The organism is Bradyrhizobium sp. PMVTL-01, from assembly GCF_051861855.1.
Taxonomy (GTDB): domain Bacteria; phylum Pseudomonadota; class Alphaproteobacteria; order Rhizobiales; family Xanthobacteraceae; genus Bradyrhizobium.
On record NZ_CP193982.1, the window covers coordinates 2,202,675 to 2,260,345 of the forward strand.

Annotated in this window: 36 protein-coding genes and 12 pseudogenes (1 of these 48 only partly in view); 23 read left to right on the plus strand and 25 right to left on the minus strand. The window is 59.2% G+C overall.

Annotated features, from left to right (window positions below; all coding sequences use genetic code 11):
• Positions 1 to 11 precede the first annotated feature (11 nt).
• From ACRQ5Q_RS10045 to ACRQ5Q_RS10055, 3 genes and pseudogenes are all read right to left on the minus strand, one after another.
• Positions 12 to 227: pseudogene (locus ACRQ5Q_RS10045) on the minus strand (transposase); the annotation flags it as partial.
• 58 nt (positions 228 to 285) lie between these two features.
• Positions 286 to 1,046 (minus strand): IS5 family transposase gene (locus ACRQ5Q_RS10050; protein WP_439397459.1). Its coding sequence is split into 2 segments (ribosomal slippage): positions 286 to 687 and positions 690 to 1,046, totalling 759 coding nucleotides; the frame shifts between segments, so codons are not numbered across the junction.
• Between the two features lie 325 nt (positions 1,047 to 1,371).
• A complete protein-coding gene (locus ACRQ5Q_RS10055; protein ID WP_439397461.1) occupies positions 1,372 to 2,406 on the minus strand; it encodes an IS110 family transposase in 1,035 nt (344 codons plus the stop codon).
• Positions 2,407 to 2,724: 318 nt separating this feature from the next.
• On the opposite strand from ACRQ5Q_RS10055, the pseudogene ACRQ5Q_RS10060 reads away from it, so the two are divergent.
• A pseudogene (locus ACRQ5Q_RS10060) lies at positions 2,725 to 3,876 on the plus strand (IS110 family transposase); the annotation flags it as partial.
• A gap of 660 nt (positions 3,877 to 4,536) precedes the next feature.
• Here the strand turns inward: ACRQ5Q_RS10060 and ACRQ5Q_RS10065 are convergent.
• Positions 4,537 to 5,886: an IS701 family transposase gene (locus tag ACRQ5Q_RS10065; protein ID WP_439397463.1), complete on the minus strand. Its 1,350-nt coding sequence runs from the start codon at positions 5,884 to 5,886 to the stop codon at positions 4,537 to 4,539.
• 74 nt (positions 5,887 to 5,960) lie between these two features.
• Positions 5,961 to 6,721 (minus strand): IS5 family transposase gene (locus ACRQ5Q_RS10070; RefSeq protein ID WP_439397459.1). Its coding sequence is split into 2 segments (ribosomal slippage): positions 5,961 to 6,362 and positions 6,365 to 6,721, totalling 759 coding nucleotides; the frame shifts between segments, so codons are not numbered across the junction.
• A gap of 443 nt (positions 6,722 to 7,164) precedes the next feature.
• Here ACRQ5Q_RS10070 and ltrA (ACRQ5Q_RS10075) point away from each other — a divergent pair.
• Together ltrA (ACRQ5Q_RS10075) and ACRQ5Q_RS10080 are read left to right on the plus strand one after the other, a co-directional pair.
• On the plus strand, positions 7,165 to 8,640 hold the full coding sequence (gene ltrA, locus ACRQ5Q_RS10075; RefSeq protein WP_439397464.1) for a group II intron reverse transcriptase/maturase: 1,476 nt from the start codon (positions 7,165 to 7,167) through the stop codon (positions 8,638 to 8,640).
• 107 nt (positions 8,641 to 8,747) lie between these two features.
• A pseudogene (locus tag ACRQ5Q_RS10080) lies at positions 8,748 to 9,158 on the plus strand (transposase); the annotation flags it as partial.
• A 315-nt stretch (positions 9,159 to 9,473) separates the two neighbouring features.
• On the opposite strand, the gene ACRQ5Q_RS10085 reads toward ACRQ5Q_RS10080, so the two are convergent.
• The gene (locus ACRQ5Q_RS10085; RefSeq protein WP_439397466.1) at positions 9,474 to 10,592 is read right to left on the minus strand and encodes an IS110 family transposase; all 1,119 of its coding nucleotides are present in this window, start codon (positions 10,590 to 10,592) and stop codon (positions 9,474 to 9,476) included.
• A 98-nt stretch (positions 10,593 to 10,690) separates the two neighbouring features.
• On the opposite strand from ACRQ5Q_RS10085, the pseudogene ACRQ5Q_RS10090 reads away from it, so the two are divergent.
• A pseudogene (locus ACRQ5Q_RS10090) lies at positions 10,691 to 11,509 on the plus strand (IS701 family transposase); the annotation flags it as partial.
• Positions 11,510 to 11,725: 216 nt separating this feature from the next.
• Here ACRQ5Q_RS10090 and ltrA (ACRQ5Q_RS10095) read toward each other — a convergent pair.
• Positions 11,726 to 13,201 (minus strand): group II intron reverse transcriptase/maturase, encoded by a 1,476-nt coding sequence (gene ltrA, locus ACRQ5Q_RS10095; protein ID WP_439397464.1) that lies wholly within the window; start codon positions 13,199 to 13,201, stop codon positions 11,726 to 11,728.
• Between the two features lie 774 nt (positions 13,202 to 13,975).
• Here ltrA (ACRQ5Q_RS10095) and ACRQ5Q_RS10100 point away from each other — a divergent pair.
• Positions 13,976 to 15,427, plus strand: coding sequence for a helix-turn-helix domain-containing protein (locus ACRQ5Q_RS10100; RefSeq protein WP_439397468.1), 1,452 nt, complete (start codon positions 13,976 to 13,978; stop codon positions 15,425 to 15,427).
• Positions 15,428 to 15,592: 165 nt separating this feature from the next.
• Here ACRQ5Q_RS10100 and ACRQ5Q_RS10105 read toward each other — a convergent pair whose 3' ends face one another.
• The 6 genes from ACRQ5Q_RS10105 to ACRQ5Q_RS10130 all read right to left on the minus strand — a co-directional run bounded on the left by ACRQ5Q_RS10105 (position 15,593) and on the right by ACRQ5Q_RS10130 (position 23,104).
• On the minus strand, positions 15,593 to 16,519 hold the full coding sequence (locus ACRQ5Q_RS10105; protein WP_439397470.1) for an SDR family NAD(P)-dependent oxidoreductase: 927 nt from the start codon (positions 16,517 to 16,519) through the stop codon (positions 15,593 to 15,595).
• Positions 16,520 to 16,553: 34 nt separating this feature from the next.
• Positions 16,554 to 17,579 (minus strand): phosphotransferase family protein, encoded by a 1,026-nt coding sequence (locus ACRQ5Q_RS10110; protein WP_439397472.1) that lies wholly within the window; start codon positions 17,577 to 17,579, stop codon positions 16,554 to 16,556.
• Between the two features lie 167 nt (positions 17,580 to 17,746).
• Positions 17,747 to 18,493: an SDR family NAD(P)-dependent oxidoreductase gene (locus tag ACRQ5Q_RS10115; protein WP_439397473.1), complete on the minus strand. Its 747-nt coding sequence runs from the start codon at positions 18,491 to 18,493 to the stop codon at positions 17,747 to 17,749.
• Between the two features lie 122 nt (positions 18,494 to 18,615).
• Positions 18,616 to 19,644 (minus strand): ACP S-malonyltransferase, encoded by a 1,029-nt coding sequence (locus ACRQ5Q_RS10120; protein WP_439397475.1) that lies wholly within the window; start codon positions 19,642 to 19,644, stop codon positions 18,616 to 18,618.
• Between the two features lies 1 nt (position 19,645).
• On the minus strand, positions 19,646 to 21,871 hold the full coding sequence (locus ACRQ5Q_RS10125) for a dehydrogenase E1 component subunit alpha/beta (RefSeq protein ID WP_439397477.1): 2,226 nt from the start codon (positions 21,869 to 21,871) through the stop codon (positions 19,646 to 19,648).
• 15 nt (positions 21,872 to 21,886) lie between these two features.
• On the minus strand, positions 21,887 to 23,104 hold the full coding sequence (locus tag ACRQ5Q_RS10130; protein ID WP_439397479.1) for an acyl-CoA dehydrogenase: 1,218 nt from the start codon (positions 23,102 to 23,104) through the stop codon (positions 21,887 to 21,889).
• Positions 23,105 to 23,263: 159 nt separating this feature from the next.
• Between ACRQ5Q_RS10130 and ACRQ5Q_RS10135 the strand changes: the two genes are divergently transcribed.
• Positions 23,264 to 24,205 (plus strand): LysR family transcriptional regulator, encoded by a 942-nt coding sequence (locus ACRQ5Q_RS10135; RefSeq protein WP_439397480.1) that lies wholly within the window; start codon positions 23,264 to 23,266, stop codon positions 24,203 to 24,205.
• Positions 24,206 to 24,684: 479 nt separating this feature from the next.
• Entirely contained in the window at positions 24,685 to 24,903 is a 219-nt protein-coding gene (locus ACRQ5Q_RS10140; RefSeq protein ID WP_439397482.1) for a hypothetical protein, read from the plus strand.
• A gap of 220 nt (positions 24,904 to 25,123) precedes the next feature.
• Here the strand turns inward: ACRQ5Q_RS10140 and ACRQ5Q_RS10145 are convergent.
• The 4 genes and pseudogenes from ACRQ5Q_RS10145 to ACRQ5Q_RS10160 all read right to left on the minus strand — a co-directional run.
• Positions 25,124 to 25,775, minus strand: a pseudogene (locus ACRQ5Q_RS10145) (IS5/IS1182 family transposase); the annotation flags it as partial.
• A 330-nt stretch (positions 25,776 to 26,105) separates the two neighbouring features.
• Positions 26,106 to 26,315 carry an IS66 family transposase gene (locus ACRQ5Q_RS10150; RefSeq protein WP_439399756.1) on the minus strand — a complete coding sequence of 70 codons (210 nt, stop codon included), beginning with the start codon at positions 26,313 to 26,315 and terminating at the stop codon, positions 26,106 to 26,108.
• A gap of 1,358 nt (positions 26,316 to 27,673) precedes the next feature.
• Positions 27,674 to 28,558, minus strand: a complete 885-nt coding sequence (locus ACRQ5Q_RS10155) for an MBL fold metallo-hydrolase (protein ID WP_439397484.1) — start codon at positions 28,556 to 28,558, stop codon at positions 27,674 to 27,676.
• A 119-nt stretch (positions 28,559 to 28,677) separates the two neighbouring features.
• The gene (locus ACRQ5Q_RS10160; protein WP_439399987.1) at positions 28,678 to 28,845 is read right to left on the minus strand and encodes a hypothetical protein; all 168 of its coding nucleotides are present in this window, start codon (positions 28,843 to 28,845) and stop codon (positions 28,678 to 28,680) included.
• A gap of 785 nt (positions 28,846 to 29,630) precedes the next feature.
• Here ACRQ5Q_RS10160 and ACRQ5Q_RS10165 point away from each other — a divergent pair.
• The 4 genes from ACRQ5Q_RS10165 to ACRQ5Q_RS10180 all read left to right on the plus strand — a co-directional run bounded on the left by ACRQ5Q_RS10165 (position 29,631) and on the right by ACRQ5Q_RS10180 (position 32,710).
• Positions 29,631 to 30,362 (plus strand): type VI secretion system ImpA family N-terminal domain-containing protein, encoded by a 732-nt coding sequence (locus tag ACRQ5Q_RS10165; protein ID WP_439397486.1) that lies wholly within the window; start codon positions 29,631 to 29,633, stop codon positions 30,360 to 30,362.
• Between the two features lie 61 nt (positions 30,363 to 30,423).
• Complete coding sequence (locus ACRQ5Q_RS10170; protein WP_439397488.1) at positions 30,424 to 31,608, plus strand: iron-containing alcohol dehydrogenase; 1,185 nt, start codon at positions 30,424 to 30,426, stop codon at positions 31,606 to 31,608.
• A gap of 125 nt (positions 31,609 to 31,733) precedes the next feature.
• Positions 31,734 to 32,276, plus strand: a complete 543-nt coding sequence (locus ACRQ5Q_RS10175; RefSeq protein ID WP_439397489.1) for a PCC domain-containing protein — start codon at positions 31,734 to 31,736, stop codon at positions 32,274 to 32,276.
• 266 nt (positions 32,277 to 32,542) lie between these two features.
• The gene (locus tag ACRQ5Q_RS10180) at positions 32,543 to 32,710 is read left to right on the plus strand and encodes a hypothetical protein (protein WP_439397491.1); all 168 of its coding nucleotides are present in this window, start codon (positions 32,543 to 32,545) and stop codon (positions 32,708 to 32,710) included.
• Between the two features lie 208 nt (positions 32,711 to 32,918).
• Here ACRQ5Q_RS10180 and ACRQ5Q_RS10185 read toward each other — a convergent pair.
• The 4 genes and pseudogenes from ACRQ5Q_RS10185 to ACRQ5Q_RS10200 all read right to left on the minus strand — a co-directional run.
• Positions 32,919 to 33,532, minus strand: a pseudogene (locus ACRQ5Q_RS10185) (IS256 family transposase); the annotation flags it as partial.
• Positions 33,533 to 34,306: 774 nt separating this feature from the next.
• Positions 34,307 to 35,066 (minus strand): annotated as a pseudogene (locus ACRQ5Q_RS10190) (IS5 family transposase).
• Positions 35,067 to 35,228: 162 nt separating this feature from the next.
• Complete coding sequence (locus ACRQ5Q_RS10195) at positions 35,229 to 36,146, minus strand: TauD/TfdA dioxygenase family protein (RefSeq protein ID WP_439397492.1); 918 nt, start codon at positions 36,144 to 36,146, stop codon at positions 35,229 to 35,231.
• A gap of 1,564 nt (positions 36,147 to 37,710) precedes the next feature.
• A complete protein-coding gene (locus tag ACRQ5Q_RS10200; RefSeq protein ID WP_439397494.1) occupies positions 37,711 to 37,896 on the minus strand; it encodes a hypothetical protein in 186 nt (61 codons plus the stop codon).
• A 418-nt stretch (positions 37,897 to 38,314) separates the two neighbouring features.
• Between ACRQ5Q_RS10200 and ACRQ5Q_RS10205 the strand changes: the two genes are divergently transcribed.
• The 10 genes and pseudogenes from ACRQ5Q_RS10205 to ACRQ5Q_RS10250 all read left to right on the plus strand — a co-directional run bounded on the left by ACRQ5Q_RS10205 (position 38,315) and on the right by ACRQ5Q_RS10250 (position 51,088).
• Entirely contained in the window at positions 38,315 to 38,614 is a 300-nt protein-coding gene (locus ACRQ5Q_RS10205) for a hypothetical protein (RefSeq protein ID WP_439397496.1), read from the plus strand.
• Positions 38,615 to 39,066: 452 nt separating this feature from the next.
• Positions 39,067 to 40,191 (plus strand): pyridoxal phosphate-dependent aminotransferase, encoded by a 1,125-nt coding sequence (locus ACRQ5Q_RS10210; protein ID WP_439397498.1) that lies wholly within the window; start codon positions 39,067 to 39,069, stop codon positions 40,189 to 40,191.
• Between the two features lie 933 nt (positions 40,192 to 41,124).
• Positions 41,125 to 41,376 (plus strand): hypothetical protein, encoded by a 252-nt coding sequence (locus tag ACRQ5Q_RS10215; RefSeq protein ID WP_439397500.1) that lies wholly within the window; start codon positions 41,125 to 41,127, stop codon positions 41,374 to 41,376.
• Between the two features lie 392 nt (positions 41,377 to 41,768).
• Entirely contained in the window at positions 41,769 to 44,234 is a 2,466-nt protein-coding gene (locus tag ACRQ5Q_RS10220; protein WP_439397502.1) for a CoA transferase, read from the plus strand.
• 757 nt (positions 44,235 to 44,991) lie between these two features.
• A pseudogene (locus tag ACRQ5Q_RS10225) lies at positions 44,992 to 45,570 on the plus strand (IS5/IS1182 family transposase); the annotation flags it as partial.
• 24 nt (positions 45,571 to 45,594) lie between these two features.
• Positions 45,595 to 45,846: a hypothetical protein gene (locus ACRQ5Q_RS10230; protein ID WP_439397504.1), complete on the plus strand. Its 252-nt coding sequence runs from the start codon at positions 45,595 to 45,597 to the stop codon at positions 45,844 to 45,846.
• A gap of 1,169 nt (positions 45,847 to 47,015) precedes the next feature.
• Positions 47,016 to 47,819 (plus strand): annotated as a pseudogene (locus ACRQ5Q_RS10235) (transposase); the annotation flags it as partial.
• A 68-nt stretch (positions 47,820 to 47,887) separates the two neighbouring features.
• The gene (locus ACRQ5Q_RS10240; RefSeq protein WP_439397506.1) at positions 47,888 to 48,931 is read left to right on the plus strand and encodes an IS110 family transposase; all 1,044 of its coding nucleotides are present in this window, start codon (positions 47,888 to 47,890) and stop codon (positions 48,929 to 48,931) included.
• Positions 48,932 to 49,218: 287 nt separating this feature from the next.
• Positions 49,219 to 49,742, plus strand: a pseudogene (locus ACRQ5Q_RS10245) (hypothetical protein); the annotation flags it as partial.
• Entirely contained in the window at positions 49,739 to 51,088 is a 1,350-nt protein-coding gene (locus ACRQ5Q_RS10250; protein ID WP_439397085.1) for an IS701 family transposase, read from the plus strand. The pseudogene ACRQ5Q_RS10245 and the gene ACRQ5Q_RS10250, both read left to right, overlap by 4 nt.
• A 49-nt stretch (positions 51,089 to 51,137) precedes the next feature.
• Here ACRQ5Q_RS10250 and ACRQ5Q_RS10255 read toward each other — a convergent pair.
• Positions 51,138 to 51,898, minus strand: a pseudogene (locus tag ACRQ5Q_RS10255) (IS5 family transposase).
• A 443-nt stretch (positions 51,899 to 52,341) separates the two neighbouring features.
• On the opposite strand from ACRQ5Q_RS10255, the gene ltrA (ACRQ5Q_RS10260) reads away from it, so the two are divergent.
• The gene (gene ltrA, locus ACRQ5Q_RS10260) at positions 52,342 to 53,817 is read left to right on the plus strand and encodes a group II intron reverse transcriptase/maturase (protein WP_439397464.1); all 1,476 of its coding nucleotides are present in this window, start codon (positions 52,342 to 52,344) and stop codon (positions 53,815 to 53,817) included.
• Positions 53,818 to 53,924: 107 nt separating this feature from the next.
• Positions 53,925 to 55,148 (plus strand): IS701 family transposase, encoded by a 1,224-nt coding sequence (locus tag ACRQ5Q_RS10265; protein WP_439399758.1) that lies wholly within the window; start codon positions 53,925 to 53,927, stop codon positions 55,146 to 55,148.
• Positions 55,149 to 55,364: 216 nt separating this feature from the next.
• On the opposite strand, the gene ltrA (ACRQ5Q_RS10270) is transcribed toward ACRQ5Q_RS10265, so the two are convergent.
• The 3 genes and pseudogenes from ltrA (ACRQ5Q_RS10270) to ACRQ5Q_RS10280 all read right to left on the minus strand — a co-directional run.
• Positions 55,365 to 56,840: a group II intron reverse transcriptase/maturase gene (gene ltrA, locus ACRQ5Q_RS10270; protein WP_439397464.1), complete on the minus strand. Its 1,476-nt coding sequence runs from the start codon at positions 56,838 to 56,840 to the stop codon at positions 55,365 to 55,367.
• A 369-nt stretch (positions 56,841 to 57,209) separates the two neighbouring features.
• A pseudogene (locus ACRQ5Q_RS10275) lies at positions 57,210 to 57,527 on the minus strand (transposase); the annotation flags it as partial.
• A gap of 74 nt (positions 57,528 to 57,601) precedes the next feature.
• The gene (locus tag ACRQ5Q_RS10280) for an IS5 family transposase (RefSeq protein ID WP_439375420.1) occupies positions 57,602 to 57,671 on the minus strand (it continues 691 nt past the right edge of the window). Within the gene, positions 57,602 to 57,671 belong to an annotated coding region that runs on past the window's edge; the region does not span the whole gene.

The window sequence follows — 57,671 nt, forward strand, 5'->3', positions numbered from 1 at the left end:
GTCGGAAGGCATCAGCCTGCCACGGCGGGCAAGCCGACGATGGGATCATCGCTCAAGGGAGCGATGGTTTCCAGCGTCATGTAGCGGGCGCGCTGGACGGCCCATTCGTCGTTCTGTTCGAGCAGGATCGCACCGACGAGGCGGACAATGGCGTTCTCGTTTGGGAAGATGCCGACCACCTCGGTCCGCCGCTTGATCTCACCGTTGAGGCGCTCGATCGGATTGGTAACCGGTATGAGATGTCTCGGTGTCAACGTTCCCGCTGCGGTGTTCTAGGGCTCGGACTCAATTGCTCCAATAGGCAACGATGGCGGCGAGATGGACGGCAGCCAAGAAGTTCCTGGCTAGTTTGTCGTAGCGAGTTGCGACACGCCTGAAATCCTTGAGGCGGCAGAAACAGCGCTCGATAACGTTGCGCCCCTTGTAGGCGCGTTTGCTGAAGCTGTGGAGAGTGACCCTGTTGGATTTGTTTGGAATGACGGGCTTGGCACCACGATCGACGATTTCGGCTCGAAAGCCGTCGCCGTCGTACCCTTTGTCGCCAATGAGGGCAGACATGGGTGGCGCGAGTTCCAAAAGGGCTGGCGCTGCGGCAATATCAGCGTCCTGGCCTGGAGTGAGATGAAATGCGCAAGGTCTGCAGTCAGGGTCGCTCAGCGCGTGGATTTTCGTGGTCCGCCCGCCGCGCGAGCGGCCGATCGCTTGTTCATGCTCCCCCCTTTTCCGCCGCTCGCCGAGCGATGCGCTTTGATCGTGGTGGAGTCGATGGACAAAGTCACGCCGTCTTTGCCGCAGCGGGCGAGCGCTTCAAAGATCGCCCGCCAATGTCCGCGCTTGGCCCAGCGATTGAAACGATTGTAGATCGTCGTGTACGGACCATAGTCGGGCGGGCAATCGCGCCAGCGTGCGCCGCACTGAAGCATGTGAATGATACCGCTGATGACGCGTCGATCGTCATCGCGCACCGGTCCGGTCTGGTTCGTTGGCAGATGCGGCTCTATCAGAGCCCATTGCTTGTCGTTGAGCCAGAACAGTCCTTTGCGCATCGAAGTCCCCCGCGTGGAATCAACCCGCTGCGAGGGAATCACAGTTCGCTAATTAGGTACAGACCCTTCTGTAATGGGCCCGATGATGTCAAGCCTCCCGAGTGAACGCCACGCCGCCGAGCTCATGCTTCTGTTCGTGGTCGACGCCTGGCCGCCACATCATGCTGTCAGAGGGAGCGGTAGAGCCTATCTAGATACGCGTGGTTCGTCGGACGACGGCCACTGGGTGTGTAACGGCTTCACCGCATCCACCGTCCCGGCGACGGGACTTCGGGCACCGGGCTTCAGTTCATCCCGGTTGCGTTCTCGATCTCCTCCACGTCTTCTATGCTGCGATTGAGCCCGCTTCGGCCCATCGGTAAGTCGTGCCATCGACCCAGATCCGATGCAGGATCACTGCGAGCTTGCGTGCCAAGGCGACCTTTGCGCGCTTCGAGCCTCTCCGCTTGGCGACGTCCATCCCCCAGCGTTTGAGTTTTGAGAACCGCGTGATGCGCGATAACAGAACGTTGGCGGCTTCATACAAGGCCGTCCGCACCGTCTCATCGCCGGCCAGCGTGATTCCGCCCGTGACGTCCTTTTCTCCCGATTGATATTTCTTTGGCGTGAGCCCGAACAGCGCGCCTGCTGCCTTTGACTTTACAATGCGATGAGGATCATCAATCGCCGATTTGTAGGTGATGGCCACCAGGGGGCCAACGCCTGGTACTGTCATAAGCCGGCGGCAGACTGCATCATCACGCACAATTGCCAGCACAGCCTTGTGTAGTCTTCCGTATTCTGCCTTCAGGGCCGATCGTGCCGAAAGCATCGCACCAGCAATGCGCTCCAATGTCGCCTGGCCTGCAACCAACTCTCGAATCCGCGCTTCAAAATTCCTTCGCGTCACCGGGCCAACCTTCAGACCGAAGCCGCGCAAAATCCCTCGGATACTTAATTCTACATCGATCAGCCGCCCGAGAAGCTGTTTGCGTGCGATCAGGAGTGCCCGGATCTCTTGCGCATCAACCGACTTTGCGTGTACCTGCCGAAACCATCCCATCCGGATCAACTGGGCGATCCCGCGGGCATCCTTGCGATCCGTCTTGACCGTCATTGCAGATAATGCGGCCTTCACGTGCCGCGTTTCCAGCAGAACTGTTTCAAATCCTGCACCTTTCAGGCCTGCATGCAGCCATTGCGACAGCGGCCCAGCCTCCAGCCCGATCCGCTTCACTGCAAAGCCGAGCGTCTCAAAAAAGTCAACTAAGGCGTCGGGTTCGCTTGCGACCTTCGCTTCCTTCAGGATCTTACCCTGGGCGTCCACAACACACACGCTCGACAGTTCCAATGACACGTCGATTCCGGCATAATTCTCCACGGCTGTCCTCCGTCTCCAGATGCTTGGGGCCGACTCAAGTCGTGACCCCGTTTCATCATCTATCGGGGGACAGCCACCATCATGACCCCTTGCTCCGGAGCCGGGCCCATTACCGCATCTAGATCGTGGCGTATGGTGCGACCATCGGGACAGAGGCACCGGGAGCACGAAGTGCGGGCAGGCCGATGTTATTCGATGAGCCGAGAGCTCGAGTTAGTAGCTGGCCGCCTCTGCGACTCGCCCGGTTGCGCTGGGAGCGCGAATCCGTAGTTGTCGTGTCGCCGGCAGCTCCCGTCATATGTGTGGCAGGAGGTGCGAATGCGACGGGTGATTGGCATCGACGTCCACCGAACTTTCGGCGAGGTGGTGTTTTGGGAGGACGGCAGGCTCCGACATGCGGGCCGCATCGATATGACGCGGACTGCGCTGGAGGGATTTGGCAAGACCCTGCTGGCCAGTGATGAGGTGGTGGTCGAAGCGACTGCCAACAGCATGGCGGTGTCGCGGGTTCTGGCGCCGTTCGTGGCACGGGTGATTATCGCCAATCCGCTGCAGGTGAAGGCGATCGCCCAGGCTCACGTTAAGACCGACAAGATCGATGCCGGCACGATCGCCAGTCTGCAGGCGGCCGGGTACCTGCCGCAGATCTGGACGCCTGACGCGGAGACCGAACGCAAGCGTCGGCTGGTGGCGCGGCGCTACCAGATCGTGCGGCATCGCACGCGGCTCAAGAACGAGGTGCATTCGATCCTGCACGCGCACCTAATCCCGAAGTGCCCGCATGCCGATCTTTTCAACGCCCGCGGCCGGGCGTGGTTGGCCGGCCAACAGCTGCCGGACGATGAGCGCGCGGCCATCGATCGGCACGTCCGTGAGCTTGACCGGCTGGCGGAAGACCTGGCTCTGCTCGACCGCTCGATCGCGCAGGTCGCAATCGATGATCCCGCGGCCAACAGATTGATGACCATCACCGGCGTGAACCTGGCGGTTGCCGCCGGCATCGTGGCGGCGATCGGCGACATCAGCCGGTTCAACAGCCCGCAAAAGCTGGTGAGCTATTTCGGGCTCAACCCGCGGGTGCGGCAGTCGGGACTGGGAGCCGCCCATCACGGTCGCATCAGCAAGATCGGCCGCAGTCACGCGCGCGCCATGCTGGTCGAGGCGGCCTGGGCCGCGGCCAAGGCGCCCGGTCCACTGCATGCTTTTTTTGTGCGGATCCGCGCCCGGCGTGGCCATCAAGTCGCCGCGGTGGCCGTGGCTCGCAAGCTCACGGTGCTCTGCTGGCATTTGCTGACGAAGGGCGAGGATTACCTGTGGGCGCGCCCGGCGCTGGTCGCCAACAAGACCCGCGCGATGCAACTTCAAGCTGGACATCCGCAACAGAAGGGCAGCCGGCGCGGACCAGCCCATGCCTACAACATCAAGGCGCTGCGCGACCGTGAGATGTTGATTGCCGCCCAGGCGGAGCGAAGTTCCTCGACGAGATTGAGGCAACCGTGTCGCGCGACCTCGACGTCCATCTCGCCATGTACAGTTACATCATGCACAAGACCCCTTGATCCGAAATGGCTGGCTAAAAGGCCGCGTTGGTCCGTGTACCTGACCCCGACCAGTTCGTCTTGGCTCAGCCAGGTCGAGCGCTTCTTCGCGCTGCTACGGAGGAGAAGATCAGGCGCGGCATCTATGACAGCGTCGCGGCCCTCAGGGGCTGACATCACCTTGTTCATCGACCGACACAACCCTAACCTTCCCGATGGACCAAGTCCGCCGATGACATCATTGCTTCCATCGAACGCTTCTGCAGATAAAATGACCTACAAGCCTCGATGTTGCGAACTTCTGTTCAGGACACTAGCGCATCGGCGTCTCCGACTTGGCTATTCAGATTGGACGTAGCGGGGTACGGTGACAATCATGTGTCTCAACCGCTAGAGCGCACTCCCGGTTCTTGTAAGTGCGAGCACCTGTGCGCTTGGCTAATGTGCCCGTGGCAGTTCCGCTAATGCATTGGCGGGAGCCAAAGCGCTCATTGGTATGTCGTGATTGCCAATTATCATGAAAGTCGACGGCTCTTCATTTCGTGGAGCGAACTAGCACTACTTTGGCAGATTTGGTTTGTGCTGTGGTTTTTCACGGATTCGTCTTCTGCAGTGCGGGCATCGCTGCGATGGCGGCCGGAGAATGAGATCGACGATGGCGTGGCGTACGGCGGGCATGGTTGGTTGAGGCGGAGGCCCATTGATTCTTTTTTTTCCGTCCCGCATGTGCGAGGCGACGGTGCTGCAAGAAGGCGTAGGCAATCATTGTCATCAGGGCGTGGCGATGAAGACCCTGCCATGATCGCCCTTCGAAGTGATCAAGCCCAAGCTCCTCCTTCAACTGCTGATGCGCCTGCTCACAAATCCATCGTGCCTTGATGGTGGCGGCCAGTGTGCGCAGATCCGTCGCCGCAGGGAGGTTGGCGAGATAGTATTTCTTCTCCCCTGAGGCACGCTGCTCGCCAATGAGCCAAGCTTCGTCGCCCGGGAGATGCTGCTGACCCTTATCCCAGATTCGCTGCGGAGGGCCGTCGGCGGTGCGGACACGGAGAGCAGCAAATCGGGCTTTCAGCCGACCTTTCGTCCCGCTGCGCCAACTCACGGTTTTCCATTTGGCGCTCGCCAGCATGTGTTCTGCCGCAATCGATAAGATATCCGGCACGTGGTGCTTTCGTGGTTTCCCGCGGACTTTGGTAATCGGCCAAATGAGCTTCACATCAACCGGATACACCTTGAGGTGCCGAGGGATGCCGACGGCCCAGGCCAATCCGCGTTCTGTTAGCCCTTGTCGAAATGGTGCGCTGAGCCCGTATCCTGCATCCGCCAGCACACATCCAAAGCGCACGTTGGCTGCCATCGCTCGATCAACCTCAGCCAAAGCGATTTCTGGCTTGGATCTTGCCGTTCGGTGTTCGACCGGCACCCGAGCACGGATCAAACGAGACACATTGCCTGTCCAACTCTCGGGCAGAAAGAGACGCAATGCGACCATCACGGGCACTTCGCCGCGCGCAAGGGTCAGCGACACCAGCGTTTGGCAATTTGCAGTTTTACCGAGAGCCGACGCGTATTGAGCCGCAACACCGACTGAGCGATCGCCCTTCTTCGGCAGCGAAGTGTCATCAATAACCAGCACCGCATCCCTGCCGCCGACAAGTCGGTCCGCCTGGTTGAGCAACTCTGTTTCCAGCGGCGTCGCGTCCCAGACACCGTCCGCAATGAAATGGTGCAACTGGTCGTAGTTGCTCGTGGCAAGGCGTTCTGCCATCGGCTGAACGCTCTTGCGATCGCCCGGGCCGATCAATCCCGCAACGTACAGGGGACACATCCGCTGCCGGGTCTTATGACCCAACCGGTCCAGGAACGGCTTCAGCCAGCGTTCGAGTTCGTCTTCCCATTCCGCCATGGTCAGCCCTCCAAGAGCCGACCACCCATGAATCATTGAAAAATCGATTCGGGAATCCTAATAAAGAGCCCAAATCCAACAATCTGCCAAAGTAGTGCTAGGGCTCGGACTCAATTGCTCCAATAGGCAACGATGGCGGCGAGATGGACGGCAGCCAAGAAGTTCCTGGCTAGTTTGTCGTAGCGAGTTGCGACACGCCTGAAATCCTTGAGGCGGCAGAAACAGCGCTCGATAACGTTGCGCCCCTTGTAGGCGCGTTTGCTGAAGCTGTGGAGAGTGACCCTGTTGGATTTGTTTGGAATGACGGGCTTGGCACCACGATCGACGATTTCGGCTCGAAAGCCGTCGCCGTCGTACCCTTTGTCGCCAATGAGGGCAGACATGGGTGGCGCGAGTTCCAAAAGGGCTGGCGCTGCGGCAATATCAGCGTCCTGGCCTGGAGTGAGATGAAATGCGCAAGGTCTGCAGTCAGGGTCGCTCAGCGCGTGGATTTTCGTGGTCCGCCCGCCGCGCGAGCGGCCGATCGCTTGTTCATGCTCCCCCCTTTTCCGCCGCTCGCCGAGCGATGCGCTTTGATCGTGGTGGAGTCGATGGACAAAGTCACGCCGTCTTTGCCGCAGCGGGCGAGCGCTTCAAAGATCGCCCGCCAATGTCCGCGCTTGGCCCAGCGATTGAAACGATTGTAGATCGTCGTGTACGGACCATAGTCGGGCGGGCAATCGCGCCAGCGTGCGCCGCACTGAAGCATGTGAATGATACCGCTGATGACGCGTCGATCGTCATCGCGCACCGGTCCGGTCTGGTTCGTTGGCAGATGCGGCTCTATCAGAGCCCATTGCTTGTCGTTGAGCCAGAACAGTCCTTTGCGCATCGAAGTCCCCCGCGTGGAATCAACCCGCTGCGAGGGAATCAGAGTTCGCTAATTAGGTACAGACCCTAGCATTACAGTTGGTGCGCCGGGAGACCGGCAAGGAGTAAGTGGTGGAAGTCCACTGCGATGAAGGAGTAGCGACCCACATCGGCCCCGAGCCGTGCGCAGGCGTCCGCGAGGATGTCGGCGAAGCGTCGGCAGGGGAGCGCATAGGCCAGCCATCGAGCCGCGAAAGAATGTTTTCCCGAGAGCCGACGCTGTCAACTGAGCGGAAGGCAACACGAAGGGGCGCGATATCGCGAGCGCCCGGTCGTCTCGGCGTGGTCGCAGACCCTGGCATGTGCAGAAGCTTCTTGTACGGGAACCGGGAGCTCTCTTGGTCGGCCAGATGCTCATGGAAGCAGCCTGGTCCGCGGCGGGAAGGCGAGGAGCTGTAGCCGCCGATGAACGATCAGGAGAAGTCTGACTCCGCCATAGTAGCTATGAAGTCGCCGAACAATGCCGGAGGTGCGGTGGCGGAGGCGATGGAGCGAAGGGCGGGGACCAAGGGAAACGCGAGACAGCAAAGCACACTCCGGACACGGGGCCGGGATCGTGTGATCCAGGAGCTTGATCGCGTACGGCAAGCCGCAAGGCAGAGGAAGAAGGAGCGGTTCACCGCGCTTCTCCACCATATCAACACAGACACGCTCCGTATGGCTTTCTACGCGCTCAAGCGCAAAGCAGCCCCCGGCGTGGATGGTGTGACATGGCAGGACTTCGAGACAGATCTGGAGCCTCGGCTTGCGGATCTGCACCGGCGGGTCCACGGAGGAGCGTACCGTCCCCAGCCGTCACGTCGGACGTACATCCCGAAGACTGACGGCCGGGAGAGAGCGTTGGCGATCGCTGCCTTGGAGGACAAAATCGTCCAGGGCGCGACCGTCATGGTGCTCAACGCCATCTACGAAGGCGACTTCGTCGGCTTCTCATACGGGTTTCGACCCGGTAGAGGCCCACATGATGGGTTGGACGCCCTGGCGGTAGCGATCACCACGCGGAAGGTGAACTGGATACTTGACGCCGACGTGCAAAACTTTTTCGGAAGTGTGAACCAAGACTGGCTGGTCCAGTTTCTGGAACACCGCATCGGCGACAAGCGCATCATCCGCCTGATCCGTAAATGGCTGAAGGCGGGCATTCTCGAAGACGGGGTCGTAACTGTGGACGACAGGGGCACGGGGCAGGGATCGGTGATTTCGCCGCTGCTCGCCAATGCTTACCTGCACTACACGTTTGATCTCTGGGCCGAACGCTGGCGACGGCAAGAGGCCCACGGCGACATGATTATCGTGCGCTATGCCGATGATCTCGTGGTTGGCTTCGAGCATGAGGACGACGCTCGCCGTTTCCTTGATGCGATGCGTGAACGGTTTGAAGCATTCGCGTTGACGCTCCATCCAGACAAGACCCGCCTGATTGAGTTCGGTCGCCGTGCGGCGGCCAATCGCAAAGGGCGCGGCCTTGGCAAACCGGAGACCTTCATGTTTCTGGGCTTCATCCACATCTGCGGTAAGTCACGCCGGGGGAACTTCCTGCTCGAAAGGAAGACCCGTCGCGACCGTCTGCGGAAGAAGCTTCAGGACATCAAGGAAGAGCTGCGACGACGGATGCACCAACCGATCCGTGCCCAGGGTGCATGGCTGAGACAGGTCGTCACCGGCCACTTCGCATACTATGGGGTTCCTACAAATGGGCGGGCGCTCTCAGCGTTCCGCTACTGTGTGACCGATCTTTGGCGTCGAACGCTTCGGCGGCGAAGTCAACGAGGCGGCTTCACGTGGGACCGTATGACGAGGTTGGCGGACGAATGGCTCCCACAACCCCGCATCCTCCATCCCTGGCCACAGCAACGCTTCGCGGTCACATACCCAAGGTAAGAGCCGGATGCCTTAATTGGGCTCGTCCGGATCCGCGCGGGGGGCGCTCAGCAATGAGCGTCCCTACCGCGAACATCTTCCTGAAGGTTCTGAATCCATGGGCGACCATGATTCGGGATCTGATGATTGGTGGCGCGTCAGTTGAAGATACGCTGACGCTGTGGGCTTCGGCGTTGCGAGATATCAAGCAACGCATCCGTCCGCTGTTTACGCAGGAGCGTGTCGCGGCCGCGGCGGGGCAGTTTCTCGACGGACTGTTGGGCAACGAGCCGCGCAAGACAGGTTGGATGCGGGCGGAAGCGGCCGGCGATCCAGGCCCGTGGCGCCAGCAAGCGATCCTGGGTCGGGGGCAGTGGGACGCCGATGCGCTGCGCGATATTGTCCGTGAATACGTGCTGGAAACGCTGCCCGATGAGGACGCGGTTCTGGTCATCGATGAGACCGGCTTTTTGAAACGGGGCAAAGCGTTATGCGAGCTTGCGCGCCAGTACACTGGCTCGGCGGGCAAGATCACCAGTCCAGGGCTATTGGCATGAGAGTGCGATCTCCGTTTATCCCGGAGTTGCCAATTGGATGATTGTTACGCAGCGCAGGAGGCAGAGCCGCTGAGACGACGGTTTGCAGACTCTGATACGCGGGTTGGATACCGCATTTCCGTTTGTTCGTCCGGGGTTGCCTCGATCTGCCAGCGGGCATCGACAATGTCGGCCACACAATTGGTGCGAGAGTTCCCCAACCGGGGCTCTGCCCCCAGCGATGCGCAACAATGATGTCGCTCCTGAGAGTTCTCCTGTGTTGAGGTGGAAGGAAGCGTTGGCTAATTCGGTAAGCGATCAGGTTGCGCTGTGCGGCTCCACCTTTCGGCCGATAGCCCAGAGGAAGGCGGCCAGTTCTCGGGCGATGGCCACGGTGACGACTGCCTGGCGTTTGCCACGTGCCATCAGCTTGCGATAGCGAGCACAGAGTCTGACTTGGGCTTTCCAGGCGATGTCGCACACCGCTTTCGTCAGGCCGGCCTGCCGCTCCTGCAGCAGGCGGCTTATCCGGGCGGGAAAACGGTAAGTCCAGGCGCCCTCAATGAGCACGCGGCGCGCCCGGCCATTACCAGCTTTGGTGATGCCGCCGCGCCGGATGCGTTCCCCCGTGGAGTTTTCGCAAGGCACCAGGCCGAGATACGCCATCAATTGGCGCGGGCTGTCGAAGCGGCGCACGTCGCCGATTTCGGTGACGAAGGTGATCGCGGTCAGGAAGGCGACGCCGCGTAGCGCCTGGTAGGCTGCGATCACTGGAGCCATGGACCATGAGCTCACCGCCTCGGCAACTTGTTCGTCCAGGCGCTTGAGCCTGATCTCGGCGGCCTCGATCGCTTGGCGATACTCGGCCAGCACGAGATACTGCGCCGGATGCTCGAAGCGTTGCTCGCACAGCCATCGTGTATGCGCCTTGGTCCACGCTTGACGGCCGGTGAAGACCCGGCCGTGACGTAGCAGGAAGGACTGCAAGTGCTGACGGGCCCGCCGCAGATCTTCCATCGCGGCTTCTCGGGCACGCACCAGTTCTCGCACCGCCTCGTGCTCCGGATCCGGTACCCAGACCGCGGTCAGCTCTCCCGCACGATGCAGCTTGGCCAGGGTCAGCGCATCACGGCGGTTGGTCTTGACCCGTTCTCCAGGCCGCTTTGGAATCAGTGATGGTGCAACCACGATGCAGTCGTAGCCAAGCCGTGTGATCTGACGATGGAGACCGTAGCCGGTCGGACCGGCTTCGTAGCAAAAGGCGAGGTCCCGGTGCCTTTTGGCGAGCTTCGTAACCAGTCGCTCCACCGCATCAGGCGCGCTATCGATCTCTCCGATGAAGCGCACGTCGCCATCGCGTCCCGCCTCGGCCACGGCTACCGAGATCTGTAGCTTCGACGTATCCAGTCCCACGTAGATTTTGCTATCCTGCCGCACGGCTCGTCCTCCTATGCGAGAGGCTCGGTGCCGGCCCACCCGGCGCAACCCTCGCTCATCGCATACTGCGGACGAGCCACCTCTCTGACAACGAACATACGGTCTGCCAGATCGGAGTGTTCGCCGCCTACGTGTCGCGGCATGGCCATGCCTTCATCGACCGGGCACTCTACCTGCCAAAGGACTGGACGGACGACCCCGCTCGCCTGAAGGCTGCGCATGTCCCGAGCGATGCGGGCTTTGCGACAAAGCCCAAGATCGCGCGTCACATGATCGCTGGCGCGATCGCCGCACAGGTGCCGTTCGCGTTCGTGGCCGCGGACAGCGTGTATGGCACCGGTGAGATCGAAACCCTGCTGCGCAAGGAGGGCAAGGGCTATGTTCTGGGTGTTGCGTCCAATCATGTGTTCCGTTCCTGGGGCAAGCCGCAGCCTGTCGCCGGCACCGCCTCCGCGATTGCGCAGAGCCTTCCCAAGAAGGCCTGGCGCCGCCTGGCGTCCGGCGAGGGGATCAAAGGGCCGCGCTGGCACGACTGGGCCTATCTCGAGCTGGCCGATCTCGACGCCGGTGAATACAACGACGACCTTGCCGGGGAATGGACGCGGGGTCTTCTGATCCGCCGCAACATCGCCGACGGCAGCTTGGCCTTCTTCTCCACATGGTGCCCCAAAGGCACGTCCATGCAGAAGCTGGTGTCGGTGGAAGGCCATCGCTGGGCCATCGAGGACAGCTTCGAAACCGCCAAGAACGAGCTCGGCCTTGATCACAACGAAACCCGCTCCTGGCATGGCTGGCATCGCCATGTCGCACTCGTCATGCTTGCCTTCGCCATGATGGCCGTCATCCGTCATCGGGCCAACACCGGGTCGTTGCTTAAAAAAACACGACCGCGGCCTCGACCGAAGCATCGTTCTTGATCCGCTGGTCGATCCAGGAAATCCGGCGCCTCGCCATGAAGCTTGCCCAGCGGCGCATCCCGCACGCCCATATCCTCGCATGGTCGTCTTGGCGTAGGGCCCACCAGGCCAACGCGCGCAAAGCCCATCTCAGGAAAAAATTGTTCGCGGTAGGGACGCTCATTGCTGAGCGCCCCCCGCGCGGATCCGGACGAGCCCAATTAAGGCATCCGGCTCTTACCTTGGGTATGTGACCGCGAAGCGTTGCTGTGGCCAGGGATGGAGGATGCGGGGTTGTGGGAGCCATTCGTCCGCCAACCTCGTCATACGGTCCCACGTGAAGCCGCCTCGTTGACTTCGCCGCCGAAGCGTTCGACGCCAAAGATCGGTCACACAGTAGCGGAACGCTGAGAGCGCCCGCCCATTTGTAGGAACCCCATAGTATGCGAAGTGGCCGGTGACGACCTGTCTCAGCCATGCACCCTGGGCACGGATCGGTTGGTGCATCCGTCGTCGCAGCTCTTCCTTGATGTCCTGAAGCTTCTTCCGCAGACGGTCGCGACGGGTCTTCCTTTCGAGCAGGAAGTTCCCCCGGCGTGACTTACCGCAGATGTGGATGAAGCCCAGAAACATGAAGGTCTCCGGTTTGCCAAGGCCGCGCCCTTTGCGATTGGCCGCCGCACGGCGACCGAACTCAATCAGGCGGGTCTTGTCTGGATGGAGCGTCAACGCGAATGCTTCAAACCGTTCACGCATCGCATCAAGGAAACGGCGAGCGTCGTCCTCATGCTCGAAGCCAACCACGAGATCATCGGCATAGCGCACGATAATCATGTCGCCGTGGGCCTCTTGCCGTCGCCAGCGTTCGGCCCAGAGATCAAACGTGTAGTGCAGGTAAGCATTGGCGAGCAGCGGCGAAATCACCGATCCCTGCCCCGTGCCCCTGTCGTCCACAGTTACGACCCCGTCTTCGAGAATGCCCGCCTTCAGCCATTTACGGATCAGGCGGATGATGCGCTTGTCGCCGATGCGGTGTTCCAGAAACTGGACCAGCCAGTCTTGGTTCACACTTCCGAAAAAGTTTTGCACGTCGGCGTCAAGTATCCAGTTCACCTTCCGCGTGGTGATCGCTACCGCCAGGGCGTCCAACCCATCATGTGGGCCTCTACCGGGTCGAAACCCGTATGAGAAGCCGACGAAGTCGCCTTCGTAGATGGCGTTGAGCACCATGACGGTCGCGCCCTGGACGATTTTGTCCTCCAAGGCAGCGATCGCCAACGCTCTCTCCCGGCCGTCAGTCTTCGGGATGTACGTCCGACGTGACGGCTGGGGACGGTACGCTCCTCCGTGGACCCGCCGGTGCAGATCCGCAAGCCGAGGCTCCAGATCTGTCTCGAAGTCCTGCCATGTCACACCATCCACGCCGGGGGCTGCTTTGCGCTTGAGCGCGTAGAAAGCCATACGGAGCGTGTCTGTGTTGATATGGTGGAGAAGCGCGGTGAACCGCTCCTTCTTCCTCTGCCTTGCGGCTTGCCGTACGCGATCAAGCTCCTGGATCACACGATCCCGGCCCCGTGTCCGGAGTGTGCTTTGCTGTCTCGCGTTTCCCTTGGTCCCCGCCCTTCGCTCCATCGCCTCCGCCACCGCACCTCCGGCATTGTTCGGCGACTTCATAGCTACTATGGCGGAGTCAGACTTCTCCTGATCGTTCATCGGCGGCTACAGCTCCTCGCCTTCCCGCCGCGGACCAGGCTGCTTCCATGAGCATCTGGCCGACCAAGAGAGCTCCCGGTTCCCGTACAAGAAGCTTCTGCACATGCCAGGGTCTGCGACCACGCCGAGACGACCGGGCGCTCGCGATATCGCGCCCCTTCGTGTTGCCTTCCGCTCAGTTGACAGCGTCGGCTCTCGGGAAAACATTCTTTCGCGGCTCGATGGCTGGCCTATGCGCTCCCCTGCCGACGCTTCGCCGACATCCTCGCGGACGCCTGCGCACGGCTCGGGGCCGATGTGGGTCGCTACTCCTTCATCGCAGTGGACTTCCACCACTTACTCCTTGCCGGTCTCCCGGCGCACCAACTGTAATGCTAGTGCTCTGGGCACGGAAGAGGAGATCGGCGAGGGGAAGATTGTAGATCGCTTCGGCTTCGGAGCGGGCCCACTGGTGACGAGCTGCCCCCGTCGGGGCGGCATCATCTTGAGACGCTTGGTCAATCACGCTCATAACGACTCTTCTTCTTGGCCATTGATCACAAAAACGAAGCCTCGGGACCCCTCCGCCGGAACTCGCAGGGCGGCAGCACCGATGGGTTTCCCGGCGTCACGTGGTCGAATGAGGCGGCTGGCCAATCTTTTCGGACTGGCTGGAGGCAGCAACCTTTGCACCTCAGTCGGAGGTATGCAAAGTTAGCAAATCGGTCGTGGCAGGAGGACAAAAGAAGTGCTTATTGTTGCTGTAGCTGTCGCAATTTTTGTAAACTTTGCAAAGTGACAAAACATCACAAGATCTTTGCCGGTGACCGGCTGCGTCGGCTGCGTGAGCAGCGCGGGACGACGCAGGCAGAACTCGCAGACGCGCTTGGCATTTCGGCGGGCTACCTGAGCCAAATGGAGGGGGATCAGAGGCCAATCACACGTAAGCTGCTCATGCGGCTCAGCCGGCTACTCGGCATTGGAATGAATTATTTCGCAGCCGATGACGACTTGCGTCTTGCAAGCGAACTCCGTGAAACCGCCAGCGATCCGCTGTTCGGGTCGGCCATCTCGGCCGACGAGGCGAGCGCGGCCGTCCGGGTCGCACCTGAGATCGCGCAGCGCTTTCTCCATCTCTATCGCGGTTATTTTGCGCTCGAAGAAGAGCATCGTTCCTTGCAAACGCGCGTAGCGCGGAATGATGTGGGAGCCGCGAGTCGCTTTCCTTACGATGAGGTCCGAGATTGGGTGCAATCGAAGCGAAACTATTTCGATGCGCTTGACCGCGCAGCCGAAAGACTCGCTGAAGCAAGACATTTCCATCCTGAGAACCGTAGCGAGGATTTTATCAAGTATCTGCGCGACGCGTATGGGATCCGAACGGAGCATGCTCCGCAGGATCTTGGCAAGGGGATGATCTGGCGGCTTGATAGCAACGCCAAGAAGCTCTTTCTATACGAAGATGCCCCCATAGAAAGTCGGCTGTTCTGGATCGCTCACGTCATCGGTCTCCTGGAACAGCGAGACAGCATCGAACACCAAATCAAGCAGGCACGATTGAGTAACGAGGAAGCTGCATCGCTGGCACGCGTCGCCCTGGCCAACTACTTTGCGGGAGCTCTGGTCATGCCGTACGAGGCGTTCCTCGCCACCGCGCGCGAAATTCGGTACGATATCGAACGCCTTCAGCGACGCTTCGGCACGAGCTTCGAACAGGTCTGCCACCGGTTAAGCACACTTCAACGTCGGAACTCTCCGGGAATTCCGTTCTATTTTTTGAAAATCGACATCGCCGGAAACGTCCTGAAACGCAGCAGTGCCACCCGTTTCCAGTTCGCTCGCTTCGGAGGTCCCTGCCCTCTCTGGAACGTGCACCAATCGTTTTCGCATCCCGGCCAGATCCTGGTCCAGTTGGCCGCCACGCCGGATGGAACTAGATATCTCTCCGTAGCTCGAACCGTGAGTCTCTCGGCGAGCTCTTATCTTAGCCGGCCGCGCGCAGTTGCGGTCGGACTAGGATGCGAAATTGCCTATGCAAACGAGACGGTCTACTCCTTGGGGCTGGATTTGGATGACCTCGACGCGACTGACCCTATTGGCCCAGGATGCAGAGCTTGCGAACGGAAAGATTGTCGTCACCGAGCGCTACCGCCAATCGGACACCCGCTTGACGTGGGCACAATCGAAAGGGGAGTCGTCCCGTATCATATCAACACTAAAGCTCTGCGTAGCGGTGGCATCAGGTGAGAAGCAGGCCACCGCATCAAGCTTAGTATAGCAGCTTTCGGTCAGACAGACTGGCACGATGCAAATCTGCCGCCGGCGCGAGCCTTCACTCAAGGAACCGCCAACTGTTAGGCTGAGAATCGACACGCGGCTACAGATAGCAACCTGGCGTTCCACTACCTGGAATTACATTGCGCTTAGGCCTCCATCAACGCTGTAGACACCGCCGTTGCAGAAGGACGCAGCATCAGACGCCAGAAAGGCAACTAGCTCCGCAACTTCCGCCGGCGTACCGTATCGGCGAGCAGGTATTGCAGCCGCCGTTTTATCGTGCGCCGCCTTGGCATCGCTGCTTTGACCAGCGTTTATCGCCGCCATCATGGGGCTATCAATCGGGCCAGGATTCACGCTGTTGACGCGAACGCCCTTTGGTGCCGCCTCGGCTGCCGCCGTCCTAGTTAAACCGATGACCGCATGCTTGGAGGTCGCGTAGGCGGAAAGCCTCGGGATGCCCTTAAGTCCGGCTATGCTCGATGTATTGATGATGCTGCCGGCTCCCTGCCTGTACATGACCGGCAACACGTACTTCAGACCGAGAAACACTCCAAACACATTCACATCGACAACTTTGCGGAAGGCCTCAAGGGACAATTCCTGTAAGGGAGAGACTGGCCCTTGAATCCCAGCGTTATTGAAGAAAATATCGATGCGGCCAAACTTAGCGACGGCTGACGCTACGTAGGCGGCGACCGCAGCCTCTTCAGCGACATTCGCCTCAATCGTAAGGATTTGCGCACTGTCCGGAAGAATAGAAGAGTGGCTAGTAAAATCCGTTCCCGGGATATCAACTGCGACAATCGCAGCCCCCCGCTGGGCGAGCAGGATAGTTGCCGCTTTTCCGAGCGCGCCCGCGGCACCTGTGACGAGAGCTACTTTTCCGCCGAGGCTGGTGTTATTTTGCATATATTCGAGTTTCCGAGGTTGATCTTCGAAATGCCGCAGCGATCGATTCTCGTTGCGGACGACCGTGTTGGCGTTCGCCAGACGAACAAGATCGTGGTCGCATTCCGCGAGAAGATTGAGTCCTCGCGGGTGAAAATATATCCCGCTCACTTGTCACTCACGAACGTGCTCTCATTGCCGCGCTTCATAACTCATGCTTTCCCTCGATGACCTCTAGGCCGCGGATTGCGAAGCGGCGTGCCAGAGGAGCGAGCTCTGCCGCATTTGTACTCGCGGCATTGCCCTGACGAGCGCGGTCTGCAATACCGACGAAGATGACTGCGAAGCGAAAGAGCGCAAAGGCTTTGTGGAATGGCTGCAGCGGCGCGCAGGCAGTATTGATCTTCATGTATCGTGCTACAAACTCCTGCTCCGAAGGCAAACCAAGTGCGGCGCGATCGAGACCAAGAATACCGCCATATTCATTCGGGGAGGTGTGCCAGGGAATGGCACAGAAGCCGAGATCAGCCAGCGGGTGTCCTAGGGTTGAGAGCTCCCAATCGAGGATTCCGACCACACGCGGCTCGGTAGGATGGAAAATAACGTTGCCCATGCGGTAATCACCATGTGCGAGGCTCACCGTGCCATCGTTTAGCGGCATGTTAGAGGGCAGCCATTCTGATAGCCGATCAACCTCAGGAATCGGGTCGCTGGACGAAGAGAGCCATTGTTTCGTCCAGCGACCGATTTGCCGCTCGAAGTAGTTGCCTGGTCTGCCGTAGTCGGCGAGGCCGATCTCGTCTGGACGCACGGTATGCATTGCGGCCAAGGCTTCGGCGAGGGCCATCCAAAGTTCACGCCGCTCCGTGCACGAACTCGTCGGCAAAGAGCAGTCAGTAAAGACACGGCCGTCGACCCGCTCCATCAGATAGAAAGGCGTACCGAGGAGGCCTGGATCGGAATGGAATAGGACCGGGCGCGCGACCGGCACGCCCGTTGGATAAAGCGCCTCGAGTACGCGAAACTCTCGGTCCACGGCATGGGCGCCGGGCAAAATCGGACCGTTGGGCTGCTTGCGCAGGACCATGCGCTGCACGCCATGCTCTACAAAGTAGCTCGGGTTAGATTGCCCACCAGAGATGCGTTGCAGCGCGAAACTGTCACTGCGCCCGAACTTAGCGTCGAGGAAATCGTGCAATACGATAGGGTCAAAGTCGATAGTCGTGGTCATAGCGGCTTTTTCCGGTAATGGAGGCAGGCTCGCTCGGCGCACTTGCGTGGCGTGCCAGGGTGGTCCTGGGCAATGCTGCTGCTATCCCAAGCCGCACAGCCTACTTTCCAGAAGGAGCGTCCGCTCCGACAATGCGCAGCGAAAGCCCAACGTTCAGGCCCATCTGCCTAGAGCGACGAGACAAGGTGGCCGCCGTCGGCAATGATCTCTGTACCGGTCATGAAGCTGCCAGCATCAGAGGCTAGGAGTAGAAGCGGACCATCAAGGTCCGACATTCGACCGAGGCGACGCTGTGGGACACGCTTGATCAGCGCCTGACCGGCGCTCGAGGCAAAGAATTCGCGATTTAGATCGGTCTCGATGTATCCCGGACATAGTGCATTCACCCGGATATTGTGGCGCGCCCATTCAAGCGCGAGCGCGCGGCTGAGCTGGATAACGCCGGCCTTTGCCGCCGCGTAGGCTGCAATATTACCCGCCACTCGCAGCCCCAAGATAGAAGCTACCTTGATGATACTACCAGCACGCTTCTCTTCGACCATCCGCCATGCTGCTGCCTGCGCGACGCGAAACACTCCCGACAAGTCAGTGCCAATTACGCGATCCCAGTCCGCGATCTGAGTCTTGAGCGCTGGACCGTCGTGGGTAATACCGGCGTTGTTGACGACGATATCGAAGCTTCGCTGGGCAAAAGCTGCCTTCACTGACGTGTCATTCTGGACATCGAGTGCTACCGCCGATGCACGTCCGCCGATGGCGACGATATGCGCCAACGCCTCTTCCAGAGCATCAAGGCGTCGCGCAGCCAAAACGATTTCCGCGCCCACCTGGGCGAGAACGGTCGCGAACTGGCGACCAAGACCGCCAGATGCCCCGGTCACAAGAGCACGCTTATTAGCAAGGTCCTCAAACACACGTACCCCCATGACGGCAGGCGCAACCCGCGATCATCCAGACCGCGCGCCCTCTTGTGAAAAATCGGGCCGCTTCGGCGGATTTGACCGCGTCAGGTGAGCGCTTCGACCTATGATGCATCTCAAGCAACCACAGCCAAGGCGCGCTGCTCTTCAATGCCCAGCGATAGAGCCAGAGGATCTCTTGTCTGGCGCTTCATGAACTCGCATTTGGATGTCAGTCCGCGCCAGCCGCGAGCGATCAAAATCTGCGCGACCGCTCCGCCGAGCGTCGTGCCCGGGCCAAGAATGATGACGACGTCCGGCGCGTATTCCCGAATGCCGGTCGTAAGGGCTGCCGTGAAGTCGTAGGCCTCGGTGACCTGATGTCCGAGGGTGTAGTCCCAGAGAGCGGCTCGCCCCCGGGAGCCGGGAAACCAGATTTCTCCGCGGCCATCGATCAATGGGCACTCAGGTTGCGCGAATAGGGACATTGGAAGCGTTGCTCTTGCGCGTGTCGATACTGGCTCCTGAAGTCGTGTATGAAAAGCCGCGTGGTTCGTCAGCCTCATCGGGAAGCGACCGCCGACGGGCGCCATCCGGCGCTCTGCCTCTTTGAGACTCGCGTCCTCGCCGCCGAAAACGAGCATGCCCCCTAGATCGATCGATAGGTGCAGCCCCGGAATGGAATCTATCAGATCGAGCAGTTCCGCTCGCTTGCCCGGAATTTCCCGCCAATCGTCATCGACAAAGGGGTAGAGGGTCTGCCCGCCGATCAAGGCCTCCTGCATTAGCGTGCCCATGGTGTTGACCACTACGAAGCCACCTTGAGGCGTCAACGCGCCGGCGCAGGCCAGCGCGGTGTACCATCCCATGGAATTGCCCGTGACCGCGACGATGTCGAACGCCTCACGGTCGATCGCAAGGAAGTCCGAATAGGCGCAGGCGTAAATCAACGCGGACGCATTGTCCCCGCGTGTCAGTTTCGACGCCGAATATTTCTCGGCGCCGTCCATGGCTGAGATAGCTTCCTGGCCATGCTCGACGCGCTCGGCATCGAACTTCGCGATCAACGCGCTCCGTGCGCCGTGAAATCGCGTCAAATAGCCGAGTTCGGTCTGGTTATATGTTCCGCGGCCTGGAGCGACGACAAGGGCAGTCTTCTTGGCCATCTCAAGCGCCCACCGGTTCGGCGTCGACGCCGACGAGTCTAAGCGCGGCTGCGACAATGCCATCACGGCTCGGGAGCGTCGCCGCGTATGCAGGCCCAGTTGCGATAAAGCTGTCTTCGGCGGTGATCCGCGCAACTCTGGATGGCGAGCGCTCGGCGAATAGGGCCAGAAGAGCTTCGCTTTGCGAACCTGTCTGTCTGCATTCATCGACGATCAGCACGTGCTTACATGGTGCGGCTGCCCTCAAAATCGACTCGGCAGGCAGCGGCGCGAGCCATCGCATGTCAACCACACGCACGCGCAAACCATACTTCTCTGCAAGGATGCGTTGAGCCTGCAGAGAAAGAAAGCATCCATTGGCGTAGGAGACGATCGCAAGGTCCGTACCATCGCCTTGGACGCCGATTTCCCCAAGTGAAATCTTTGCCGTACCAGGCGGAGGATAAACGAAGCTCCAGCGGCGGTCGCCCTCTTTATGCAGGTCGCGGGTCATGTAGAGTGCAATCGGCTCGACGAAGACAACGATGCGTTGTTCCTCGCGCGCGAGCCGGACCGCCTCGCGAAGCATGAGCGCAGCGTCTCGACCATTGGAGGGGCAAGCCAGCACAACTCCGGGAATGTCGCGAAGAACCGCCAGCGAGTTGTCGTTATGAAAGTGCCCTCCGAAGCCACGTTGATAGCCTAGCCCTGCGATGCGGACGACCATAGGATTCGTGTATTGGCCGTTCGAGAAGAACGACAATGTCGCTGCTTCGCCGCGGATTTGGTCCTCGGCATTATGAAGATACGCCAGGAACTGGATTTCGGGAATTGGAATGAACCCATTATGTCCGAGCCCGACCGCCAATCCGAGAATAGCTTGCTCGTCGAGGAGTGTATCGATGACCCGATGGGCCCCGAACCTGTGTTGAAGGCGTTGAGTGACCCCGTATACGCCACCTTTGCGACCGACATCCTCGCCTGCGAGCACGACTTCCTCGTGCCCGAGCATCAAATCCGTCAAGGCAAGATTGATAAGTTTGGCCATATGGTGCGGCTCGGCCAAAGCCCGAATGTCGGCTGAGCCGAACACGGCTTCACGTTCTTCTGGCGTCGGGCCGTTCGTCTTCGAGCACTTACGCGCAGGCGGAATGATACTTGCCATGACTTCGCGCGCTGATCGAAGCTTCGGCCGTCCGATCGCATCCTCGGCTACACGTATTGTGCGCTCGCTCGTCTCATTGTAGATCGCCAGGACGTCTTCGACTGAACACACCCCCTCCGCTATCAGCCGGCCAGCCGTATAGAGAAGCGGATCGTGGGCTTCGATTGCCTCGATCTCGTCTTTTGACCGGTAGGCGCTCTCGACGTCGGGCCCAGCGTGTCCATACAGGCGGACGCACGACATATGCAGAAATGCCGGACGTCGACGGACGCGAACACATTCAGCAAGCTGTTGCGTAACCGCAAACGTGCCGACGACATCAAGACCATTGCACTGCTGATAACGCAGACCGGGCCGCCCCTTCACGCTGGCCTCGACCCATCCTATCGGAGTTTTCGTCGAAATTCCGATACCATTATCTTGGCACAGGAAGAGCAACGGCAACGGCGTCCTTTGATACGCCGTCCATCCAGCCGTATTGATCGCACCTTGCGCCGTGGAATGATTGAGGGACGCGTCACCGAACGAGCAGAGGACAATGGCATCATCTGGAAAAACGGCATGCTCGGGTCGAATCCGCCTCGAAAGGCCGATGGAAAACGCAGCTCCGACTGCCTTCGGTAGATGTGACGCGATCGTCGACGTCTGGGGAGGTATGTTGAGAGCCTTCGATCCCAATACCTTGTGACGTCCGCCCGAAATTGGATCTTCAGACGAACTCGTGAAGCTTAGCAGCATGTCCCACAGCGGCGTTTGACCCGGGACCTGAAAGGATCGAGCGATTTGGAATGCCGCATCACGGTAGTGCAAGAAAGCGGGGTCTGTGGGACGCAGCGCCGCAGCCACAGCGCCGTTACCCTCGTGTCCGGACGAGCCAATTGTGTAGAAACCTTGACCGCGCGCCTGCAGCTTCCGTGAGATGCGATCGAGATGTCGACTTACAGCTTGCGCCCGGAAAATCGAGACCAGGGACTCTCGGCTGAGTTTGGCATCAGCCAGGCTCGGAGAAGGAGTGGTTGCAGGAAATTGTCCGCCGATCACACGACGGAGGAAATTCTCATGCACCACATCCGCGCGATCCATCTCGCACCCCACTCCTCAGCTGAAGGCCTGCAGCCCGGTCTGCGCTCGACCGAGAATGAGCGCGTGGACATCGTGCGCCCCCTCATAGGTGTTGACCGTTTCCAGATTGATCATGTGTCTTATCACGTGGAATTCGCCGGAAATGCCGTTCCCGCCGTGCATGTCGCGCGACAGCCGCGCAATATCGAGCGCCTTGCCACAGTTGTTGCGTTTCACGATTGAGATCATCTCTGGCGCTGCGAGTCCTTCGTCCATCAGGCGACCGACTCGTAGTGCCGCATGGAGGCCGAGACCGATCTCGGTCTGCATATCTGCAAGCTTCTTCTGAAAAAGCTGCGTTCGGGCGAGAGGCCGGCCGAACTGCCTGCGATCGAGACCGTACTGTCGCGCGGCATGCCAGCAGAACTCTGCCGCCCCCATGGCTCCCCAAGCAATGCCGTAGCGAGCTCGATTCAGGCAACCGAACGGGCCCTTCAGACCTTCTACGTGCGGCAAGAGCGCGTCTTCGCCAACCTCGACGCCGTCCATTACGATCTCACCCGTGATCGATGCCCTGAGGCTTAGCTTATTCTTGATCTTTGGCGCCGAAAGCCCCGGCATACCCTTTTCAAGAACGAAGCCGCGAATCTTGCCGTTGTGGGCGTCAGACTTCGCCCATACGACGAACACGTCGGCGATCGGGCTGTTGGAGATCCATATCTTTGAGCCCGATAGCCGGAATCCATCGGCCGTTTTCTGCGCGCGCGTTTTCATACCACCCGGATCAGAACCGGCATCCGGTTCAGTCAAACCAAAGCAGCCTACCAATTCGCCGCAGGCAAGCTTCGGGAGATACTTTTGGCGTTGTTCATCCGAGCCATACGCATAAATCGGGTAGATGACGAGCGAAGACTGTACACTCATCATCGAGCGATACCCGCTGTCGACGCGCTCGATCTCACGGGCGATGAGACCGTAACTCACGTATGACGCCGCGGCGCCGCCATAGGCCTCAGGTAACGTAGCGCCAAGAAGACCGAGCTCACCAAGCTCCCTGAAGATCGCGGGATCCGTTTCAGCATTCTCGTAGGCATCGGCCACACGCGACTGCAACTTCTCCTGCGCATAGGCATGGGCAGCATCGCGGATCATGCGCTCTTCGTCAGAAAGCAATTGCTCAATCAGAAATGGATCATTCCACAAAAAAGAGGACAGGCTGGGCCTGTCCTTGGCGGCCAAGGTGCGTGCGGTCAACAATCCCTCCTGGTGGAAAATGGTCGGGCGCGCACCCGGAAAAATCGCGGTTGATCAGGGCGCGGCACGCTCGGCTTCTTGACGAATAGGAATGTATTTGAGAGGATATCAGCTGTAAAACGACATTTTCGAACGAAAACATGACATAGTGGAACGAATTTGTTAGCGCCCAGGCGACTTATTCCCTCGGTCAGCCTCCTCCTCGCTTTCGAGGGTGTTGCTCGGACCGGCACGATCGCTGCAACGGCCGAGGAGCTTTCACTCACGCAGAGCGCCGTCAGCAAGCAAATCCAAGCGCTTGAGGAGCAACTCGGCGTTCCTCTATTCGTTCGCGAGAAGAAGCGACTGAAGCTAACATACGCAGGCAGCGAATATGCCGGCGAGATCCGCGACGCGCTGAATAGGATTGCGCAAGCTTCGGTGAGCTTAAAGGCAACTCCCGGCGCGGGCACGCTCAAGCTCGCGATTCTGCCAACATTCGGCATGCGTTGGTTGGCCCCACGCCTTGGCGCGTTCGCAGCGCTTCATCCGGAGGTGACGGTACATTTGGCGACACGCATACAGTCCTTCGACTTTGCGACCGACAAATTTGATGCCGCTATCCATTTCGGAGAAGCCAATTGGCCCGGCGCGGACCACATGAAGTTGATGACCGAGACCGTTGTCCCCGTGTGCTCGCCGGATTTTCGACGCGAGCGCGCGGTACGAGATGCTCATGATCTGTTGAGGCAGCCTCTGTTACATCTGCAGTCGCGCCCTCACGCATGGGAGAACTGGTTCGAAGTCAACGGTGTTTCTGCGCCGGATTTGACGGGCATGGTCTTTGACCAGTTCGGTGCTATGGCGCAGGCAGCCATTCACGGCGTCGGGCTCGCGCTCATGCCTGAATTCTTGATCGCCTCCGAAATTCGTGAGGGACGCCTCGTTCGAGCCACAAGCGTTCCGATCAAATCGATAGGCGCGTACTATCTCGTTTGGCCCAAATTCAAGGCGCAGCATCCGCCAACCGTGAAATTCCGCGACTGGCTATCGAGCCTCGTCGGAGACCCGACTGCTTCTAGGGCGACTGACGCTATTCCTAAGTTTGAGGACAGGAAGTAAATTAGAGGATCAATGCCGCCGCGGTTCGCCTCTGTGGTTAGAAGCGGCGTTCCGAAGTCCACGAGCGCGCGATGATGTACGGTGAGTATTTCGCCCACTCTTCCGTCTTGTAGCGAGACTACAGGCAGCACTAGAGCGCCGCTCTCGAAGAATCCGACCATTTAGTTCGCCTTCACAGTGGCGTTCATTTTCGGACATTTGGCAGGCCCGGATGCATAAGGCGGAAGCGTCCCGGGCAGCGTGATCTTGACGGGCTCAGAATGAAGTTGCGAGCCGGAAGTGGACCCGGATGACCATCGGCGCCAACGAAGCGCATGAGAAACGGTATCGCCAACAGACGATGGTCAATAGCGGCCGCCCATATTATCGCTATCCGCAACGTGTTCCCGTCAGCTGCAATGCTCGCGTGAGCGGCACGATGCGCTCAGAATTCGCTATTACAGCGACAGCTGCCCGCTCCAACGATAGGTGTGTTCACCTTGCTCGAGGTGCAGCCGACGCAACTCGCAAGACTTGCCTCTGCCAACTGCGGCGCAATTGTGCGCCGTTCTCGTTTCTCAGGGATGCTCGTGCGCTGGCGTGCGATTGACGCGCGCCGTTCGGTCGAAGTGCGAGAGGCTGGACTATTGAAGGAAGGCGAGCAAATCAGTTTCGTCATTAGCCGCATGCACGAACGGGCGGCCTTTCGTCCCACCTGACGGCACCCTTGAGGATGCAGGGCATGCGGAGGACCTGGTATCGCGGCCGCGTGGCAACGCAGGCCGGCACAGACTTGTGGGAAGCTGCTGGGTGGCTAGGGTCCACCACCCTGATTTCAGGAGGAATTTGCTTGAAGTCGGCGCGGCATGCGGGTTTATGGGGGTCAATTCGCTGCGCATTCATTGCGCGGCCAGGAGAGCGAAACTATTGAGTTGTCTGTTAACAAGGAATTGAGGGCAACTGGGGTTGGTAAGGCGCGCTAAAGGACGACAGGATAAAGCGCAAAAACATCCCGAGCCGGTTGAGGATGAGGCGGAGCTTGTGGCCGACCGCGGATAGGATAATATTAGCCGCTTACCGGCGCCGCCTTTGAAATAGCACCGACCGAGCTGACCATCGGCCTTCAGGTGCCCGGCGATGGGTTCGATGCCGAGCGGCGGCGCAGCTCGCGCTTGATGACATCGAAGACGCCTCGCTTCAGACCAGAGATGAAGATTCGGGGGATTTTGTGCCGAAGCTCACACCTGTCGACATAGACCAGCTCGATCGCGCAGCCGGTGAGTGTCTCGGTACAGTCGATGACATCCCGCAAGGTGTGACCGTCGTACGGGTTATGAGGCAGCGCCCTAGACTAGCGTGCACGCGAACAGGCCATCTGCAGCCCTGCGGTTGTTAGTGACGATGGAGCTTTGAGACCGAACTTTTGCCCTTGCCGCCGCACTTCACCCCCGGGATGAGGAAGGAATAAAGCTTCCAGCTGCGTGGCGCCGCTGCTGCAGAGGATCTGCGAAGCCCGGCTGCGAGAGGGTGAAGGCGTTCTCGAGCGCAGCCTGAGTTCGATCTTGCGGGCGATATCGCGGATGATCGAGCCGCTGCACCAGCGCTCATCGACGATCAATCGTGGCGCCTAGTGTATCTCCAGCCAGATAAAATGGGCTGCGTGGCGTACCTTAACCTTTTCCTGGTTTGATCGGCGACATTGTAACGGTCTTGCCTTATCGTTTATTGTTACTTCTTGGGCTTTTTTGCTGCATTCCGGCGTCGGGAAGCAGAGCGATTTGTGTAGATCGGTTTCTTTCTTAGTCGGGCTTTCTTCCTAAAGGCCCCGGACATCCTATCTTATATTTGACCCACGAGCTCTGGTGCTGTTGACGGTGTGTATGGACGGCTGGAAGCTCCGTGAATGTCGAGCCGGTGGAGATCATCGACAGTTGTTTCTCGACTTCAACGCGGGGACGATAGGCAGAACACTGCTCCCGGAGCGAACCTCGGCGATGGGCGATTTGCTGTTGCGGGCCAATGTGACGAAGCGCCGGCGCAAATGGCTCCAGCAATGGACGAGCGTCCACCGCCCTTGCGGTCGAGCGACTTCGGTCAGCCGGTCATAACCGTCACAGGCCTCGCACTGCAGGAAGCGTCCGCACTATAGCCGTCCATGAATTGCTCGGCGAAGGCGCCGCTGCCGCCGCGGGGGCGGAACAGCACGATCGACGGACTTGGGCCGCTGGGCCGCGGCCATCGGAGACTATCATCCGGAAGTAGCCCGTTGTAGTTTGGCCACGCCCGGATGAGTACTGGCGCCGTGGTTTCGTCCATGAACAAACGATGCACCGTGCCCAGATGGCGCTGATTCCCAACGGGTAGATGGAAGCAGGCGCGGCCTGACCAGTTTCCCTGCATCGCCGAATCGAGCCAGATCCCTTCTCGCGGATAGATCTCAGCCTGACTGCAAAACGGCTATGGTAGCCGAACTTCGAGACCATCACGTGCGCAATGGCCCCGCTTCCATCGGCAGCCCGCCGGGCTCAGCATGCTCCTTCGCATGTGCCTGCACCAGCGACGGCAGACGTGCTTCGGCCAACACGGTGACCAGCACGAGCCACTGTGCCGGCATCACATCGAGGCGTTCGGTGACATTCTCGCCGAGCTATGGCGCGCAACAGCACGGACAGAGCGTGCTCGGAGGCTCAATGATCCGCTCCGCTCGCGGCAATTGGGCAGACAAGCAGCCTCGATGCGATGAACGGACTCGATGCGATCCGCCGCGCGATCGGCCCCGGACGCCGGCGCCGGGCCTCGGACGCGGCCAAAGTCATTTCCGCCTCGACCAAGAGAGCTTGCAAACGCTCGTTTTCTGGAGAGCCGCAAGGTCCACGCCCCAACTCGAACACACAAGCGCGGCAAGTCCACTCGCCGCGACGCTGATGAGTAACTCTGCCACAGTCACCCTGCAACCTTCGACGGCGCGTATGCTCAGGCCGGACGCGTCGCTAATCCAAGCCCTCAAACAACCAGCGAGATCCGCATGCCAGTGCGATCCACATCACGCCGTCGCAACTCTGAGGCTATGCAGACTTGGCGCACTCGAGCCACCTGTGCACCACCACCAATCCAGTGCGATCCCAGGTCAACATCTTTTATTCTGTGAGCCCGCCTTGATCGGAACACAGAGGGCCGCCCGGCTGAACCGGTCGACAACAAGCATCTCTTGCACCTTCGCAGCTCGTCCATCGTAGCCACGCAAAAGTCATCGGTCGCATCGCAATGTAACAGTTCGGCGGATGCAATCATCGTGATCCCGCACTTTTCCAGCTATGGCGCATGCTTGCCTGTCCAGCCCCGCTCAATTCGGCTTCTTAACGCGCTACTTAGCCGGCCGCACGCCTCTTATAGATCGCGGGAGAGCTGTTCGACGACCGGGGCTCCTTCTGGCGCCCGGCGGAAATGGCTTGCTTGCTCACAAAACCAACCTTTTACTGATGCTCCTTCTTAATCAGCGTCAAAGCGAAAACGGGCGTGGCCCGACTCGCTCACCACGCGGCCTGCCGTGGGCGAAGGAAAATGGGCTGGCAATAGTTTCGTCGACGTATCGATGCAGCGGGCAATCAGGTCTCGTAGCACCTGGATCCCCGCCTCGCGGTCAAGGGCATGAATAAAATCTGGGCGCGCGAGCTGGATCGGGTGATGGATGGCGTCGCCGGAGAAGATCGCATCCTGGGACCCAGATCGGAGGTAGAGCCCGCAGTGGTGTTTGGTGTGACCGTACAGAGGCATATAGCGAATCTCGTCTGGCATCTCGTTCTCGAAGCCGTGGGTATCTTCCACGAACGTCGCAAGGCCGTGCTCTACTACGGGCAAGACGCTTTCGGTCCAAGGCTGTTTCCTGCTCGGTTGCGTGCTGCCCGTTTCAATGGCGTTGCGCCAAAACTCGAATTCGCCTTTGCTGATCAGATATCTGGCGTTAGGGAATGTGGGCACCCATTTACCATTCTGCAGCCGCGTGTTCCAGCCGAAATGGTCGACATGCAGATGCGAACACATGACGTAGTCGACCTGTTCAGGAAGAACGCCTGCTCGCGCAAGGTTCTCGATGAAGGGGGTCCGCAATCGATGCCAGGGTGTGCCTGGAGCCTCCTTGTCATTGCCGCAGCATGTATCGAACAGGATGGTTTGGTGTCGCGTGCGTATCAGATACGCATGCGAAAGAAGTTTCAGTTTGCGCGTTTCCGGTTCCACGAGACGGGGCCCCAGCCAGTGCTCATGTTTCGCAACGTCTTCCGGCGTCACGCCAGGGAACAACCAGCCCGGATCGACGGCAAATTCGAACTCAGTGATGGAGTCGACGCGGATGTCTCCGAAGATTTGACTCTTCATGCCACAAGTGCCTTTCGCTCAGTAACGCTGGCCGGTCTCTACCATCAAGCTGGCTCAGAAGATAGCGACTGGAACGATCTCGCCGTTCCGAAATCCGAACCGCACAAGCGCCACGACATTTAGAGCCTGACCTGCGCCAGCTTCGACGGTACATATCGCGGCCCATAGCCGCCGACGGGCGCGTCAATGGTCAGGAGATCCTCTTTTGACAGCGTGAGATTTGGAGATTCGGCGCTGAGATGCGCCTCTTCGACAAGATCTAGGAAGTCGCCGTCCCAGTTGTCCATTTCGACGATGCGCCAGCGCGGGCAGCAAAGGTCTTGGCGAAGCCGGACACTTAGGCTATCAGCCTCCACTATTGACTTGATCAGACACACCAGATTGTAGGCGGCGGCAGCGAAGGGGACCGGCCATCCGCCCCGATCACGGGCACAGAGCGGGTTTTCTGGTGCCCGGCGTCATGACTCCCCGACGCGCTTGCGGATGGACGGCATAGCCGCCGTACAGATTAGTTCTCCAGAGCTGCGGCCGCTGGTGTTCTGCGCCACATGCGATCGAAGCATGTGTTTCTGGCTATCGAAGTGCTTCCCAGCACGGCCGTTCCGGATTTTGACATTGCCAGGACCAGTGCCTAATTTTATATGCAACCACCCGACGATAATTAATGTAACCACGCAAGATAGAGACGGACGATCCGGGCCACCATCATCGCCGGATTGGTGATCACTTCGAGCAGCCGGCGCTCATCCAAGATGTCGCTCGTGGTTGTTCCTTCGGTGCTCGCCGAAATTCTCAAACGCCCACTTGTGGGGCGGTGATGGACCCTTCGATGCTGGAGAGCACAATAGCTGGATCTACGACATTAAGATTGTCGGATGTGTAACATGCTGTCGGAGCCACGACGCGTCCGTCCGAGCAAAATAGCCTTTTCAAAGCAATCTTCCTTGGCACGAGCATTGAAAGAGAGATGTCGTCCGGCAGCACCTGCTCAAGGAATCGCAGTGGTGTTCTCTCAATTTATTGTATGCGGCACATTTGACGTCAACCGACCTCAATGCCGCGATTGGCCGCAATGTGGCTCGCGAATGGCTGTGTCATCGTGATCGACTGCGCGATCGCGGCTTGCGCCAACATCGATGCGCGCTCGCGTCAAGGCGCTGCGTCCGTGCCGGGAACTGCCGGCACCAATTTTCGTGAGTCGGCCAAAACCGAACGGCTCGAAGTCAAGGTGCGGCGCATAGACGTCGATGGGCCAACTGCGGTCGATTGGAGCAAGTTCAGTACGGCGTCGCGCAATTTCGTCTCGATCCAGTCGAAAGACGTCCTGGTCGCTTGTTGGGGCTGCTATGGTTTATTCCACATGGGAGGAAGCCAGGGTCTTGCCGTTGGTTTAGGCGTTTTGCAAAAAATTGCGGACGCGCATTGGGAGAGGCTTTATCCACGGATCAAGCGTGAACGTGCGCGGGTTGGAGCAATCGATCGGCTCGTTAGCCGCGTTGGGCTGGAGGTGGCCAAGCACAGGCCGACTGAAGCCGATTATCCGGCAGTACTCAGCGCCTATGACGTGCTGGATGATCTCGATCGCGAGTTGCACGAGAAGCTGGTCAATGAACAAGTTATTGAGCGCGCCGACCGCATGACGAACGGGTCAAGCGGGCCATCGCCTTGCACAGCCAAACGCGCTGCTGAAGGCGACAGAAGCGACCAACGGACGCCCACACCAGCAGAATCCACTCCGTCGGCTGATGGTGCCACCAGGACTGAAGACGCCACCAACCTAAGGTTAGCTGCAGTCAGTGTCTAAGCAACCAGTGGCTGCAGCTCCATAGTTTTCGGAATTTCGTTGCGAAGGTAGAGGCTACGCCATGGCACAACGCGTTCAGGCTGGCATTGTCAGCTTTCCCGCACAGGAATTGGTAATCTTTGGGCAATCGGCCCATGAAGCGGTCGCCGCTGAGGTCGCTCAACGCGGGCTCCAACGGATTTTTGTCACGTCGACTCGATCTCTGACCCGAATTGAGGACGGGCCACTACAGAGGATCATCGAAGCGCTTGGGTCTCGTTATGTCGGCCAGTTTACCGCGATCGGCTCGCATAGCCCCGATCATGACATTGTCGCCGCCGCCATTGACGCCCGCCGAGCCGGTGCCGAATTGATCGTCGCAATCGGTGGCGGATCAGTGATTGATGCGACGAAAGCGGTTCTCATGTGCCTCTGGGAAGGTATCGATACCGTCGACGCCTTCCGTACGGCGCATCCAATGTTTGAAGGGCCATCGAGTGGCAAACCAGGCCGCGAACGGATGTTTGCGGTGCCCACCACTTTGTCAGCAGCAGAATTTACCCCGGCTGCTGCAATTAACAATCCAGACACTGGCCAGAAGATGATATATCGCCACCGGAATGCTGCGCCGCAGGTTGTGGTGCTCGATCCAGGCGCGACGCTCAATACGCCGTTGCGACTGCTTCTGACCACTGGTGTCCGTGCGATAGACCACGCAATTGAGGCCTTCTGTTCGGTTAGCGCCAATCCCATGAGTGATGCGTACGCATTGAGCGCTGCTCGCCTTTTGTCGGCGATCTTGCCCGCAATTAAGGTAGACCCCGAGAACCTGATGCACAGGCAATTGGCACAGTTCGGTATGTGGCAAGGCCTTCTCTCCTGCTCGATGGGCGCAGGATGTGGGGCGAGCCATGCCATAGGATACGCGCTAGGCGGATCCTATGGAGTGCCCCATGGTGAGACGAGTTGCGTCTCGTTAGCGCCGACTCTGCGATGGAATGCAGAGGTGAACGGAGAGCGCCAAAAGTTGTTGGCTGAGTCAATGGGCTATCGAGATCAACCAGCCTGGGAGGTGATACGCGATCTTGTTTGCCGCCTCGATGCCCCGATCACGCTAGGTGATGTCGGAATCGTTGCCTCCGAGATTCCGCGCCTGGCCAAACGTGCATTCGCTTATGCACCGATGCGGGACAATCCGCGGCCGATCAGGTCGCCTGACGATGTTGCCGAGATCCTTGCGTACATGATGGACGCAAGTCCCTGCTAGGCGTTCGTAGAACTTCACGCCAACAGCGGCTGTCAGGGCTAAAGCGAGTCGCAAGTTCAGACTTTTCACTCTTAAACCACGAGGAGATCTATCAGATGCAAAATGTTGGTACAAAGAAAAGGCCCATGCTCAAAGGGAAGATCGAGGAGATCATCTACGCGCAACTCGAGCATGGCGAAGACCTTCTTCGAGGCATTTGGGACGTCTGCACACAAAACGATGTCAAGACAGGAATCCTTCTGGACGCGACTGGCTGTATGAAGAACCTTAGGTTGCACAAGATATCCAAACAGCCGGATGCGCCTTTTGGGGTCGACTTCGCTGAGATTCCGGGGCCCTTGGAGGTGAGCGCGCATGGTATCATCGGAATGGGCTGGGTTCCGGACAAGTCGCTGACGCCCCAGGAAGTGCCGGGGCTGATCCGCAGCAGTCACGATACAGGCTTCGGTGGTTCAGGGTTCGTGGGACACGAAAGCCCATATTGCCACGTTCACATTACAGGCTCGAGCTCCTCGCAGACGATCTGTGGGCACCTGCTGGAGGGATCATTGATGGCCACTCACCACTTCGAGATCGTTATCGCAAAGGTTTCCGGAGTCATTTTGAGGATGACTTGGGACAAGAGGGGCTACCCCGCAGAATACTACCACGAACTCGTCCGAGCGTAGGCGCGCCCTGAGAAGGAACTCTAAGAGGCGCCCAAAAAGGCGCGAGGCGAACTTTTAGCAGATGGCACTTGCGTTTGGTTGTTGAGAAATGGCAGCTGCCCTCGAAGGATAGCTCGATCGGAAAAGCGTCAGATGCAGCGCCAGAGCCAGGGAAGTAAGCGGCGGTTTGCTCGGCGCTTTGTACGCCGCCGCTGAACTGCTGGCGACCATGCTCGAGCGCGGCGCGATCATAACGCCGCGCCAATCAGGGCCGAGTCGAGCTCGTTATGCAACAAGGCTTTCTGCGGCGTCTCGCGTTCGCGGGCGTCCAGGTGCTGACGCTAACCGAGCCCCTCATCGGCAGGATGTTCGAGAAGGAACAGGCTCGAATTCCGGATGTCTATAACGGCGACAGCAGTTACGACGACGCCGCATTTCTCGCTTACCCAAGCTGAAGCTACATGATGCCGCCGATCGGTGCATAAACGTCGGATTCCCAAAAGATTCACCATTAACGAACACTTATGCACGACTTTGTCCGGTCTTTCAGCGAACTGCTAAAAGCGGATGAGGCGAAGATTTGTCTCTGCCAGAAAGCTCTTAGGCCTTATGTTCCACCTGGACATCGGCGCTGAATGAGCGTTCCCGATCAGCAGTTTGCGGCGCGCTGTCCCGCAGGCCGACCTGGAAGCCGATCACTGCCTTCTTGCCTTCCCCCCTCGCGCGGATCAGCACCAGCCGGGTCCTGCATGCGAGCGTGCAGGAAGACGCCCTATCGGTGCGCCGACAGATCGCGGTGCTGCCAGCGACTCGTCCTGCCACTCGGCCGTCAGCCGGGAAATCACCGCCGGCGACAGGTCAGCCCGCCGTTGCCCAGCAGGCCCGTCAGCGCCTCCTGGAAATTGCGGATCGAGATGCGGGGCAGCTCCGGCAGCAGCGCATCCATGCTCCTGGTGCGCCGCGCCCCACAGCGGCGGGATCGCCGAGCTGAAGCGGATTCCGCTCGCCGTCGCCGGCCGTCCCGTGGTCGCGTATCTTCGCCCGCGCCATCTCGACCGGACCGATTCCCGTGTGAATCGTCCGCGCCGGGCAGTAACCATGCTGCACCAGGCGCCCGACGGCAAGCTTCAAACCCTTCACCGCAGCAGAAACGTCTCGAGTTCGACCTCCAGTGCCTGCGCCAGAAGCTGCCGAGCACCAGGGCGCGGGATATTCGTCAGGGGATCATCGATCTCGTCGCGTTGACGCAGGGCAACAATCTTGCTGGTCTCATTCATGGCGTATCGCTCCTCTTGAGAGGTTCTGACAGGCTCGACACCGGCCTCGATACGCAGCCTATCTCATTCCATCATCACCCAGATTCCCGATAGCTCGCTGTAAGGCGGCTCGATTGGATTAAGATGTCAGAGTATTTCGTGAGATACCGCACGCTCGCCTTTGCTTTCGCAATCGCTTGCCCAAGGCAGGCGCCATGTGAACTCGGCAGTTGTGCGTCACGACGATGTCGTTGGCCCGAAGGTTGGAACCAACCACTGCTCAACATAGGCGAGGAACGTGCCGGTGAGAGCTCCCTCAATCACCATCGGGGTGTCACTTTATTGTGGCGCAAGACCGCCGCGAGCGTGAAGGTCTCCTACGATCCCAGTGGAGTGGCCCCGATCACCCTGACACCGTTGGTGCAGGTGCCGGAGCAAGCTGCGGCTGGCTCGAATTCGCCGCTTGCGCATCTCTGCAAGCGTCTCCACCATGGTCAGGATACTCAGCAATCACAGCTAAAATCTCGATCGGGAACTCTCCGAGGGGCGAAACGCTTCCACCGCGCGGCTTCGCACTGCGCTGTTACCTCCAGACCTGCACCCAGTTCACCGCCGATGCTACACTCATCTCGAGGCGTTCGGCCGCCTCGCGCCGCGACGCGCCCGCCGCCATGGCCTCGATAGCGCTTTCCCGCACACGAGAGGCCTTCGACAGCGCAAGGAGAAACAATGCACTGAGTTTCCACCATCGCTAACCCTTTGGGAATCCCTCAGATAGCTACTTAGGGCTCGGACTCAATTGATCCAATAGGCAACGATGGCGGCGAGATGGACGGCAGCCAAGAAGTTCCTGGCTAGTTTGTCGTAGCGAGTTGCGACACGCCTGAAATCCTTGAGGCGGCAGAAACAGCGCTCGATAACGTTGCGCCCCTTGTAGGCGCGTTTGCTGAAGCTGTGGAGAGTGACCCTGTTGGATTTGTTTGGAATGACGGGCTTGGCACCACGATCGACGATTTCGGCTCGAAAGCCGTCGCCGTCGTACCCTTTGTCGCCAATGAGGGCAGACATGGGTGGCGCGAGTTCCAAAAGGGCTGGCGCTGCGGCAATATCAGCGTCCTGGCCTGGAGTGAGATGAAATGCGCAAGGTCTGCAGTCAGGGTCGCTCAGCGCGTGGATTTCGTGGTCCGCCCGCCGCGCGAGCGGCCGATCGCTTGTTCATGCTCCCCCCTTTTCCGCCGCTCGCCGAGCGATGCGCTTTGATCGTGGTGGAGTCGATGGACAAAGTCACGCCGTCTTTGCCGCAGCGGGCGAGCGCTTCAAAGATCGCCCGCCAATGTCCGCGCTTGGCCCAGCGATTGAAACGATTGTAGATCGTCGTGTACGGACCATAGTCGGGCGGGCAATCGCGCCAGCGTGCGCCGCACTGAAGCATGTGAATGATACCGCTGATGACGCGTCGATCGTCATCGCGCACCGGTCCGGTCTGGTTCGTTGGCAGATGCGGCTCTATCAGAGCCCATTGCTTGTCGTTGAGCCAGAACAGTCCTTTGCGCATCGAAGTCCCCCGCGTGGAATCAACCCGCTGCGAGGGAATCAGAGTTCGCTAATTAGGTACAGACCCTAGTTCTTAGACAAACGTTTCAAGCCGCGGACGCTGAAAGCGGAGAGAGCTCCGCGACAGGATCAGCGTCGGCATCCCCCAAGAATTTCCAGCACGCTACGCAACTTCCATGGGCGGCTGTTCGACTTTGAGCCGCTTTACACTGCGGCGCCCGTCGACGCTGATCGGCACGTCAACATCGACGTCAACACGGCGAACGATGCGATGCTGGTCGCCGTAATCATTGACGGCACAATGATGTGTTACGCGGTTGTCCCAGATAGCAATATCGCCCTCCTTCCAGCTCCAACGCGTAGTGTTTTCGGACGCAGTGATATGAGAGTGGAATAAATCGAACAGCTTTTGGCCGTCATATTTCGGAACGTCGATGAAACGTTGCATCAAACAGCCGAGCACCAGCGCGCGCTCGCCAGTTTCGGGATGGACTCGCACGACGGGATGCTCGGCCTCAAAGATTGTTCTGGTGAAGACCTCGTCAAAATACTTCTTGTCGACGTCACGGGCACGAGCGATTCCTGCGTAATCGAAAACATTGCTGTGGACGGCCCATAGCTGGTCCGCAAGGCGTTGCAGCGGCGGGGGCAAGTCGAGATATGCGGCTGCGGTATTTGACCAGATCGTTTCGCCGCCGAATTGTGGGATCACAACACCCCGGAGCACCAGGATCTTGAAATAAGCATCGAGGAATGTCCCATCGGCGTGCCACAAATCAGCCCGGCCGCCGCCTCGCACGGAATCAAACTCTGAGATCGTTCCCTTGGTCGTAGCGAGCGGATGCGGCACAAGTTTCCCCAAGCGAGCAGCAAAGCGTTGCTGCTCGGCGTCATCGAGATGATGCTGATCACGGAAGAAGATCACCTTATGCTCAAGCAGCAATCTGTTGATTGCAGTGATGACCTGGTGTGGCAAATCGCCCGACAGTTTGACGTTTCTGATTTCTGCGCCGATGCGAGCTGTTCGTCTGACGACGTCGATTTGCGGAAGGCCAGTTTTGACAATAGCCGTTTCGCTCATAGTGGGCACCCTCCACGCTTTCCGGTTCTTTTACGAAAGGTCAGTAATCGCGATGCGATTGTGGTCATCCAATGAACGTGTGAAGCGCTCGATGTATGCGGGTTGGCAGGCGTTGCAACCACCTTCATAGAAGAGCTCTCGCGAAGATCTTAGCAAATGCCGTGCCAGATGCCACGAGCGCCACTCGAGCGGTTTATTACCCATCGGCAGTACCGCCGTTAAAGGATTCGGTATATCCGTCGGAGCGATCAACCGCGGACAGCCCCGATCTCAAAGAGTTCAGTCGTGTTTTGCCTGACGCCGTGGTACTCTTAAAAGTGCTGTGCTTTTGCTTTTGGAGTTGTGGCATAAATCCATGGGGGGCATGGATCATGTCAACAAGCTCCGCGGCCCGCAAGCAAGCGCGGATTGGAAGCAAGTCCACCCGTGATCGACACGTAGGTCATCGCGCGGCTGCGAGAACTCTCGGTTTCGACTGGCATGCAGGCGAGAATGACAGTCGTTCCGTGCGTTAGATGGTTGACCTGCGTAATACCTCTTTGCCCCTGCCCTAAGAAGAGTTGTGACTTTCAGAGCCAAGATGTCAGTGACGTAAGCCTTGATTCCTGGTCTTCTGTGATGTTGACGATGACGGTTTGAGTTACTCATCAATGTGCGTCTTGTAAGACATTCAGTGCGCCCTCACGTACAACGGTGGTTCGCCAAGAGTTCGTAGATGTCGTTAACGAGAGGGCTGTTATCCCTATGCACGACTTACGTTCCGACGTGCAGATTACGAAAGAGAACGGAAGCGAATCTCGAACGTTTCTCGAAGCTCCCGCTGATTGACGGGCGACGACTTAACGATACTATTATCGTACGCTTTTGCCCATGTGGTAAGTCGGCATTTTCTACATAATTGGGCTAGTGTTTGCGAGTCGCGCTTTTTTACGCGTCTTGTTGTGAACCTGACATAACATTTGTCAGAATAGGGATAAGGATGTGCATGCGCGGTAGCCTGACGAGGGTACAGTTATGACAGACCTGAGGAGTCGACATTCAGCCCATGTGTTGACTCGTGAGAATGACTGCTGCGCGCAGACCGATCCACACCATGATTTCATCGCGCGGTACGCCGGGGGCCGATCAGCCGCGTCTTGCCGGACCGAAGCAAAATGCTACAATGCAAGCTGTTAAACTTCGCGAATTGAACCGCTTGACCTTTTCCGTTTGATCCGCTTGTGCTAGCTAGCACTACCGATTGATTAGCACCTTTTCGGTGAGCATCGCTGAGCTGACGGTCCCAGCATGAGATCGACGGTGGGACGCACGGCCGGCAAGCTTGGCTGAGGCGGAGGTCCGTTGATTCTTTTTTCTGCCCCGCTTGTGCGAGGCGACGGTGTTGCAAGAAGGCGTAGGTAATCGTGCCCACTGGCGGGGTGAGTGGCGTTCTCGGGGCAGCTTTCCAGCGTCGGCACGATCACGGCTTCGATGCGGGCATCGCCAATGGTGCGCGGCCCCCGGAACGCGGCTCGTCGTGCAGCCCGGCCACGCGCTGCTCTACAAAACGCCTGCCGCCACTTGCCTACCGTCCCCCGCTCAGGCCTAGCTTGGCCGCCACCTCCTTGTTCTGACCGCCTTTCGCGCAGGTCAGCACGATCCGGGCTCTGAGAGCCAGCGCCTGCGCCGTCTTCCGCCGCATCGTCAGCGACTGAAGTTCGGCAAGCTCATCATCGCTCAATATCAGGGGCGCAAGTCGCTGGGCCGACATCAGATCCTCCGTCGCTGTCACAGCCGCCATCTCTGGCACAGCGACGCGAATCTGCTGCGAATCTACGATTGCGAACTTGTAACTCCTAGGCTAGATGGCACTCGCCAGCCGCCACGCTTTTTCTTGCTGAGCTTCTGCCCGGCATGCATGAAGTCCCACACCGACTGGTAATCGTCCTTTAGGCCGCGTTCGGCGAGTTCGCCAGGGAGCCCGCGTATGGTGAAAATCGTCGTCCTTTCATCTGTTGGGACAGCTAGATAGCTGCTCACAATCGTTTGCTGCTGAGCGACGATCTTGAACTAAGAGCATTTTGGAGCGGCGGTAGCTACGGCCGACCATGGTAGTTTTCGGCGCCGGCAGAGTTGCTTAATTCTAGGATCGAGCACCACGACGTCAGCCGCTGTGTGATTAAACCTGTATGAGTTCAATCGAAAGCTCAGCGCTCGGCCTGCTCAAAAAGAAGGAGGGCTTTTTCAGTGGTGGAGACCGGTCGTCTCGCGCAATATGTGCGGCGCTATTCCGTACTCTTATTGCTGGGCGCGGAGTGGGACATCGTTCAGGACTCCCCCGACGATGGCTGCCATCGATGGGCATTGAGGCATTTGGCTTCCATGTCAATGCCAAAGCAATGGTGCAGACCATCGAGAATGAAAAGGTCGCCGCCTGCAAGGTGTTCCAGAAATCTCAGGAGCAATACTCGATGATCATTTGCAGTTGAAACGATGCTGAAGAGCGGTGCGATCTACGCGTGAGACCGGGCGAACCGTGTAGGAACGGCCTACTCAACACACTGTCTCGTAAAGTCTTCAGCATGGATATGCACATGGCGTTCCGCAGTTTCGTTGATGCGACCTTCCAGCGAGATTTCCCACAAGCGCGAAATATTCACCAGCGATGTAGCGGGCGGATCGACCGCTTATCGACTAACAAATTCAAGATTGGCTTACTAGCACGCCAGTAGTTGGAATCTGGAATCTATAGGCGCCCAAGCATTACAACGAAATCGCGTGCGAGGAGCGGACGATTGATACCGTCGAAATCACCCTCGGCCTACGATCTGACAGGTCGCTCCATTTTCTAACGCTCCATGACAGGAACTCTACTATGCGTTACGCATCCCGAATCCATCACATGACCGCTAAGGGGTCGAAGGCCTGGGACATACATTTCATGGCCGCCGAGAAACGCGCCCGCGGCGAACCCGTCATTTTGCTGACAGTTGGCAACAGTGATTTCACGAGTCCGAAACCGACCGTCGCTGCTGTGCACGACAGCCTCGCAGTCGGGCGGACCCATTACGGCCCCAGTGCAGGCGGCCGTCCGATCCGCGAGGCCATTGCGCAGTGGCACGCCCGCAACACTGGCCAGGCGATCGATGCCGATCAGGTGATTGTCACCATCGGCGCCCAGAACGCGCTGCTCACTGCTGCCCTCTGTCTTGTGGAACCCGGCGATCAAGTGATGGTGCCAGAGCCGATGTATGCCACTTATCCCGGCACAATCGCTGCTGCCGGCGGCGAGATCATCGGCATCCGTTCTCCAGCAGAAAATCGTTTCCATCCACTGATCAATGAGATGGAAACGGCTATCGGTCCGCGCACGCGTGCGATCTTTCTGGCAACGCCCAATAATCCGACCGGCGCAGTATATACGCAAGAGGAACTGTCCGCTATCGGTGCGCTTTGCTGCAAGCACGATCTCTGGCTCGTTTCGGACGAGGTCTATAGCGAGCTAGTTTATGAGGGCCGACACGTCTCCCCCTCCGTGCTTGCGGGGATGGCAGAGCGCACGATCACTATCGGCAGCCTCTCCAAATCCCATGCGATGCCCGGTTGGCGGCTCGGCTGGATGATAGGTCCCCAGGAGTTGGCGAATCACGCCGGCCACGTAGCGATCTGCTCGACCTACGGAGCTCCTACATTTCTGCAGGATGCGGCCGTTGTGGCGCTCGAGCAGTTTCCTCACGGCTTGCCCGAACTGCAAACTGCCTATCGCCGCCGCCGCGACCGGCTTTGCGACTTGATAGAGGCGGTTCCCGTGCTGTCTTGCCATCGCCCGGAAGCTGGCATGTTCGTGATGCTGGATGTGCGCTCCACTGGCCTGTCAGCCTATGACTTCGCCAGAGGCCTCGTCCTCGAAGAAGGCGTGGCGATCCTGCCCGCGGATGCTTTTGGCGACAGCGCGGCTGGCTATTTGCGGATCAGTCTCGGCGTCGGCGACTCGGAGCTCGACGAAGCAGCCGCTCGTCTTTCCCGTTATACTGAGCGGGTAGGCCGGCATCGAGCTCTCTCCTGAGGAAGGTGTCCGCGGCTGCAGACATGCTCGCGCGAGGCGCTTGATCTCTTTTTGGTTGACGGCCCCTGCCGCACCCGTAGCATTCGCACTCCCTGGAAATCACCACGATCGCTGCGGCGATCGCGGTGTCATGGGTCGTCGCCGGCTTTAGGACGAGCGGGCAATCCCTTCAGCCGGCATCCTTGCGCGATAGAAAGCTCGGCGACCCGACAAGGCACGCTTTTCTGCCGCGGGCTGTTCAGAGCCGCCTTTAGAAACTGCGGCCCGTAGGGCAGCTATCCGCACCTTGTACTGGCCTGATTAGGTCCGCTGCGGCGGCGTTCTCATCGAGGACGCCGCCCTCGAACTTCTGGAGCCAAATGCGGACCATTGCGGCGTTTCGCTAGACCGGGCAAGGTCTCACCGGTGAAAAACTGTTGCGACCTGATGTTTGAACTCCACGCTGTGAATGCGGTGCTTGGTTATGGGCTTCTGTCCTTCGAAAGCCAAGCATGGCGGCCAAATCTTAAGTTCAACCTGGTCCGCGCCCCAAGGGGCACTCCAATGATTAAAGTGGTTTGCGAAGCCATTTTGACGCTGTCCTGGAAGCGCGCGACGCGCTAATCGCGATCGATGCCGCCCGGACCGGTCGCGGCCAGCAACATCTACACCGAGAGGACGCGGTTGAGCTTCCGCCGCGATTGGCAGTGCATTGTGTCGACGACGGACTGGTGCAATGCCGGATAGAGCAGGAGCAGAGGCCGTTAGGGCGGAGCTTCAGCGTGGCCGGAGGTGCGCGGATTTCAGATGTGCCCGTCGAAGACCAATGACTCTCTCAATATCAGTTCCGGCCGCGTAAGGTTGCAACGTCACAGTGGAAGTATCCTCAGTCGACGTGCGCCGGCAGTCCACCCGAGAAAAGCTGATCGCCCGGCAAAGCTCGATGTGCTCGAGATGACGATCGGCAAGTGGCGTCGGCGCTTTGTACAGGACCGCCTGAAGGGCCTGCGCCACGAGCCAAGCCACGGTGTCCCCCGAATGATCAATGATGCTAGCATCGATGTCACCATCGTAGAAACCTTGGAAAGCCTTCCAAAGGATGCGACCCGCTGGCGCGGTATGGCGAACGCTTCTGCCGATACGATGCTCAAGCCCACGCATCACAATGGCGGCCGGTTCGGGACAATAGTCTATTTGATTTGGTAGCTACCCACGAAATGCAGCCGGTGTATTACTTCCCCAAAGACGGCGAGGGAATGAGCATCTCGCACGATTCACTAGGAATCGTTCCGTACCCGATGAGGTACGTCATGCTGTCGTGTCGATTCATCTGAACGCTCGAGCTCGTTTGGTAGACCAGGATGGAGAACGGCGTGCGACAGCTGATCGCTCCGGGTGGAAGGCACCGTCTTGTTTGGCCACTTTCGCGACGCAGGTCGTCGATGTCGCCCACGACACAACCGACATTATCGTGGCAGAGGCAGAAAAAGCGCGTCATCGTGCGGCCCCACCTCCGGAAACTTCGGGGCGAGAGACAGAGTAAGACTAAGTGGGCTGCTGTTCGGCAGCAGCAGACGTGATTGAAAACGGAGTGATCAATGGGAGTGTTCTCAGGCCTGCGAGTCGTCGAGATCGGCAGTGCGGCCGCCACCAGTTATTGCGCGCGACTTTTTGCCGATTTCGGGGCCGATGTTCAGAAGGTCGAACCGCCGGCGGGAGAGCCACTTCGCCACTGCAACCCACTTACTCCCAAGGCGCAGAGCGCGTGGTTTGCATTCCTCAACTTCAACAAGTCAAGCATCGTCATCGATCCCACCGCGTCGGATGCAGCTACAAGCCTATCGGCACTGGTCGAGATGTGCGACATTTTGCTCGATGGCCGCTACGTCGATTCAGCTGATTGTCCGATCATTGACATCGATGCGATCCGGAAGCGGCATCCCGGGCTGATCTATCTCGAAGCCAGCTGGTTCGGGCGCGCGGGTCCCTATGCAAAATTCGCGGCAACCGATTCGACCACCCGCGCGCTTGCTGGTCTCATAAAATTAGTTGGTCCAGTTGAGGGCCCGCCTTTGTTCGCACCGGATTTCCAGACGGCTATAGTGGCTGGGCTATGGGCGTTCATCGCTGCAGCGTCTTCGGCGTTTGCTCGAATGCACGGAGAGGCGGGGCGGGCGTGGTCGCTAAGCATTTTCGAATCCAATCTCGCTCTCACCGAGTATCACATGTTCGAAGCGTTTGCTCGCGGAAACGTAATACACCGGATTGGCATTAATCGCTTCTGGCCGAGCTTTCCGGCCGGCATTTACGAGACCAAAAAAGGTTGGCTCGGCGTCACGTTGCACACGCCGGCACAGTGGCGTGCATTCTGCGATTTGCTCGGTCTCTCTGAACTGCGCGATGATCCAAATTTGATCCTCGGCGAAGATCGCCTGCAACACATGGAAAAGATTGACCGCCAGTTTACGCCGAAGTTGAAGGCGCGGACAGCACAGGAGTGGTTTGCGGAGGGTCTCCAACGCAAGATCCCGATCGTTCCGGTGCCGCAAATATCCGATCTGCTCCTCGATATCGAGAAGGGCGCGCGCGGTGCGATCGTGCCCGTCCTGCTTGGCGAAGAAGAGGGCTTGACCGTTGGCTCGACGCAGCAGCTGAAATTAACGCCGCCACTCCGGGGCGGGAAGGTACCGGCTCTCGGGGAGCAGCAGGTCTTTATGAACGACCGAACACGCTTCTCTTTCACCTCTCTCGCTACGCCGGGCTCGACCGACTGCATCGATGCCGACCGGCGGCCGCTAGATAAGATTCGTGTCATTGACTTTACGATGGGCTGGGCGGGCCCATTGTGTACGCGGACACTTGCTGATCTCGGTGCGGACGTCATTAAGATCGAGGCGATCCAGTATCCGGATTGGTGGCGCGGCGTCGACCGACGCCCCGCCTACGTTAACGACCGAATGTACGAAAAGACAATGCGTTTCTCCATCATGAACCGCAACAAGCGAGGTATAACACTCGACCTGACGCGACCGCGGGGCCGCGCTCTTGCTAAACGGCTTGTGGCTGGAGCCGATGTTGTCATAGACAATTATTCGGTTGATGTACTAACGAAGCTGGGGCTTGGTTACGATGTGCTCAAAACGCTCAACCCACGACTGGTCGTGATGTCCATGTCAGCCTTCGGCGTAGATAGCGTGCATCGCGATTGCCGCGCCTACGGCTCGACTCTCGAGCAGGCTTCGGGATTGCCAGGCGTGATCGGAAGCGCCGACGGGCCGCCCGTGATGAGCCACACCGCTTTTGGGGATCCAGTCGGCGGGCTGAACGGATGCGCAGCAGTTCTGATCGCGCTGTTCCACGCCGGCAACACGGGGCAGGGACAGTTCATTGACCTTGCGCAAGTCGAATGCATGATGCCGTTCGCGGCACCATGGATCACTATGCACTCAATTCGCGGTACACAGCCGAGAAGATACGGCAATCGACATCCGCACTTCGTTCCGCACGGCTGCTTCCGCTGCACCGGTGAGGATAATTGGATTATAGTATCGACGACCGATGAGGAAATGTGGCAAAGGCTTGCCACCCTTATTGGCCGGCCAGATTGGGCAGCTGATGCCTCGCTGAAATCTGCGGAAGACCGTCGTACCATTGAGGATCGCATCGAGGCAAGCATCGAAGCGTGGACGCTCACGCGCGATGCGGATGAGGCCATGTCCGAGTTGCAGACGGCTAGGATTGCTGCCGGCGTGGTCCGCCGACCAATCGACCTGCTCAAAGATCCACATCTCGCTTCGCGCGCATTTCTGCAAGAAAGTGAACGCGCTTTCTTGGGCTCGCATCCACAACCGTCCATGCCGATCCGCGAAGGTGCCAACCCCTATGCCATTCGCACTGCTGCACCCACGCTGGGGCAACACAATAGAGAGATATTATCAGGGGTTCTCGGGCTCTCCGACGCCGAGATCGCTCAATTTGAGAATGAGGGCCTCATCGGCACGGCAATGCTCTGTGAGGAGGAGCTCGCAAAATCAAAAGGAGACGTTGCTGACCGGAAAAATTAGTTAACTAAGGAGCTCTCAGGCTCGGCAGGTCGGCCAGCTGTCGTTACGCCAAGAAGGCGGAGATGACGCTTGAGCGAGCCTTTCTTTGCGTACGGCGAAATCGCGTGGTCGTGACGGCCGAATTTGGCGTCAAGTCTTGCGGCGACGGGTGTATTTCATCAATCACGAAAGACGATGGTGGCGATCGGGTTTGGATGACACGGTTGTCGACCATCAGATGAACAGAAGTGAAAGAAAGCGCCATTGCACAGCATTCTGGGATGCTTCGGGGTTCTACCTCCCGGCTTGGCTCGTGTTCCGCTTGATGGGACCTCGAGAAGGCGTGCCGCGCGATCGAAGTTAGCCGCGTTGGATGTTCCTAAGCCGCAGTTGGCCGGGGGATACGTGACCTGCAGGTGGGCGACCGCCGCGATCTGGATCTAAAGCTCTTCGAAACTTGTTAGATCAGACACGATCGCCGGCGCCGACACTACGATCGCAGTCCTTCGCGTGAGGCACTGAGGCAGTGATCCTGGCCGGAATGCCTTTGACAGGCGTTACCAAAAGCCGGACTGGCTGAGCGACATGATCTGCCGCGGGTAGTTGTGCCTCCCCATTTCTTTAGTCGCCCTTCAGATACGACACATGCCAGCACGCTTCTGTCGTGATTCATTGGCTTCGATGAGAGTCGGAAAGAATGTGTGCGCGGCGGCGACAATCGAACAGGAGAGTTGTTCAGCTACGTCGACCTGGAGGCCCGGGTGCAGCGGCGCTCCCGAAGAACCGCGACTGGCTCGCGCAAGGCGAGATCGCGGCAGAGTTCCTGACGGTGCTAACGCAGCCCAAGGTGAAGAAGCTTCTGTCGAGCGATCACTTCTCGGTCGAACGCTCATTGGGGCCTGGGCCTCGATGAAGGGCATTAAGTCGAAGGATGGCTCGGGCGAACCGCCGGCGCAAGGCGGCGGGCGCAATGCCAAAGCGGACTTCCATGCCCGGAGGCGCTCCAAAGACACCTATATTTCGACCACCGATCCCTAAGCCAGGCTCTACCGCACCGGCAAAGGCAAGCAGGCGAAGCTGTGCTTCATCTGACACGGGCTTGTGGAGAACCGCCAGTTGCGCTCAATGAACGGGCGCCGCATGCAGCAGCGGCCGCAGCTCTGCGGTCGATGGGCAAACGATTCGGCACGGCCGGCTGTACCGACAGCAAGGGCATTCTCAGGCGCATCGAGGAGCCCTGCGGATGGACGAGACGATCGCCAGGCAAGAAAAGGCCAGCTTCCGCGGCCCTGATCGCGTGGCATGGGCATTAACCTTCGCTGCCGCCCCCTACAATCTGGTGCGGCTGCCAAACTGATCTCGGAGATCGGCGGGTGCCAAGGTGCCCGGCTTCATCAAGGTCTTTGTGGGCCGCTGCGCATTGTCGAGAGGGAACATCTGGGGCAGCGACTTCCTCGATCTTGTCGAAGAGGCGCATCTCACCTTCCAGGGCAAGTCCGATGGTAGATCGCTTTGGGCTCAAGGCTTCCCGGACGTGCGCTACGGCACTCGCGACGTATCGGCCTGCGCTGAGTTCTCTCATGGGTACGGCGCGACGAGAATGATCCATCTTGCGGTCTCGGATTGGATATGATCGGCACTGCTGGCAGTGCTTGTCGGCCATCTCTACATACATGGCGACGATTCAGCGTTCGTTTGCCAAAGCGGCTGACTTCTTCAACAGCCTGCTAGACTGGATAGTTTCTCCATCCGTTGGCGGTATAATCGCTGTTAGCAACAAAGCTCATCACCATAGAATCTGGATGCAGATGACAGCCGCGAATAATAGCTTGAATTTCGCTCGATGCCTTGAAGTACATGACGAGGTTGCCGAAAAAAAGGCATCAAAATATTGATCGGATTTGATTTGCGTGAGTATGTCTCGATCGCACGGGCTACTCCAACAAAGGCGCCGACATTTCCAAATTTTCGGCCAGATCGCTCGCCAATTAGGTCGGGCGATGGATACTGGATCATAGGCGTCGATAAAAATAACCGAGTCGCTGGGTTAGAGGCAGCTCGATTATACGACCTTTCGCAGAGCAACTTTGCAGAACATCTTCAATCCCTGAGGGCGTTTTATGCGGACGATCGCTGTGCTTGCACAGCGCCTAGCGCGAAGACTATGACTGGAAAAGTGGCCTACCATGGCGATCTCTGGGTACGCGAAGACTTTAGAGGACAGGGCGTGCGCAAGATTCTGACAGGAATTACGCACAACATGTCTTTCGCCATGTGGGCTCCTGACTTCTTATGCGCGCTTGTAGCGCGCTGGACTCTGGATAAAAACGTCGACGACATGCTGCACCATGAAGCAGGCGGGGGGCATATTGCAGCTGTTCGAAGACGAGATTGTGGAGGACAATTGGTTTCTTGGCTTACTGGTGAGGAGTTGAGAGCCAGGTTTGATTACGGTAATAGAACCCACCTGTCCTTGGCCATGCGATTTTCGCGCACATACGAGTAGACTGGATCGTCGTTATTGTAGATGTAGATGTGGAGGTGGTCGACGAGCCTGCGCGTGGTACCGATTATAGCCCATCCGCGATCGCAGGTGGGATCATTGTCGTGGTGCCTTCCCATGAGAACCTTCGGGGAAGCCCTTCGACGCACCTAAGGCAATTGCGCTGGTCGTCCGTGAAGAATTCCCAAGCCGTTGATTTGCAATCCGAAGAAGTGTTTTGGAGTGACCGGATATACGAGAAAACGGGCAGCGTGTTTCACTTGGGTCGGACTGCTTTGACGAGAGGGCGAGATACGACGATGGGAGGGACTGGAAAGCAGGATCTTTTCCGCTCTCGGCTTGATCAGATGATCGACATGAAAAATCCGCTCGGGCGGACGGTCGATGGAGGTTCCTGAAAGAGCGGTTCAGCGAGGTTTACACCGATGATCCCGGCCAACCGCCGCTGCCGACGCGCTTGATGGCGGGAGTGGTGATCCTGAAGCACACCTACGACTTCTCGGGTGGGTCGACAACCCTACTACCAATACTTCTGCGGCGAGAAGTTCTTCCAGCACCAGCTGATGTTCGAGCCCTCATCGCTGACACGCTGGCGTAATCGGATGGGCGAAGAACGCCTGACAGCACTGATCCAGGAGAGCTTGTCGGGCGCCACGAAGGCCAAGGCGATCAAGCCGTCCGAACTGTCTTGAATGATCGTCGCCACCACGGTTCAGCTCAACAACGTGACATTCCCTAACGATGTGAAGCTTCTGAATCGGGGCTGGTGCGGCTGGCGCAGCTTCACGGGGTCACTTACGTCAATCCTATGCTCGGCCGGGCAAACTCGCTCTGATCCAGCATCGGCGCTATCCCCACGCCAATCAGTTCAAGCGCGCCAACCGGGCGCTCAGGAGGCTGCGGACCTATCTGGGCCACGTGATCCGCGACATTGTCTGCAAGATCGACGGTGACAGTGGGCTCGAAGCGGCGTTCGCCAAGCTGCTAGCGCTGGCGCGGCGCGTGCGCGAGGAGAAGCAGCATCAGCGCGGACCGAAGGTCTATTTCTTGCACGCGCGGCAGGTCGAATGCATCGGCAAAGGCAAGGGCATGGGCCATACGAGTTAATGGCATGGACCACGCCCGCTCTCAACGGCAAGGTAGAGCCCCGGCAAGAGAAGGAGCGCAAACCATGTCCCATACGAGCATTGTCACGATCGGCATTGATCTAGGCAAGAACACATTCCATGTGGTGGGGTTCGATGCAACGGGTGCAATCATCCTACGCAAGAAGCGATCGAGAAATCAGCTTGAGCAGTCGCTGGCTAATGTTCCGCCCTGCCTGATCGGAATGGAAGCCTGTGCAGGAGCACACCACCTGGGTCGCAAGCTCGAGAAATTAGGCCATCAAGTACGGCTCTTGCCAGCGCAGTATGTAAAGCCATACCTCAAGGGCCACAAAAATGACTTCCGTGATGCCGAAGCCATCGCAGAGGCGGCGCAACGCCCGACCATGCGCTTCGTCCCGTTGAAATCGGCCGAGCAACTCGACTTGCAGGCGCTGCACAGAGTTCGCAGTCGATTGGTGACACAGAGAACCGCGGTCATCAATCAAATCCGAGGTTTTTTGCTTGAGCGAGGGCTGCCAGTTCGGCAGGGAGCGGCAGCACTCCGATTGGCACTTCCACAGATTCTCTCGATGCTCTCGGATAACTTGTCGCCTCGAGTGGTTCGGCTCATTCAGGACCTTGCCGAAGACTGGCGCTTTCTCGAGCGGCGGGTCGCATCGATCACGAAGGAAATCGACGAACTCGCTGATCAAGACGCACACTGTCGCCGCCTGATGAGTGCGCCGGGTATCGGACCAATCATCTCAAGTGCGATGATCGCCGCGATCGGAACTGGTGATGCCTTCCATAAGGGCCGCGACTTTGCAGCATGGCTTGGCCTCGTACCGAAACAAATCTCGACCGGCGATCGAACCATTCTCGGCCGCATATCGAGGCGTGGCAATCGGTACCTCCGAACGCTGTTCATTCAAGGGGCCAGAGCCGTACTTCTAAGGCGTCAGAGTTGGCCCAGGCATGGCTTCGGAGCCTGGTTGGAAGCAGCATCCAAGCGGCTCCACTCGAATGTACTGGTTGTCTCCCTGGCCGCAAAACTCGCGCGCCTAGCCTGGAGCATGCTCGCAAAGGGCCGTGATTACGACGCCAACTTCATGGGCCACGCCGCGTAAGACACGGCCGGGAAGGAAGAAGATCCACGGTCCAACCGGAAAGGCACAATATCCCGCCGAGGTTTGCGAGACGGAAAGGACGATGGAGCAACGGTTGCACCGACACTTCTGAAGCCTGGTTCGACGCCATGGCCCTTCTTGAGGCCGGCGAGTTATTGAGGACAGAAGTGGGCGGATATCCATAATGGCTCGAGGCGAGAGCCTCAAATCGAAGCCGGATAGATTGGCGCAGACCGCTACATCCTTTGTCGATTCCTCTTGCAACGCGGGGGCGTGGTCCATAGATCGGCGTCAAGGTCTCCGTCGCCACTACGATCGGACATGCCAAGGACGGCCAGCTCGTCACCATGTGAAGGCGCTACCGGGCAACCTTATGACGGTCACACTGGCCACGTGATCCCGGACATTGAGGCACTGGTTGGCAACATCATTGCACGCCTCCTCGCCGACAAGGGATACCGCGGCCACAATGCGCCGCCCGATTACAAGCTAAGGGTCTTCTCCGGCCAAAAGCGAGGCGTGCCGCCCAAGATCAAGCGCGAACTGCGCCTCAGGGCCGCGGTCGAACCCGTGATCGGCCCCTCAAGGCCGAGCACCGCATGCCGCAACTATCGCTGGTTCCCCAGGCGACGTTGCGGCCGTCCTTGCCGCCATCGGTTATAACTTCCGCCGCCTCATCTGTTGGCTCAGCCTATTGCTGCGCCAAGTCCTCTCGGCTCTCACTCCCGCGCTTCAGACCGTTCTAGCACTACTTTGGCAGATTGTTGGATTTGGGCTCTTTATTAGGATTCCCGAATCGATTTTTCAATGATTCATGGGTGGTCGGCTCTTGGAGGGCTGACCATGGCGGAATGGGAAGACGAACTCGAACGCTGGCTGAAGCCGTTCCTGGACCGGTTGGGTCATAAGACTCGGCAGCGGATGTGTCCCCTGTACGTTGCGGGATTGATCGGCCCGGGCGATCGCAAGAGCGTTCAGCCGATGGCAGAACGCCTTGCAACCGGCAACTACGATCAGCTGCACCATTTCATCGCCGACGGTGTCTGGGACGCATCACCGCTGGAATCTGAGCTGCTCAACCAGGCGGATCGGCTTGTCGGCGGCAAGGATGCGGTATTAGTCATTGATGACACCGCAATGCCGAAAAAGGGCGAACGCTCGGTTGGTGTCGCGGCTCAATATGCGTCCTCTCTTGGCAAAACGGCAAATTGCCAAACGCTGGTGTCGCTGACCCTTGCGCGCGGCGAAGTGCCCGTGATGGTCGCATTGCGTCTCTTTCTGCCCGAGAGTTGGACAGGCAATGTGTCTCGTTTGATGCGTGCTCGGGTGCCGATCGAATACCGAACGGCAAGATCCAAGCCAGAAATCGCTTTGGCTGAGGTTGATCGAGCGATGGCAGCCAACGTGCGCTTTGGATGTGTGCTGGCGGATGCAGGATACGGGCTCAGCGCACCATTTCGACAAGGGCTAACAGAACGCGGATTGGCCTGGGCCGTCGGCATCCCTCGGCACCTCAAGGTGTATCCGGTTGATGTGAAGCTCATTTGGCCGATTACCAAAGTCCGCGGGAAACCACGAAAGCACCACGTGCCGGATATCTTATCGATTGCGGCAGAACACATGCTGGCGAGCGCCAAATGGAAAACCGTGAGTTGGCGCAGCGGGACGAAAGGTCGGCTGAAAGCCCGATTTGCTGCTCTCCGTGTCCGCACCGCCGACGGCCCTCCGCAGCGAATCTGGGATAAGGGTCAGCAGCATCTCCCGGGCGACGAAGCTTGGCTCATTGGCGAGCAGCGTGCCTCAGGGGAGAAGAAATACTATCTCGCCAACCTCCCTGCGGCGACGGATCTGCGCACACTGGCCGCCACCATCAAGGCACGATGGATTTGTGAGCAGGCGCATCAGCAGTTGAAGGAGGAGCTTGGGCTTGATCACTTCGAAGGGCGATCATGGCAGGGTCTTCATCGCCACGCCCTGATGACAATGATTGCCTACGCCTTCTTGCAGCACCGTCGCCTCGCACATGCGGGACGGAAAAAAAAGAATCAATGGGCCTCCGCCTCAACCAACCATGCCCGCCGTACGCCACGCCATCGTCGATCTCATTCTCCGGCCGCCATCGCAGCGATGCCCGCACTGCAGAAGACGAATCCGTGAAAAACCACAGCACAAACCAAATCTGCCAAAGTAGTGCTAGGGCTCGGACTCAATTGCTCCAATAGGCAACGATGGCGGCGAGATGGACGGCAGCCAAGAAGTTCCTGGCTAGTTTGTCGTAGCGAGTTGCGACACGCCTGAAATCCTTGAGGCGGCAGAAACAGCGCTCGATAACGTTGCGCCCCTTGTAGGCGCGTTTGCTGAAGCTGTGGAGAGTGACCCTGTTGGATTTGTTTGGAATGACGGGCTTGGCACCACGATCGACGATTTCGGCTCGAAAGCCGTCGCCGTCGTACCCTTTGTCGCCAATGAGGGCAGACATGGGTGGCGCGAGTTCCAAAAGGGCTGGCGCTGCGGCAATATCAGCGTCCTGGCCTGGAGTGAGATGAAATGCGCAAGGTCTGCAGTCAGGGTCGCTCAGCGCGTGGATTTTCGTGGTCCGCCCGCCGCGCGATCGGCCGATCGCTTGTTCATGCTCCCCCCTTTTCCGCCGCTCGCCGAGCGATGCGCTTTGATCGTGGTGGAGTCGATGGACAAAGTCACGCCGTCTTTGCCGCAGCGGGCGAGCGCTTCAAAGATCGCCCGCCAATGTCCGCGCTTGGCCCAGCGATTGAAACGATTGTAGATCGTCGTGTACGGACCATAGTCGGGCGGGCAATCGCGCCAGCGTGCGCCGCACTGAAGCATGTGAATGATACCGCTGATGACGCGTCGATCGTCATCGCGCACCGGTCCGGTCTGGTTCGTTGGCAGATGCGGCTCTATCAGAGCCCATTGCTTGTCGTTGAGCCAGAACAGTCCTTTGCGCATCGAAGTCCCCCGCGTGGAATCAACCCGCTGCGAGGGAATCAGAGTTCGCTAATTAGGTACAGACCCTAGCATTACAGTTGGTGCGCCGGGAGACCGGCAAGGAGTAAGTGGTGGAAGTCCACTGCGATGAAGGAGTAGCGACCCACATCGGCCCCGAGCCGTGCGCAGGCGTCCGCGAGGATGTCGGCGAAGCGTCGGCAGGGGAGCGCATAGGCCAGCCATCGAGCCGCGAAAGAATGTTTTCCCGAGAGCCGACGCTGTCAACTGAGCGGAAGGCAACACGAAGGGGCGCGATATCGCGAGCGCCCGGTCGTCTCGGCGTGGTCGCAGACCCTGGCATGTGCAGAAGCTTCTTGTACGGGAACCGGGAGCTCTCTTGGTCGGCCAGATGCTCATGGAAGCAGCCTGGTCCGCGGCGGGAAGGCGAGGAGCTGTAGCCGCCGATGAACGATCAGGAGAAGTCTGACTCCGCCATAGTAGCTATGAAGTCGCCGAACAATGCCGGAGGTGCGGTGGCGGAGGCGATGGAGCGAAGGGCGGGGACCAAGGGAAACGCGAGACAGCAAAGCACACTCCGGACACGGGGCCGGGATCGTGTGATCCAGGAGCTTGATCGCGTACGGCAAGCCGCAAGGCAGAGGAAGAAGGAGCGGTTCACCGCGCTTCTCCACCATATCAACACAGACACGCTCCGTATGGCTTTCTACGCGCTCAAGCGCAAAGCAGCCCCCGGCGTGGATGGTGTGACATGGCAGGACTTCGAGACAGATCTGGAGCCTCGGCTTGCGGATCTGCACCGGCGGGTCCACGGAGGAGCGTACCGTCCCCAGCCGTCACGTCGGACGTACATCCCGAAGACTGACGGCCGGGAGAGAGCGTTGGCGATCGCTGCCTTGGAGGACAAAATCGTCCAGGGCGCGACCGTCATGGTGCTCAACGCCATCTACGAAGGCGACTTCGTCGGCTTCTCATACGGGTTTCGACCCGGTAGAGGCCCACATGATGGGTTGGACGCCCTGGCGGTAGCGATCACCACGCGGAAGGTGAACTGGATACTTGACGCCGACGTGCAAAACTTTTTCGGAAGTGTGAACCAAGACTGGCTGGTCCAGTTTCTGGAACACCGCATCGGCGACAAGCGCATCATCCGCCTGATCCGTAAATGGCTGAAGGCGGGCATTCTCGAAGACGGGGTCGTAACTGTGGACGACAGGGGCACGGGGCAGGGATCGGTGATTTCGCCGCTGCTCGCCAATGCTTACCTGCACTACACGTTTGATCTCTGGGCCGAACGCTGGCGACGGCAAGAGGCCCACGGCGACATGATTATCGTGCGCTATGCCGATGATCTCGTGGTTGGCTTCGAGCATGAGGACGACGCTCGCCGTTTCCTTGATGCGATGCGTGAACGGTTTGAAGCATTCGCGTTGACGCTCCATCCAGACAAGACCCGCCTGATTGAGTTCGGTCGCCGTGCGGCGGCCAATCGCAAAGGGCGCGGCCTTGGCAAACCGGAGACCTTCATGTTTCTGGGCTTCATCCACATCTGCGGTAAGTCACGCCGGGGGAACTTCCTGCTCGAAAGGAAGACCCGTCGCGACCGTCTGCGGAAGAAGCTTCAGGACATCAAGGAAGAGCTGCGACGACGGATGCACCAACCGATCCGTGCCCAGGGTGCATGGCTGAGACAGGTCGTCACCGGCCACTTCGCATACTATGGGGTTCCTACAAATGGGCGGGCGCTCTCAGCGTTCCGCTACTGTGTGACCGATCTTTGGCGTCGAACGCTTCGGCGGCGAAGTCAACGAGGCGGCTTCACGTGGGACCGTATGACGAGGTTGGCGGACGAATGGCTCCCACAACCCCGCATCCTCCATCCCTGGCCACAGCAACGCTTCGCGGTCACATACCCAAGGTAAGAGCCGGATGCCTTAATTGGGCTCGTCCGGATCCGCGCGGGGGGCGCTCAGCAATGAGCGTCCCTACCGCGAACATCTTCCTGAAGGTTCTGAATCCATGGGCGACCATGATTCGGGATCTGATGATTGGTGGCGCGTCAGTTGAAGATACGCTGACGCTGTGGGCTTCGGCGTTGCGAGATATCAAGCAACGCATCCGTCCGCTGTTTACGCAGGAGCGGGTCGCGGCCGCGGCGGGGCAGTTTCTCGACGGACTGTTGGGCAACGAGCCGCGCAAGACGGGTTGGATGCGGGCGGAAGCGGCCGGCGATCCAGGCCCGTGGCGCCAGCAAGCGATCCTGGGTCGGGGGCAGTGGGACGCCGATGCGCTGCGCGATATTGTCCGTGAATACGTGCTGGAAACGCTGCCCGATGAGGACGCGGTTCTGGTCATCGATGAGACCGGCTTTTTGAAACAGGGCAAGGCCTCATGCGGCGTCGCGCGCCAGTACACCGGCTCGGCCGGCAAGATCACCAATTGCCAGATCGGAGTGTTCGCCGCCTACGTGTCGCGGCATGGCCATGCCTTCATCGACCGGGCACTCTACCTGCCAAAGGACTGGACGGACGACCCCGCTCGCCTGAAGGCTGCGCATGTCCCGAGCGATGCGGGCTTTGCGACAAAGCCCAAGATCGCGCGTCACATGATCGCTGGCGCGATCGCCGCACAGGTGCCGTTCGCGTTCGTGGCCGCGGACAGCGTGTATGGCACCGGTGAGATCGAAACCCTGCTGCGCAAGGAGGGCAAGGGCTATGTTCTGGGTGTTGCGTCCAATCATGTGTTCCGTTCCTGGGGCAAGCCGCAGCCTGTCGCCGGCACCGCCTCCGCGATTGCGCAGAGCCTTCCCAAGAAGGCCTGGCGCCGCCTGGCGTCCGGCGAGGGGATCAAAGGGCCGCGCTGGCACGACTGGGCCTATCTCGAGCTGGCCGATCTCGACGCCGGTGAATACAACGACGACCTTGCCGGGGAATGGACGCGGGGTCTTCTGATCCGCCGCAACATCGCCGACGGCAGCTTGGCCTTCTTCTCCACATGGTGCCCCAAAGGCACGTCCATGCAGAAGCTGGTGTCGGTGGAAGGCCATCGCTGGGCCATCGAGGACAGCTTCGAAACCGCCAAGAACGAGCTCGGCCTTGATCACAACGAAACCCGCTCCTGGCATGGCTGGCATCGCCATGTCGCACTCGTCATGCTTGCCTTCGCCATGATGGCCGTCATCCGTCATCGGGCCAACACCGGGTCGTTGCTTAAAAAAACACGACCGCGGCCTCGACCGAAGCATCGTTCTTGATCCGCTGGTCGATCCAGGAAATCCGGCGCCTCGCCATGAAGCTTGCCCAGCGGCGCATCCCGCACGCCCATATCCTCGCATGGTCGTCTTGGCGTAGGGCCCACCAGGCCAACGCGCGCAAAGCCCATCTCAGGAAAAAATTGTTCGCGGTAGGGACGCTCATTGCTGAGCGCCCCCCGCGCGGATCCGGACGAGCCCAATTAAGGCATCCGGCTCTTACCTTGGGTATGTGACCGCGAAGCGTTGCTGTGGCCAGGGATGGAGGATGCGGGGTTGTGGGAGCCATTCGTCCGCCAACCTCGTCATACGGTCCCACGTGAAGCCGCCTCGTTGACTTCGCCGCCGAAGCGTTCGACGCCAAAGATCGGTCACACAGTAGCGGAACGCTGAGAGCGCCCGCCCATTTGTAGGAACCCCATAGTATGCGAAGTGGCCGGTGACGACCTGTCTCAGCCATGCACCCTGGGCACGGATCGGTTGGTGCATCCGTCGTCGCAGCTCTTCCTTGATGTCCTGAAGCTTCTTCCGCAGACGGTCGCGACGGGTCTTCCTTTCGAGCAGGAAGTTCCCCCGGCGTGACTTACCGCAGATGTGGATGAAGCCCAGAAACATGAAGGTCTCCGGTTTGCCAAGGCCGCGCCCTTTGCGATTGGCCGCCGCACGGCGACCGAACTCAATCAGGCGGGTCTTGTCTGGATGGAGCGTCAACGCGAATGCTTCAAACCGTTCACGCATCGCATCAAGGAAACGGCGAGCGTCGTCCTCATGCTCGAAGCCAACCACGAGATCATCGGCATAGCGCACGATAATCATGTCGCCGTGGGCCTCTTGCCGTCGCCAGCGTTCGGCCCAGAGATCAAACGTGTAGTGCAGGTAAGCATTGGCGAGCAGCGGCGAAATCACCGATCCCTGCCCCGTGCCCCTGTCGTCCACAGTTACGACCCCGTCTTCGAGAATGCCCGCCTTCAGCCATTTACGGATCAGGCGGATGATGCGCTTGTCGCCGATGCGGTGTTCCAGAAACTGGACCAGCCAGTCTTGGTTCACACTTCCGAAAAAGTTTTGCACGTCGGCGTCAAGTATCCAGTTCACCTTCCGCGTGGTGATCGCTACCGCCAGGGCGTCCAACCCATCATGTGGGCCTCTACCGGGTCGAAACCCGTATGAGAAGCCGACGAAGTCGCCTTCGTAGATGGCGTTGAGCACCATGACGGTCGCGCCCTGGACGATTTTGTCCTCCAAGGCAGCGATCGCCAACGCTCTCTCCCGGCCGTCAGTCTTCGGGATGTACGTCCGACGTGACGGCTGGGGACGGTACGCTCCTCCGTGGACCCGCCGGTGCAGATCCGCAAGCCGAGGCTCCAGATCTGTCTCGAAGTCCTGCCATGTCACACCATCCACGCCGGGGGCTGCTTTGCGCTTGAGCGCGTAGAAAGCCATACGGAGCGTGTCTGTGTTGATATGGTGGAGAAGCGCGGTGAACCGCTCCTTCTTCCTCTGCCTTGCGGCTTGCCGTACGCGATCAAGCTCCTGGATCACACGATCCCGGCCCCGTGTCCGGAGTGTGCTTTGCTGTCTCGCGTTTCCCTTGGTCCCCGCCCTTCGCTCCATCGCCTCCGCCACCGCACCTCCGGCATTGTTCGGCGACTTCATAGCTACTATGGCGGAGTCAGACTTCTCCTGATCGTTCATCGGCGGCTACAGCTCCTCGCCTTCCCGCCGCGGACCAGGCTGCTTCCATGAGCATCTGGCCGACCAAGAGAGCTCCCGGTTCCCGTACAAGAAGCTTCTGCACATGCCAGGGTCTGCGACCACGCCGAGACGACCGGGCGCTCGCGATATCGCGCCCCTTCGTGTTGCCTTCCGCTCAGTTGACAGCGTCGGCTCTCGGGAAAACATTCTTTCGCGGCTCGATGGCTGGCCTATGCGCTCCCCTGCCGACGCTTCGCCGACATCCTCGCGGACGCCTGCGCACGGCTCGGGGCCGATGTGGGTCGCTACTCCTTCATCGCAGTGGACTTCCACCACTTACTCCTTGCCGGTCTCCCGGCGCACCAACTGTAATGCTAATACCGCATCCTTGCCGCCGACAAGCCGATCCGCCTGGTTGAGCAGCTCAGATTCCAGCGGTGATGCGTCCCAGACACCGTCGGCGACGAAATGGTGCAGCTGATCGTAGTTGCCGGTTGCAAGGCGTTCTGCCATCGGCTGAACGCTCTTGCGATCGCCCGGGCCGATCAATCCCGCAACGTACAGGGGACACATCCGCTGCCGGGTCTTATGACCCAACCGGTCCAGGAACGGCTTCAGCCAGCGTTCGAGTTCGTCTTCCCATTCCGCCATGGTCAGCCCTCCAAGAGCCGACCACCCATGAATCATTGAAAAATCGATTCGGGAATCCTAATAAAGAGCCCAAATCCAACAATCTGCCAAAGTAGTGCTAGGGCTCGGACTCAATTGATCCAATAGGCAACGATGGCGGCGAGATGGACGGCAGCCAAGAAGTTCCTGGCTAGTTTGTCG

Excerpts from the sequence above, each read along its gene's own strand:
- ACRQ5Q_RS10065 (WP_439397463.1), bottom strand. The coding sequence starts at position 5,886 with ATGATTCATGGGTGGTCGGCTCTTGGAGGGCTGACCATGGCGGAATGG.
- ltrA (WP_439397464.1), top strand. The coding sequence starts at position 7,165 with ATGAACGATCAGGAGAAGTCTGACTCCGCCATAGTAGCTATGAAGTCG.
- ltrA (WP_439397464.1), bottom strand. The coding sequence starts at position 13,201 with ATGAACGATCAGGAGAAGTCTGACTCCGCCATAGTAGCTATGAAGTCG.
- ACRQ5Q_RS10110 (WP_439397472.1), bottom strand. The coding sequence starts at position 17,579 with ATGACCACGACTATCGACTTTGACCCTATCGTATTGCACGATTTCCTC.
- ACRQ5Q_RS10120 (WP_439397475.1), bottom strand. The coding sequence starts at position 19,644 with ATGGCCAAGAAGACTGCCCTTGTCGTCGCTCCAGGCCGCGGAACATAT.
- ACRQ5Q_RS10125 (WP_439397477.1), bottom strand. The coding sequence starts at position 21,871 with ATGGATCGCGCGGATGTGGTGCATGAGAATTTCCTCCGTCGTGTGATC.
- ACRQ5Q_RS10155 (WP_439397484.1), bottom strand. The coding sequence starts at position 28,558 with ATGAAGAGTCAAATCTTCGGAGACATCCGCGTCGACTCCATCACTGAG.
- ACRQ5Q_RS10160 (WP_439399987.1), bottom strand. The coding sequence starts at position 28,845 with ATGGACAACTGGGACGGCGACTTCCTAGATCTTGTCGAAGAGGCGCAT.
- ACRQ5Q_RS10165 (WP_439397486.1), top strand. The coding sequence starts at position 29,631 with ATGTGGCTCGCGAATGGCTGTGTCATCGTGATCGACTGCGCGATCGCG.
- ACRQ5Q_RS10170 (WP_439397488.1), top strand. The coding sequence starts at position 30,424 with ATGGCACAACGCGTTCAGGCTGGCATTGTCAGCTTTCCCGCACAGGAA.
- ACRQ5Q_RS10175 (WP_439397489.1), top strand. The coding sequence starts at position 31,734 with ATGCTCAAAGGGAAGATCGAGGAGATCATCTACGCGCAACTCGAGCAT.
- ACRQ5Q_RS10180 (WP_439397491.1), top strand. The coding sequence starts at position 32,543 with ATGCAACAAGGCTTTCTGCGGCGTCTCGCGTTCGCGGGCGTCCAGGTG.
- ACRQ5Q_RS10195 (WP_439397492.1), bottom strand. The coding sequence starts at position 36,146 with ATGAGCGAAACGGCTATTGTCAAAACTGGCCTTCCGCAAATCGACGTC.
- ACRQ5Q_RS10200 (WP_439397494.1), bottom strand. The coding sequence starts at position 37,896 with ATGTCGGCCCAGCGACTTGCGCCCCTGATATTGAGCGATGATGAGCTT.
- ACRQ5Q_RS10205 (WP_439397496.1), top strand. The coding sequence starts at position 38,315 with ATGAGTTCAATCGAAAGCTCAGCGCTCGGCCTGCTCAAAAAGAAGGAG.
- ACRQ5Q_RS10210 (WP_439397498.1), top strand. The coding sequence starts at position 39,067 with ATGGCCGCCGAGAAACGCGCCCGCGGCGAACCCGTCATTTTGCTGACA.
- ACRQ5Q_RS10215 (WP_439397500.1), top strand. The coding sequence starts at position 41,125 with ATGACGATCGGCAAGTGGCGTCGGCGCTTTGTACAGGACCGCCTGAAG.
- ACRQ5Q_RS10220 (WP_439397502.1), top strand. The coding sequence starts at position 41,769 with ATGGGAGTGTTCTCAGGCCTGCGAGTCGTCGAGATCGGCAGTGCGGCC.
- ACRQ5Q_RS10240 (WP_439397506.1), top strand. The coding sequence starts at position 47,888 with ATGTCCCATACGAGCATTGTCACGATCGGCATTGATCTAGGCAAGAAC.
- ACRQ5Q_RS10250 (WP_439397085.1), top strand. The coding sequence starts at position 49,739 with ATGATTCATGGGTGGTCGGCTCTTGGAGGGCTGACCATGGCGGAATGG.
- ltrA (WP_439397464.1), top strand. The coding sequence starts at position 52,342 with ATGAACGATCAGGAGAAGTCTGACTCCGCCATAGTAGCTATGAAGTCG.
- ACRQ5Q_RS10265 (WP_439399758.1), top strand. The coding sequence starts at position 53,925 with ATGATTCGGGATCTGATGATTGGTGGCGCGTCAGTTGAAGATACGCTG.
- ltrA (WP_439397464.1), bottom strand. The coding sequence starts at position 56,840 with ATGAACGATCAGGAGAAGTCTGACTCCGCCATAGTAGCTATGAAGTCG.